Annotated in this window: 50 protein-coding genes and 1 pseudogene (2 of these 51 cut by a window edge); 14 read left to right on the top strand and 37 right to left on the bottom strand. The window is 68.1% G+C overall.

Annotated elements, in window-relative coordinates:
* Positions 1-340 carry the final stretch of an amidohydrolase family protein gene (locus D7223_RS01790; RefSeq protein WP_120724067.1) on the top strand. The gene continues 563 nt to the left of window position 1, outside the view, so 340 of the gene's 903 nt are visible here — the last part of the coding sequence; its start codon lies beyond the left edge, outside the window; it ends in the stop codon at positions 338-340.
* A 43-nt stretch (positions 341-383) separates the two neighbouring features.
* Here the strand turns inward: D7223_RS01790 and D7223_RS01795 are convergent, their stop codons facing one another.
* The 5 genes from D7223_RS01795 to D7223_RS01820 form a co-directional block, all read right to left on the bottom strand.
* Positions 384-977, bottom strand: a complete 594-nt coding sequence (locus D7223_RS01795; protein WP_120724069.1) for a nucleotidyltransferase family protein — start codon at positions 975-977, stop codon at positions 384-386.
* Between the two features lie 290 nt (positions 978-1,267).
* Positions 1,268-2,314 (bottom strand): S66 peptidase family protein, encoded by a 1,047-nt coding sequence (locus D7223_RS01800; protein WP_120724071.1) that lies wholly within the window; start codon positions 2,312-2,314, stop codon positions 1,268-1,270.
* 80 nt (positions 2,315-2,394) lie between these two features.
* Positions 2,395-3,432: a hypothetical protein gene (locus D7223_RS01805; protein ID WP_120724073.1), complete on the bottom strand. Its 1,038-nt coding sequence runs from the start codon at positions 3,430-3,432 to the stop codon at positions 2,395-2,397.
* A gap of 390 nt (positions 3,433-3,822) precedes the next feature.
* Positions 3,823-4,677, bottom strand: coding sequence for a hypothetical protein (locus D7223_RS32405; protein ID WP_147252440.1), 855 nt, complete (start codon positions 4,675-4,677; stop codon positions 3,823-3,825).
* Positions 4,674-5,084, bottom strand: a complete 411-nt coding sequence (locus tag D7223_RS01820; RefSeq protein WP_120724077.1) for a RusA family crossover junction endodeoxyribonuclease — start codon at positions 5,082-5,084, stop codon at positions 4,674-4,676. Before D7223_RS01820 ends, D7223_RS32405 begins: the two co-directional genes overlap by 4 nt.
* A 324-nt stretch (positions 5,085-5,408) precedes the next feature.
* Here D7223_RS01820 and D7223_RS01825 point away from each other — a divergent pair, with 324 nt between their 5' ends.
* From D7223_RS01825 to D7223_RS01835, 3 genes are read left to right on the top strand one after another with little or no spacing between them, the layout of a single operon-like run.
* Positions 5,409-6,137, top strand: a complete 729-nt coding sequence (locus D7223_RS01825; RefSeq protein ID WP_120724079.1) for an NUDIX hydrolase — start codon at positions 5,409-5,411, stop codon at positions 6,135-6,137.
* Entirely contained in the window at positions 6,134-7,288 is a 1,155-nt protein-coding gene (locus tag D7223_RS01830) for a 5'-methylthioadenosine/S-adenosylhomocysteine nucleosidase family protein (RefSeq protein WP_120724081.1), read from the top strand. The genes D7223_RS01825 and D7223_RS01830 overlap by 4 nt, the downstream gene beginning before the upstream one ends.
* Positions 7,288-9,279 (top strand): hypothetical protein, encoded by a 1,992-nt coding sequence (locus D7223_RS01835; protein ID WP_120725624.1) that lies wholly within the window; start codon positions 7,288-7,290, stop codon positions 9,277-9,279. Before D7223_RS01830 ends, D7223_RS01835 begins: the two co-directional genes overlap by 1 nt.
* 743 nt (positions 9,280-10,022) lie before the next feature.
* On the opposite strand, the gene D7223_RS32410 is transcribed toward D7223_RS01835, so the two are convergent.
* Complete coding sequence (locus D7223_RS32410; RefSeq protein WP_147252439.1) at positions 10,023-11,618, bottom strand: hypothetical protein; 1,596 nt, start codon at positions 11,616-11,618, stop codon at positions 10,023-10,025.
* A gap of 106 nt (positions 11,619-11,724) precedes the next feature.
* On the opposite strand from D7223_RS32410, the gene D7223_RS33165 reads away from it, so the two are divergent.
* Positions 11,725-11,922 (top strand): hypothetical protein, encoded by a 198-nt coding sequence (locus D7223_RS33165; RefSeq protein ID WP_202864569.1) that lies wholly within the window; start codon positions 11,725-11,727, stop codon positions 11,920-11,922.
* Between the two features lie 176 nt (positions 11,923-12,098).
* Here the strand turns inward: D7223_RS33165 and D7223_RS33170 are convergent, their stop codons facing one another.
* The 3 genes from D7223_RS33170 to D7223_RS01855 form a co-directional block, all read right to left on the bottom strand.
* A complete protein-coding gene (locus D7223_RS33170; protein ID WP_202864570.1) occupies positions 12,099-12,800 on the bottom strand; it encodes a tyrosine-type recombinase/integrase in 702 nt (233 codons plus the stop codon).
* Between the two features lie 117 nt (positions 12,801-12,917).
* Positions 12,918-13,196 (bottom strand): hypothetical protein, encoded by a 279-nt coding sequence (locus tag D7223_RS01850; protein WP_147252438.1) that lies wholly within the window; start codon positions 13,194-13,196, stop codon positions 12,918-12,920.
* A gap of 67 nt (positions 13,197-13,263) precedes the next feature.
* A complete protein-coding gene (locus D7223_RS01855) occupies positions 13,264-14,544 on the bottom strand; it encodes a sigma-70 family RNA polymerase sigma factor (protein WP_120725626.1) in 1,281 nt (426 codons plus the stop codon).
* 350 nt (positions 14,545-14,894) lie between these two features.
* Between D7223_RS01855 and D7223_RS33320 the strand changes: the two genes are divergently transcribed.
* Entirely contained in the window at positions 14,895-16,676 is a 1,782-nt protein-coding gene (locus D7223_RS33320; RefSeq protein WP_238161487.1) for a hypothetical protein, read from the top strand.
* A 38-nt stretch (positions 16,677-16,714) separates the two neighbouring features.
* Here the strand turns inward: D7223_RS33320 and D7223_RS01865 are convergent, their stop codons facing one another.
* The 10 genes from D7223_RS01865 to D7223_RS01910 all read right to left on the bottom strand — a co-directional run bounded on the left by D7223_RS01865 (position 16,715) and on the right by D7223_RS01910 (position 25,592).
* Positions 16,715-17,356, bottom strand: coding sequence for a hypothetical protein (locus tag D7223_RS01865; protein WP_120724090.1), 642 nt, complete (start codon positions 17,354-17,356; stop codon positions 16,715-16,717).
* A gap of 169 nt (positions 17,357-17,525) precedes the next feature.
* A complete protein-coding gene (locus tag D7223_RS01870) occupies positions 17,526-18,167 on the bottom strand; it encodes an NUDIX hydrolase (RefSeq protein ID WP_238161488.1) in 642 nt (213 codons plus the stop codon).
* Positions 18,164-19,285 (bottom strand): DegT/DnrJ/EryC1/StrS family aminotransferase, encoded by a 1,122-nt coding sequence (locus D7223_RS01875; protein ID WP_120724092.1) that lies wholly within the window; start codon positions 19,283-19,285, stop codon positions 18,164-18,166. Before D7223_RS01875 ends, D7223_RS01870 begins: the two co-directional genes overlap by 4 nt.
* Positions 19,275-20,303, bottom strand: a complete 1,029-nt coding sequence (locus D7223_RS01880; RefSeq protein ID WP_120724094.1) for a zinc-dependent alcohol dehydrogenase — start codon at positions 20,301-20,303, stop codon at positions 19,275-19,277. Before D7223_RS01880 ends, D7223_RS01875 begins: the two co-directional genes overlap by 11 nt.
* A gap of 56 nt (positions 20,304-20,359) precedes the next feature.
* A complete protein-coding gene (locus tag D7223_RS01885; protein ID WP_120724097.1) occupies positions 20,360-20,965 on the bottom strand; it encodes a deoxynucleoside kinase in 606 nt (201 codons plus the stop codon).
* Positions 20,965-21,876, bottom strand: coding sequence for an SAM-dependent methyltransferase (locus D7223_RS01890; protein WP_120725629.1), 912 nt, complete (start codon positions 21,874-21,876; stop codon positions 20,965-20,967). Before D7223_RS01890 ends, D7223_RS01885 begins: the two co-directional genes overlap by 1 nt.
* Positions 21,877-21,977: 101 nt before the next feature.
* The gene (locus D7223_RS01895; RefSeq protein WP_120724099.1) at positions 21,978-22,652 is read right to left on the bottom strand and encodes a GOLPH3/VPS74 family protein; all 675 of its coding nucleotides are present in this window, start codon (positions 22,650-22,652) and stop codon (positions 21,978-21,980) included.
* Between the two features lie 6 nt (positions 22,653-22,658).
* Positions 22,659-23,657, bottom strand: coding sequence for an acetamidase/formamidase family protein (locus D7223_RS01900; RefSeq protein WP_120724101.1), 999 nt, complete (start codon positions 23,655-23,657; stop codon positions 22,659-22,661).
* Positions 23,654-25,087: an APC family permease gene (locus D7223_RS01905; protein WP_186832186.1), complete on the bottom strand. Its 1,434-nt coding sequence runs from the start codon at positions 25,085-25,087 to the stop codon at positions 23,654-23,656. The genes D7223_RS01900 and D7223_RS01905 overlap by 4 nt, the downstream gene beginning before the upstream one ends.
* A gap of 106 nt (positions 25,088-25,193) precedes the next feature.
* Positions 25,194-25,592, bottom strand: coding sequence for a recombinase zinc ribbon domain-containing protein (locus D7223_RS01910; protein WP_120724103.1), 399 nt, complete (start codon positions 25,590-25,592; stop codon positions 25,194-25,196).
* Positions 25,593-25,842: 250 nt separating this feature from the next.
* Between D7223_RS01910 and D7223_RS01915 the strand changes: the two genes are divergently transcribed.
* Together D7223_RS01915 and D7223_RS01920 are read left to right on the top strand one after the other, a co-directional pair.
* Positions 25,843-28,956 (top strand): orotidine 5'-phosphate decarboxylase / HUMPS family protein, encoded by a 3,114-nt coding sequence (locus D7223_RS01915; protein WP_238161491.1) that lies wholly within the window; start codon positions 25,843-25,845, stop codon positions 28,954-28,956.
* Positions 28,953-29,432, top strand: coding sequence for a GNAT family N-acetyltransferase (locus tag D7223_RS01920; protein WP_120724105.1), 480 nt, complete (start codon positions 28,953-28,955; stop codon positions 29,430-29,432). The genes D7223_RS01915 and D7223_RS01920 overlap by 4 nt, the downstream gene beginning before the upstream one ends.
* Positions 29,433-30,397: 965 nt before the next feature.
* Here the strand turns inward: D7223_RS01920 and D7223_RS01930 are convergent.
* The 7 genes and pseudogenes from D7223_RS01930 to D7223_RS01960 form a co-directional block, all read right to left on the bottom strand.
* Positions 30,398-31,309: pseudogene (locus D7223_RS01930) on the bottom strand (replication-relaxation family protein); the annotation flags it as partial.
* A 445-nt stretch (positions 31,310-31,754) separates the two neighbouring features.
* Positions 31,755-32,510, bottom strand: coding sequence for a DUF2637 domain-containing protein (locus tag D7223_RS01940; RefSeq protein WP_420330282.1), 756 nt, complete (start codon positions 32,508-32,510; stop codon positions 31,755-31,757).
* A gap of 922 nt (positions 32,511-33,432) precedes the next feature.
* A complete protein-coding gene (locus tag D7223_RS33885; protein WP_272948666.1) occupies positions 33,433-33,561 on the bottom strand; it encodes a hypothetical protein in 129 nt (42 codons plus the stop codon).
* Positions 33,562-33,883: 322 nt separating this feature from the next.
* Complete coding sequence (locus D7223_RS01945; protein WP_120724113.1) at positions 33,884-35,824, bottom strand: hypothetical protein; 1,941 nt, start codon at positions 35,822-35,824, stop codon at positions 33,884-33,886.
* 539 nt (positions 35,825-36,363) lie between these two features.
* A complete protein-coding gene (locus D7223_RS01950) occupies positions 36,364-39,576 on the bottom strand; it encodes a cytochrome P450 family protein (RefSeq protein ID WP_120724115.1) in 3,213 nt (1,070 codons plus the stop codon).
* Positions 39,577-39,928: 352 nt separating this feature from the next.
* Positions 39,929-41,491, bottom strand: coding sequence for a recombinase family protein (locus D7223_RS01955; RefSeq protein WP_120724118.1), 1,563 nt, complete (start codon positions 41,489-41,491; stop codon positions 39,929-39,931).
* A gap of 52 nt (positions 41,492-41,543) precedes the next feature.
* Positions 41,544-41,978, bottom strand: coding sequence for a SigE family RNA polymerase sigma factor (locus tag D7223_RS01960; RefSeq protein WP_120724120.1), 435 nt, complete (start codon positions 41,976-41,978; stop codon positions 41,544-41,546).
* Positions 41,979-42,391: 413 nt separating this feature from the next.
* On the opposite strand from D7223_RS01960, the gene D7223_RS33890 reads away from it, so the two are divergent.
* Both D7223_RS33890 and D7223_RS33895 read left to right on the top strand, forming a co-directional pair.
* Positions 42,392-42,571 carry a nuclear transport factor 2 family protein gene (locus D7223_RS33890; protein ID WP_120724122.1) on the top strand — a complete coding sequence of 60 codons (180 nt, stop codon included), beginning with the start codon at positions 42,392-42,394 and terminating at the stop codon, positions 42,569-42,571.
* Between the two features lie 23 nt (positions 42,572-42,594).
* Positions 42,595-42,837, top strand: coding sequence for a nuclear transport factor 2 family protein (locus D7223_RS33895; RefSeq protein ID WP_158610809.1), 243 nt, complete (start codon positions 42,595-42,597; stop codon positions 42,835-42,837).
* A 121-nt stretch (positions 42,838-42,958) separates the two neighbouring features.
* Here the strand turns inward: D7223_RS33895 and D7223_RS01975 are convergent, their stop codons facing one another.
* The 8 genes from D7223_RS01975 to D7223_RS02010 all read right to left on the bottom strand — a co-directional run bounded on the left by D7223_RS01975 (position 42,959) and on the right by D7223_RS02010 (position 50,727).
* Positions 42,959-44,662 carry a bifunctional 3'-5' exonuclease/DNA polymerase gene (locus tag D7223_RS01975; protein ID WP_120724127.1) on the bottom strand — a complete coding sequence of 568 codons (1,704 nt, stop codon included), beginning with the start codon at positions 44,660-44,662 and terminating at the stop codon, positions 42,959-42,961.
* Between the two features lie 43 nt (positions 44,663-44,705).
* Positions 44,706-45,062: a VOC family protein gene (locus D7223_RS01980; RefSeq protein WP_158610810.1), complete on the bottom strand. Its 357-nt coding sequence runs from the start codon at positions 45,060-45,062 to the stop codon at positions 44,706-44,708.
* Positions 45,059-45,541 (bottom strand): DoxX family protein, encoded by a 483-nt coding sequence (locus D7223_RS01985; protein WP_202864571.1) that lies wholly within the window; start codon positions 45,539-45,541, stop codon positions 45,059-45,061. Before D7223_RS01985 ends, D7223_RS01980 begins: the two co-directional genes overlap by 4 nt.
* A gap of 127 nt (positions 45,542-45,668) precedes the next feature.
* Entirely contained in the window at positions 45,669-46,625 is a 957-nt protein-coding gene (locus D7223_RS01990; protein WP_120724131.1) for a carbohydrate ABC transporter permease, read from the bottom strand.
* Between the two features lie 13 nt (positions 46,626-46,638).
* Positions 46,639-47,580 carry a carbohydrate ABC transporter permease gene (locus D7223_RS01995; RefSeq protein ID WP_120724133.1) on the bottom strand — a complete coding sequence of 314 codons (942 nt, stop codon included), beginning with the start codon at positions 47,578-47,580 and terminating at the stop codon, positions 46,639-46,641.
* 23 nt (positions 47,581-47,603) lie between these two features.
* Entirely contained in the window at positions 47,604-49,007 is a 1,404-nt protein-coding gene (gene ngcE, locus D7223_RS02000) for an N-acetylglucosamine/diacetylchitobiose ABC transporter substrate-binding protein (RefSeq protein ID WP_120724135.1), read from the bottom strand.
* Between the two features lie 23 nt (positions 49,008-49,030).
* Positions 49,031-49,780: a sugar isomerase domain-containing protein gene (locus D7223_RS02005; RefSeq protein WP_120724137.1), complete on the bottom strand. Its 750-nt coding sequence runs from the start codon at positions 49,778-49,780 to the stop codon at positions 49,031-49,033.
* Complete coding sequence (locus D7223_RS02010; protein ID WP_120724139.1) at positions 49,777-50,727, bottom strand: MurR/RpiR family transcriptional regulator; 951 nt, start codon at positions 50,725-50,727, stop codon at positions 49,777-49,779. Before D7223_RS02010 ends, D7223_RS02005 begins: the two co-directional genes overlap by 4 nt.
* A 181-nt stretch (positions 50,728-50,908) precedes the next feature.
* On the opposite strand from D7223_RS02010, the gene D7223_RS02015 reads away from it, so the two are divergent.
* The 3 genes from D7223_RS02015 to D7223_RS02025 all read left to right on the top strand — a co-directional run bounded on the left by D7223_RS02015 (position 50,909) and on the right by D7223_RS02025 (position 53,253).
* Positions 50,909-51,895: an N-acetylglucosamine kinase gene (locus tag D7223_RS02015; RefSeq protein WP_120724141.1), complete on the top strand. Its 987-nt coding sequence runs from the start codon at positions 50,909-50,911 to the stop codon at positions 51,893-51,895.
* A gap of 231 nt (positions 51,896-52,126) precedes the next feature.
* The gene (locus D7223_RS02020) at positions 52,127-52,741 is read left to right on the top strand and encodes a putative immunity protein (RefSeq protein ID WP_238161496.1); all 615 of its coding nucleotides are present in this window, start codon (positions 52,127-52,129) and stop codon (positions 52,739-52,741) included.
* Positions 52,738-53,253 (top strand): putative immunity protein, encoded by a 516-nt coding sequence (locus D7223_RS02025; protein WP_120724143.1) that lies wholly within the window; start codon positions 52,738-52,740, stop codon positions 53,251-53,253. Before D7223_RS02020 ends, D7223_RS02025 begins: the two co-directional genes overlap by 4 nt.
* Positions 53,254-53,315: 62 nt before the next feature.
* Here the strand turns inward: D7223_RS02025 and D7223_RS02030 are convergent, their stop codons facing one another.
* The 3 genes from D7223_RS02030 to ngcE (D7223_RS02040) all read right to left on the bottom strand — a co-directional run bounded on the left by D7223_RS02030 (position 53,316) and on the right by ngcE (D7223_RS02040) (position 56,612).
* On the bottom strand, positions 53,316-54,224 hold the full coding sequence (locus tag D7223_RS02030; RefSeq protein ID WP_120724146.1) for a carbohydrate ABC transporter permease: 909 nt from the start codon (positions 54,222-54,224) through the stop codon (positions 53,316-53,318).
* Positions 54,221-55,129: a carbohydrate ABC transporter permease gene (locus D7223_RS02035; protein WP_120724148.1), complete on the bottom strand. Its 909-nt coding sequence runs from the start codon at positions 55,127-55,129 to the stop codon at positions 54,221-54,223. The genes D7223_RS02030 and D7223_RS02035 overlap by 4 nt, the downstream gene beginning before the upstream one ends.
* 70 nt (positions 55,130-55,199) lie before the next feature.
* Complete coding sequence (gene ngcE, locus D7223_RS02040) at positions 55,200-56,612, bottom strand: N-acetylglucosamine/diacetylchitobiose ABC transporter substrate-binding protein (protein WP_120724150.1); 1,413 nt, start codon at positions 56,610-56,612, stop codon at positions 55,200-55,202.
* A 200-nt stretch (positions 56,613-56,812) separates the two neighbouring features.
* On the opposite strand from ngcE (D7223_RS02040), the gene D7223_RS02045 reads away from it, so the two are divergent.
* Positions 56,813-57,671 carry the 5' portion of an acyltransferase family protein gene (locus D7223_RS02045; RefSeq protein ID WP_120724160.1) on the top strand. 509 nt of this gene lie beyond the right edge of the window, so the window shows 859 of its 1,368 coding nt (coding positions 1-859); it begins with the start codon at positions 56,813-56,815; the stop codon falls past the right edge of the window.

Genomic DNA, 57,671 nt, shown 5'->3' on the forward strand with positions numbered 1-57,671 from the left:
CGCCCGGCACCCCACGCTCAGCGCGGTGGTGGCGCACCTCGGCGCGCCGGACTACCGGGCGTTCCTCGACCTGGCCGAGTCCCATCCGCGGGTCCGGCTGGACACCACCATGGCGTTCACGCCGTTCTTCGACCGGTTCGTGCCCTTCCCGGCCGCGGAGCGGCCCCGGCTGCGGGCGCTCGGGCTGGCCGGCAAGGTGCTGCTGGGCAGCGACTTCCCGAACATCCCCTACCCGTACGCGGACCAGCTCACCGGACTGGCCCGGCTGGACCTGGGCGACGACTGGCTGCGCGCGGTCTGCTGGCAGAACGCCGCCGACCTGTTCGACCTGGACGGATAGGCGCAACGGGCCCGGTTGGTTCGTGCGGCGCGCGGGGCGGCGGTCAGACGCCGACGCGTTGCGGTGGGACGGTCAGGCCGTAGAGCGCCATCAGCTCCGGGGTGTCGACCCGGCTACCGTCGGCCACCGAGTCGCAGGCGATGTCGACGATCTGGTCCTTGTGCGCCAACAGGTACGGCCGCGCGCCCACGTCGGCGCTGGCCAGGGTGGCGATGCCGGACCAGTGCCGGCGGCCGAACAGCATCGGGTAGCCGCGCAGCCCGGCGTAGGTGGCGCAGACCAGCACGTCCGGGTACGGCAGGGCGGTCACCCGGCGTACCGCCGCCGCGGTCAGGCCAGGCATGTCGACGGGGACCACCACCACGGCCTCGATCCCGTCGTCGTCGAGGGCGGACAGGCCGGCCCGGATGGACGAGCCGACCCCGGTGCCCCAGGCCCGGTTGACCACCACCGTCGCCCGGGTCAGGTCGGCGGTCTCCCGCACCTGGTCGGCCGCGGCGCCCAGCACGACCACGATCCGCTCGCAGCCCGCCTCGGTCATCGTGTCGATCATCTGGTTGACCAGAGGCTTCTCCCCCTGGTGCAACAGGGCCTCGGGGCCACCGATCCGGCGTCCCCCGCCCGCGGCGATGATCATTCCTGCGATCCGGTTCAGCTGCGCTCCCTCCAGAGTGGGCCGGGCGAGCGCGGTGGCCCGTCCGTCCCGTCGTACGCACACCGGTTGCAACGAACGCGAACGGAGGGGAGTAGCGGGGCAAAACGCATCGATTAGGCATCTATCGCGGATTCCCGGCGGGTGCCTGGGGTCATCCGGTTGGCCGTGGCACCCCGTCCACGCAAGATGGACTGGCTTCATTGGAATCGCGGTGTCCGATCGAGGTCTTCAGCCCGACATCAATGACACCGAGTGGATCTAGCGGCCGGAACCTAACCCGGCCACCGATCGGGGCGCGGGGGGCGCTGTTCCGTGGTCACGGGCGGCCGTACCGCCGGTTCGAGCAGCGACAATGTCCGCTGCTGCGCATCGAGGCCGACGCGGATGCCGACCGGCATCGGCAGATTCGGGCCGGCGTGTCCGAACTCGACGTTGCCCAGGACCGCGATGTCACGGTCGCCGAGGACGTCGAGGACCATCTCGGGCAGGGTCGGGGACGCGCCGGGCGTCCCGAGCCCGTCGATCGCGTGCGGGACGCCCACGACCATGCCGGAGATCCGATCGAGGATGCCGCAGTGCCGCAACACCTGCAGATAGCTCCACACGTACGACGCCTGACCGCCCATCTCCTCCCAGAACAGCACCGCACCGTCGAACCACTCGAGCGGCAGCGCGTAAGGCGTGGCCTGCGCCAGCACGATGCGATTGATCACTCCGCCGATCAGCCGGCCTTCGGCGCGACCGGCACGCCAACACTCCCAAGACGGGCTGGTAGGCAGCGCTCCGATCGCCTCGGTACCGGTCAGCAACGGCGAGTAGAGCCTCTCCAGTTCCGCTCGGCGCGCTGCGGGCGCAGCCTGCCACGCCCCGCCGAGTCCCGGGGTGGCCAGGTCGGCGTGGAAGCCGACCAGACCCGTTCGTGCGTAGAGCACCAGGTGCAGCAGCGAGATGTCGCTGTAGCCGAGGATCGGCTTGGGGTCGGCGACGATCGCCTCGACGTCGATCAGGTCGAGGTAACCGAGCGCCGTCTGGCCGCCGTCATGCGCGATGATGGCGCGCACCTCGGGATCACGCAGCAGGGCGTTGAACTCCCGGGCGATTTCCGCCGGTGTCGCCGCGCTCCACCAGTGGTGCCGTCCTGCTTCGAGGAGCGGCGCGCGGCGCACGCGGAATCCCATCCGCTCGAGGACGACCACCGCCTGCTCGAGGTCGGGCTCGTAAGCGGCGTGCAGCGGCCCGGACAGTGCGGCGATGACGACGAGGTCCCCGGAAGTCAGGGCACGAGGTCGAAGCAGTCGAGGGAGCACGGCACCGGTCACGGACGCAGTGTTCCAACCCGCGCAACGACCCCGCTACGCACGTGCCGGTCGAACCGGGTGAGCTGCGGCCGAATCGCCTCCTAGCCGCCCGGAACCGCCTGGGCCGGGACGAGGACGACCCGCCACGGCCCGGTGACATGCTCGGGCACGATCTCCACGGTCACCTGCTCACCGGGGCGCGGGTCCAGCCCGAAGGCGGCCTTCCAACCCTGGTCCTTGTCGCCGTACATGCCGTTGCCGGCCATCGCGTAGTCCCACCACTCGCCGGTGGTGACCTCGACGCCGTCGACCCGCACGTGCAGCAGGCCGGGCGTCTGGGCGACCATGTCGATCTGCGCGAGCGTCCGCCAGCGCACCGACCGGCGGATCGGGAGGTTCGGGTCGGCCGGGTCCGAGCGGAGGACGACGGCGTCGGCGCAGTCCGTCGGGGCGCAGTTCCTCGGCACCCGGTCCAGCGGGGTGGGCGCACCCGACGGCCGGGGCGGCAGCGGGTATCGCTCGAACGGCATCCGCTCGCCGACCGCGAACCCGAACGTGGCCCCGTCCGGAATCGGTACCGCGACGGCGCTCGACTCCGCGTACCGCTGGGCCCCGGTGGTCGTCATGACGAAGGTAGCGGGTTCGCCGACCACCACGCCCAGGCCGGCCACGTCGTCCGGGCGCACCGATCCCGCGCACGTACCCTCGGTCAGCAGGCGGCCGTTGACCCGCAACTCCTGCTCGATCGCCACGTTCTCTCCGGCGCCGTCGCAGCGGGTGAAGACGACGAGGTCGAGGGTCGTCGGCACCATCGTCACCTCGACGCGAACCTCCGGCGCGACCCCGGACGTCGCGGCGACGACCCGGGCGCCCTGGGCGTACTCCGGGAATCCCTCGATCATCCGCGGCGGCGACGGGGTGACCGCCGGTGCGGGGGTGGCGTCCGGCCGCCCGCCGGGCACGACGGCGGCCGCGACGACCACCGCGGCCACTCCGGCCGTGGTCCAGGTGGCGATCCGCCGCCGACGCCGCGCGAGCACCTTGGTCCGTACGCCTCGCAGCCGGCCCTGGTTCGCGACCTGCCCGGGCGAGCCGACGGAACGGTCGTCGAGCACCTGCCTGAGGTCGATCAGGTTCACTGCCGAACCCCTTCCGGTGCGAACGTCTGGTCGAGTCGCAGCCTGGCCAGTGCACGGCTGGCCTGGCTTTTCACCGTAGTCAAGGGTTGATAGAAGCCTGCCCGCACAACTGTCCGTGTGAGGGTCGCGAATTTCCGCGCTGGCATGTTCGAGGTCGCCTGACGCAGTAAGCCTTTTTTAGCTGATCTTGCAGCTCAGGGCGGGTGTGGCTGGCCCGGTGGTCAATGGGTGCGAGGCTCCAGGTAGGACAGCTGTCGACCAAGACTCGAAGCCCCGACCGGGAGCCGCACGCCACGAATCGCTCCTCTCGATAAAAACGACTCACCAAACACTCAGGGCAAGTAAGGCATGCGAGATCACGGCAGATCCATAAAAATCTAGCACGCTCAACTATTCGTCGCGCTTCAAAACCCACTCTGCAGCCATACTGTTGAGAAGGCGGGCCGCCTCAAGGAACGACGCTTCCGAGGATTGCGGAAACGCTTCCCGAAGCACCTCATCCGCGTCAAATGGCCCATCGCCTTGATACTGGTAGCCACCCTCAGCGCCGTCGTATGGCAACTGATTAACTGGGTCTTCGTAGCGCTCAAGGAACCAGTCGATCATGTCGTCCACCGAGGCGTACTGGCCTCTCACCATGCGCCGAGCCAGATCAAGCACGAATGAAACGTCTTCATTCGACGGCTTAGTTGGGCTCCCACGATGAGCAATGTCGTTGCGGACACGCCAAAGCTCACTAAGTCGCTTGAAGTCGGATTCATCGATATGGCCGAGGCTATACAAATTTGTCAGCGTCTGCCATGACGATGCGCCGACTTCCATCACTTGCAGTTTAAGCTCCGAAGAGAGGTGCGTAACCGCCGCTTCAAGACCAGCCCAAGCAAGTAGTAGACTTGCTGGTGTCGAGTGTGGCAGAACCCCTCGCGCTTCGACGATAATGCGTTCGACATTGGCTGGCACCGGCAGGCTCTCGACAGCATCGCCAAGCCAATAAACCTGCAATCTAGCACCCGGAATACTTTCGGCAAGTCGCGCCAACTGTTCAAGCGAGTCACGTTTCGCAGTTTCGCGTGATGCGAGCTCACCAATAAGCATCTCGTCCCCGCGCCGCGCAACAAGATCGGCTCTGAACGCACCAGGCAAGCCTTGATCTTCTGTGCTCACGATCCAGCCATCGGCCTGCAGTTCGGCAACAATCCGCTGCAGATAATCGGTGAAAAGATTTTTCCGGCGCTTAGGGCTCATGGCAGCCTCCCTAGCTCGGGGGCCGGTTCGATCCTAACGTGCACGAAGGGGCCATCGGAGACAAACCCGTGCGCCTGCGCGGGCGTCATGCCCCTTACTCCGTACTGAGCATTGACATCGCGGAGATGCCCGTGGCAGTCCACAAGCTGCCCATCGTCGACGTACACGATGCCGATGAGGGCATCCTGGATCGGCTTGAGCATGTTGTCCACGTCCAGTGGCGGAGCGCTGTCGTGGTAACACGTCACGTGGATCTGGAGCCTACCCCGGAGGGGCTCGCCTCCAGCTGGCCACGCTGCACGAGCTGCTGCGCTCACAGCCGCTTTCCACCGGGTACGACTCGTCGACTTGGCTTGCACCGACACCGGCACGCCAAGCACAACAAAGTCCCACGGCAGGGAGGACACGGTAAGATCCTATGTGGCCAGGCCGACGACTCCGGCACCGCGCCACGCCGCTCGTCCGCATGCCAAACCGGCTTCAGGCGTCCGGCCTCCCCGTCCCGGGCTTCGCCACAAGCCGGTAGTACGACGACGCAGATCGGTGGCCGCTTGTGGTGCGACGCTGGTCGGCCAAGGTCAAGCCAGCGCAGTCCGACCAGCAGCGAGAGCGGCTGGCCGGCGCCTGGCGAGCCAAGCGGCGAAGAACGCGCTTCCGTACGCGCAGGAAACGCTGAAATCCGACACACCGCAGGCTAGCTGTCAGAGTGACAATAAGTCTATGGTCGGTCCATGTCTCACGATCACTGGGTGCCACCGCCGGTTCTACTGACGGTTGACCTCGTCATCCTTACCTTGCGGGAATCCTGCCTTCATGTGCTGTTGATCGAGCGCGGGATTGAGCCCTATCAGGGCACCTTAGCCCTGCCTGGCGGTTTCCTCGGCCACGAGAAGGAAGACCTCGTGACGGCTGCCCATCGAGAGCTTGCCGAGGAGGCGGGCTTAGGGCCGGATCAGTTGCACCTCGAACAACTTGGCGTCTACGGTGCGCCGGATCGTGACCCCCGAGGACGGGTGGTCTCCGCGGCTTACCTGGCCATCGCCCCTCGGCTACCCGAGCCGGTCGCCGGCACCGACGCATCCCGGGCGTGTTGGACGTCGGCGGAGCAGGCGTTGTCCGGTGACGTGCAGCTCGCCTTCGATCATGAGCAGATCTTGACCGATGGGATCGACCGGGCGAGGGAGAAGTTGGAGCGCTCGGCGCTCGCCACCGCCTTTTGTGGTCCGACCTTCACGATCTCGGAGCTTCAGGATGTCTACGAGGCGGTGTGGGGCGTGCCGCTCGATGCGCGGAACTTCTACCGGAAAGTGCAGAGCGTGGACGGCTTTATCGTCCCCGCCGGGCCGAGTCGCAAGACCGATGGTGGGCGTCCCGCTCGGCTATTCCGTCCCGGGCCCCGCACGACTCTTCACCCTCCGATGATCCGACCCCTCAGCCAGGCAGACAGGGAGACAGCGTGAGCACGAACAGCGGTCTCGTCGTGATACTCACGGCGCTGGACCTCGAATACGCAGCGGTCCGCGACCAACTAACCGACCTACGTGTACGGCGGCACCCCGCCGGCACCCGCTTCGAGGTCGGCCGGATCGGCCAAAGCGACTGCCGGGTCGCCCTGGGGCTGGTCGGTAAGGGCAATCATCCGGCCGCAGTGCTCGCCGAGCGGGCGATGGCCGAGTTCTCCCCGGCCGCTGTGCTGTTTGTGGGAGTCGCCGGTGGCCTTTGGCCCAACATCCGACTCGGTGACGTCGTCGTCGCCAGCAAAATCTACGCCTACCACGGTGGCACCAGCGAGGACGATGGTTTGAAGGCCCGACCGAAGGCGTGGGAGATCCCCCACGAGGCCGACCAGCTCGCCCACCACGTCGACAGGTCCGCCGTGTGGCGCCGTGGCCTTCCCGTAGGCGCAGCACCCGAAGTCCACTTCGGGCCGATCGCCGCAGGGGAAGTGGTGCAGGACTCGGGGATCTCCGAGCAGGCCCGCTGGATCCGCCAGCACTACAACGACGCCGTAGCGATCGAGATGGAAGCGGCCGGTGTGGCCCAGGCGGGCCATCTCAACCGTGCCCTGCCCGTGGTGGTCGTGCGCGGCATAAGCGACCACGCCGACGGCAGCAAGGCAGCCACGGACGGGCAGGACTGGCAACCGAAGGCCGCACGCCACGCCGCCGCGTTCGCCACCGCACTGGCGCGAGAACTGATCATCGACGGGCCGGCCAGCCGAGGCGGCGCGGACCGGGACGGGAGCCCCACGATGCCGACGACCAACCGCAACATCGCCACCGGGAACGCCCACGTCGGGGTGCAGGCCGGGCAGATCTACGGCAACGTCACCGTCGGCGCTGGCGCCGATCAGCCGATCGATCTGGCAGCGAGCATCGCAGACTTGCGAACCCACCTCAAGCAGGCCCACTTCGACGGACAGTTGGACGAAGAAACCTACGCCGCGGCCGAGTCGGAACTGGAGGCGGCGACGGCATGCGTCTCGGCGGGCACAGTCGAGAAGAAGAGTGGCCTGATGGTCGCGCTCAAGCGGCTGCGGGGCCTGGTAGCCGACGTGTCTGAGCTGGCGGCGCGGCTTGCGGCGATCATCGCCGTGGTGCGGGGCATGTGATGACGACCCCGACCACGACCAACGTCGCTCAAGGAGATGCGCACGTCGACGTACAGGCAGGCGTAGTCCACGGTGACATCAACTTCTACCGGCTGCCGCCAAACCCGAGTCCGGAGGAGCAGTTCACCTTCGCGCTGAAGTATCTCGACGCGCGAGTTCGTGATCAGGCGCGCCAGCTCATCGAAAAGGCCGTCGCCGGTGGGTATGCGACCACGGAGGTCCAGTTCTACCGGCTGATCGCCCTGTTAAGCGGACGTACCCTGCGCCAACTCGCCTCCGAGGAGCTGGATCGCCTGACCGCCATCTGCGCCAGCCTGCCCCATCTCGACGACAATGACGAGTGGACTGCGGGGTTGAAGGTAATCACCCACCTCCTGGCCCCCGTCGGCGCCGCCGAGACGGACCTCGTGGTCAAAGAGATCGACGCGCTAAACCGGCGTCAACGCGACGGGATCTACGGCCACCTCGAAGCGCTACTCGAAGGCGCGATGCAAGAAGAGATGTGGCGGAAGTCCGTCGTCCTGGCGGACTCGCAGCGCACAGCGGAGGACCGATTCAACCGCGTCTGGAAGTTCTTTCATCCCACACCCGCGCAGCCTCGGACCCTACCGGTGCAACCCGTTGCTGTTGCGCTGCGCGACTGGCTACGCGCCGGCGCCGGCGTGGCCGTGTTCACTCTCGCCGTGGTGCAGATGATCGTGCTGGTGACGGCCCGCGGCACGCTCGACCCGTTCCTCGGTCTATTCGCCGCCCTGGTCGGACTGGCCGCGTTTTGCGTCGGTGGGGCGGACCGGTACTACCGCGGAACACGGCTGCGCGCAAAGGAAGCCCAGATCCGTCCACCCCAGCAGCGGCGAAGAGAGACGCCACCGGGAGGCTTCGCCCGCAAGGTGGACCGGCTCTTCGACCGCTACTTCCGCCGGTACGTGCCCGAAGGAACCGACCGAGCCTACTGGCTCGAGCAGACGGCGGGGATCCGGCGGCACCTCCGCGACGAGGTGGTCGAGCTCTACCGGGAACAGCGCATTGAGGCCGAACGGGTCGCCTGGCTCGTCCGACACCTGGTGGGAGATGTCCGAGGGCAATGGGAACGAGACTCGCTGACGGCGTACCGCCAGCAGCTGCGTACCCCTGCCAGGACCACGGCCCTTGACGTCGGGGGACTGGCCCTTCTTACCGCAGGGAGCCTCTGGGCCGTTCCTGCCGTCGTAACCAGCGCCCCCTTGTCCGGCACAGGTTGGTTCCTGCTCGCAGTGGCGTCTGCGGTGCCGGCGGTGCGCTCGTCGTTTCGGATCGTCGCCGAGCGACGCAGGGTCGCCGACGACCAAGCGGAACGCAACGACAAGGACACGGCCCGCTGGGCGGCATACCACCGGTGGTGCCACAAGCTGTCCGACAAGCCGTCGGACACCGAGATGGCCACCTGGTTGGAAAGCGACCGCAAAGTCCTGGTCGACCAAGCCATGCAGCAATACCGACTCCGCCCCAGCCAGGTAATCGCACACGCCTTCATCGAGGCGCCGGCACCCTCATGTAAGAAGGCCCGCTACCCGCAAGGACCATGGCGGTACTCCCGGTATCGCCTGCTGCTGTTTCTCCTCACCGACGACGGCGTCCGGCAGGTCAACATCGATCTCGACTTCGAGACCTCCGCAAGCCGCACCACCCAACGGCTCAACTACCGTTTCGACGCCGTCGCCGCCGTACGGATCGACGGCATCGCCACCCGACAGCAGACCTTCGAGCTGACTCTGTTCAACGGAGAACCCATCTCAATCCGAGTGAGCGATCCTGATAACGGAACCCTCCAGCACGACGAGAACCCAACCAAGATCGCTGAGCTGTCGCTAGACGCCGCCGGGCTCAGTCACACCCTGCACGTCCTCGAAGGCATCGCCGCCGAAGGCAAGGAATGGGTCAAACACCGACGCGACCGCGCAGACGAAAGGCTTGCCAACCTCGCGAGCGCCATACGCGGAGTGCTCGATTAGGTCAGGGAATTATCAACATTAATGTCGGGATTGTTCGGTATTCAACGTATTTTGATGGTGCACCTTCGAGGTGTAGTCAAGTGTTGAAAGAAGCCAGAAGGCCGCCTTGTGCGCCACCCTCGCAGCCGTCTAGTACTCCAACGTCAGGCAGACCAGGTGACGTCGGAGTACTAGGCGCTATCTCTCTCGGCTGATAGCCACTCTGATCTGGACCGAATCGGGTCCCGGGCTGGCAAGCCGGGCCTCGTTCTGCTGCCGGAGCCCCGTCACCTGACACTCCCCCATCCCGCCTCTACGTCCTGGGAATGCCGCACAACAGATTTTTCTGGACTACGGCCGGCGCAGCAACTCGGATATGTGCGGCTTCATTGTGCACGCCATCCCCGCGACCCAGCCGAGTTGGTGTCCAACCTGAGACTGCACGGGACGAGGTTGTCGGCCCGGCTAGGTTCGATTAGCACGGAATATCACAAATTAGGGCGAAACTCGGTGTGGGCGTCGAGGTGCGGTTGATCGGAGCGCTTGCCTGGCGCGACTGGACAAAGTTTGGTCACGCCAAAGAACGTCAAAGCCGAAATGCCCGGTGGAGTTGGGGCCGACGGTTGGTGTAGCAGGGCCTGGCAAATCAGGCGCCTTGCCGCCCGGCCGCACCCGCCGAAGGGACTTCACCACCCGGTTGTTCGAGCTGCTGACGGGGTGTGGCCACTCTCCGCTGCCGCTCGCAGCGATAGCTCAGCGGCGCATCAGTAAACGCATCCATCACTCAGCAGCACGCCGCCAGAAACGTGAGCCCGCCAGAAGAAGTGGCTCGCGGTAGATACGGGCACTTCCCCGAAGCCGAAGTCCACCATTATCCCTTTCTCGGCACGTTCGTAAGCAGCATCGGCAAGGGCGGAACACTCCTCAGAAAAATCCGCCGTAAGCTCTGCCAGAATTCCGTATGTGAGTTCATTGAAGTGAACGCTCCCGAGGAACGAATACTCCAACATGGCAAACTGGTCCCGGGCAGGGCGGCGGGCTCGATCCCAGTCGAAGTGGAGGCGCGCATGAAGGACGTACAGGCAGCGTTCAAACTCGCCCCGTGGCGGCGACTGGGATCCTCGTTCGAGGGCAAGGTCGAAGATATCTCCAAGTACTGCGGTATAAATGAAGCTGGCGCCGACATTCGCAACAATCCGCAGCAGTAGAGCCGCATTCGGATCGTCCGAGTCGAGCTGGCTTAGAAGCCGGTCATAGGCGTGAACGAGAGAGCGTTCCGACCGGCTCAGCGATCGCAGGACCGTGCGCGGCTGGCGTTCTAGTTGATCGCATAGCTCGCCAAGGCTGAAGCCAGCTTCAGCGAAGATCGATAGGCAGTCGATGATGGCGCGCGGCTTATTGCCGGCGGCGCCCAGAAAGCGGTCGACATCCGGGTGTTCTATATTCGTTATGAATCGTCCCACGAGAGCCCGCGCCGCATCAGTCTCCATCGGCCCTACAACGATTGTTGTGTGGGGAACTTCCGATGGAACGATCTCCCTGTCTGAGGTGAGGACGACAACGACACCGGCCATCCTGGCAACACGCCGCACCACTTCCCAATCTGCGACATCATCCAAGAGGTAAGCGCAGCCGATTCCTCGCTTCCGGAAAGCGTCATGGAGCACGGCGAGTGACGGATTGGCGACGTCTGGGAACCACTCAATACAGTGTCTTGACGCGCTTTCGTTTAGCGATTCTCCTTCGCCAGCGTGGAGGTGGACAAGCACCGAACCGCTGGCCGCGCAGTGTCGCTGCAGAACTTCGTACGCCAGGCGCGACTTGCCGTTGCCGGAGTCACCGATGAGCGAAATAGTCTTCGAGTCAGCAGATAGTTCCCTGTCTACCAAGGTTTCTAAATCAGGTCGTCGAACATATGCGATGCCGACGTGGCGCGATTCCGTCGATGGGGATGGTCGAGGACTGGATAAGAGCTCACGCGCGAGCGCCTTACGCGCGCGCAAGTTGTCACGAGAGAACGCTTTGCTGGCGCTCTCCGTGCCAGTTCTCTGATTGAAGGTCTCCTTGACAACGTCAATGAGATCGCGCGGGCTCCTGCCACGCATCCCCGGGGCAACTCCAAGGAGGAGCCCGATGCGCTGCTTCCCGGCGTCGTCCCCCATGGTGTCGACTTTGGCCTTGAGGCGGTCTACGAAGAGAGCCCGCACGAACGGACCTTCCGGGTCGATACCGAGCAATTCGCACAGAGGCTCGTGACCGCGGTAACTTGTGATCTGCCAGATTCCCGCCTTGCGTAGCTCTTCCAGGGCGCGAGCGACACGTTCGACATCGCCGGCAACCGGCACGTCCCGAGCAACCATGTCCCCAGTATGTCCCCACACGGTCCTCCATGCGGTTCCTGAGGCCCATCTTGTGTCCCCACGGCGCACCAACCTTGTCGCAGGCAGCAACTGCGAAAGGAAGACCATGGCGCACAACATCGGCCACGTGATCCTCGAAGGGCTCGTTACCGAATTGCCGGCCGAGTTGATCGCAGCGGCGATCATTGCCGGAGTGTCGGCGTATCTGCATGGACGCCGCAGCCGTGGCGGCAACGACGGGGACGGAGCCGACCCATCGTCCAGCTCCGCCGAGGATTCAACCGAGGAGGGCACCGGCCGATGAGTTTGCTGGTCATGTCGAGCGCTTCCGACCGGGGAAGGTAGGCAGGCCCCAACAGGGTCGGGGTGAACGCGGTTGTCCGGGCGATGCGATCCATGGCGGTCAGCTTCGCCTGGGCTGCCTCCATGCTGTTCTGCAGCCCTTGGACCTCGCCGAGCCAGTGGCGATTGATCGCCTCGTCAATGCGTTGCTTCAGGTTGCTGATGATCTCGACGAGACGCTGGCGCTGTTCGGGGTCGACGCGCAGCATCGGGCAGCGGATGCAGGCGTGCTCGTGCTGGCACGGTGTGCCATAAGGGCGTCCGCAGGTGCCGAGTTCGAGCATGCGCAGTTGGAAGTGTTGCTGGAACTCGGCCCATTCCTCGGCGGTGGGGCTCGCGGTACTCCGCGGCCGGGCGGGCGGCTCGTCGTTGGTCGACGAGGGCACGGTAGGAGCGGATCAGTTCGTCCTGGAATACGGCCAGGTAGGTCTGTGTGGTGCTCAGGCTGCGGTGACCGAGGATCCGGGCGGTGATGTGGACGGGCAGTCCACCGGTGACGGCTTCGATGGCGAACATTCTGCGGAAGTCGTGCGGCGTGTAGCGCAGCGGTTGGCCGGTCCGGTCGACCAAGCCGGCGCGATCGATGGTGACGTTGAGCAGGTTCTGCACCGTGGTGGTGCTGATCACCGTGGTTCGCCAGCCTTGCTTGCGCTGGAACAGGTGCGGTAGGGCCGGTCCCGTGACGCGTTCGTGCTCGTCGTAGCGGGACACGAGCGGGACGCGACCGTCTTCGCCGCGCACGCGGTGGATGATGCTGGCCAGCACGCTGGCAAGTTCGGGGGTAACGAGCAACAGCCGTTCCTGGTCGGTCTTGGACGGCACGATCTGCAGCAGCGGCACGATCTCGCCGGTGTCGGGCAGCGTGTAGGAGATCAGCTCAGCCTCCCAGCTGTCGGCGTCGACCAGACAGGGGGCGTGCGGCCAGCCAGCGACCTGTCGCGACCTCAGGAACGTTTGTCACCGCCTCTTGCGCCGCCGGCGGTGCGCCCACCGCCGGGGCATCGACGGATGCTGCTCGATGGCCGCCTGGTCCTCATCTTCAGCGCACAGCTTGCCCACAATCTCGATGGCGTCCTTGCGGCGTTCCGACCCGCCTAGCACCCCGAAAATCGTCGCGATGGAAAGAGGCGAGTCGAGAAGGTGCCGGACCGTTCGATACACGAGGTAGGCCACCCCCAGAGTCACAAGGGCGGCCGGGGGCAGTTGACTGAGCAGTTCCGCAAGCCAGGCTGGCACGTATAGCTCCAACGAGACAAGGGAGCAGGGGTCTACACGGCCGCTAGCTCCCAAAGACAAGGGGTCTCTACTGCTGGTCGAAGAACGCCTGGGCCTGTCTTCGGATCTTGGCAAGCCTCTTCGAGATAGGACTGTGGTTGGCGTATCCCAACTCATTGGCGATGTCGGTCAGCTTGGTGTGGCCGCTTGCGAGCAGGATGACGATCTGCCGTTCCTTCTCATCGAGCAACGCCAAGAAGTCGGAAAAAACCGTGCGGTCCTCCACCTCGGTCTCCGGCCCTTGGACCGGAATGGTGTCGGTGAGCTCAAGGAACTTGATCGATATCTTGTTGCGTTTCCGGTACAGCTTGCGTTCGAAGTCTTCCCGGGCGTAGCTCCATCGCGCGGAGAAGTCGTCGGCGACGCGGTTGGCGCGTACGGCGTCGAGGATGGCGCGGAGTTTTCCGGTTGAGTCCGCCTGGTCCACGGTCAGCGCGACGAACTCGGCGGCCTCGTCCTGGCCACGCCACAGGTCGCCGCCCGCGCGGGGCCAACCCGGGACGGCCCCGTCGAGGACCGAGCCATCAATAAGGCGGATCCCGGCGGGCAGGTCGCCGTCGCCCTCGACCAACGGAAAGTCACGCAGCGTGTCCTGGATGACCGCAGTGACCGGCGGGACCCAGTAGTCGAGGTTGTGCGCGAGCAGCCGGATCGGGTCGTCACGGCTGAACGCAACGAGGCCGGAGCCCGAGTCGAGATGCCGCCAGACCGTGCTCGCCCACGCCTGTGGCAGTCGCCGCTCGAAGTCATCTGGCAGGTACTTGCCGGTGTCTACGAACTCCATGCCGAAGGGCCACTGGCCGCGGCCGAGCAGCGGCAGGCCATATCGCTCGCAGGTGCGGCGGTCCAGCAGGTGGTACAGGGGCGCGTACTCGTAGTACCGGGACGGTGTCCGGGGCACGAAGATGATGTTGACGTCGCCGCGATCGGCGATCCTGGCGAGGTCGGGCGTGAGATCCTTCTCTTCGTCGAAGAATCGGCGCCGGAACTGGGCGGCCTCCCACAGCTGGTTCCACTCATGAACAGCCAGGCTGCGCCTGAGCGACTCGTCATCCTCGCGCACCTGCGGCCGGGGCAGGGCGATCGTCACATACTCCGGCGGCTGTGGAACGGTAGGGCGCACGATGGCGCGCTTGGTGAAGCTGACCGACAGGTTCCACAGCCGAGGGAACTCCTCGGCCGTGGCTTTGTGGCCGGAGGCGAAGACCGTCTCGCGTTCCCACGACTCGATCTCCGTCGGCGTGGGCTCGCGATCGCCGTCGTCGGCGGCGTCGGTCGCGGACAAATCAGGGTTGGGCAGCCCTTCCATCACACCTACACCACGTCAGTTGGCCGCCGATCCGTTCCGTTCACCTGTGAGCGCCTTCAAGGCACGGAACTCACGAGTCCAGACACCGGTATGGCCGTCTGGCGCGTGCGGTTCCGCGTAAGCGCGGCCAAGTCAACGTTCGCCGCCGTCCGCAGCTCTCGGCTCGACATCCGGTACCCACCCGATGACGCTGTGCTGCACGTGGGCAGCCTCGCACTCCGACGCGTCCGCATGCCAACACACCCCCGTCCGCCGGGGTTGCGTGGATCGCGACTCAACTCGCGGAGATCATGTTGTCGTACCTGCCTTGGCCCCACAGCTGTATTGGGGTATCCAGGGATACTGTTCGGATGAGTTCGGATCACGTCACCGTCTCTGAAGCCGATGCGGCGGCCCCGCAGGACGATGCTCTTGCCCGGTTCTACCCCCAACTGTCGGCCGTCGCAGGTGCTGACGCTGAGGCAGTTGCACTTGGCGAACGCTACTGGGCCCTCGGCGGCTTCGATAAGACGTTTGATCCGCCCTCGGCGCTCTGGGTAGAGAAGACGACGGCGCTGTGTGCCGAGTACGGCGTTCCCAACAGTCGGATGTACGTGCACGCCGCAGCCGGGGTGCGGGCGGTCCTGCCCGCGTTTCATTGCCCATCGTGCGATCAGCCGCTCTCGCTGCGGTCCCGGCAGAACCTAGTAAAGCTGCTGCTCGGCGACGCTCCCGAACGATGCGTCGACTGCGACCAAGAACTGATCAAGGCTGTCGGGCGAGAGACCACGGCTGCGGCAAGGCAGAAGCGCCAGTCTGCGCACCAGGCCGCCCGACGGCACGGGCAAGCGATACAGGCACAACAGCAGTGGAAGGCCGCGCAGACCGCCTACCTTGCCCAACGGTGTGCCGTCGACATGACTTCGGCGCCTGACTGGCATGCACTAAATAACATCTCTGTACGTACCGAAGCGGCTGCGCTGGCGGCGCTTCGATATGCGCCGAGTGTTACCCCGATTCCACCGATGGACGCCTGGCCGGCACCCCTGGCCCCACTCGATGAAGTGACACCCGAGCTGCTCCGTGACTGTGACAATGCTGGATTCTTCGCGATTCACCCAGACTCTTCCTTGGCAGCGTTCGTGTGGACTCCGACCTTCGAGGAGGCCGTCGCCGAAGCTGGCGGTGATCTTTCAGGCCTTGCGCAGCCGACCTGGAGCCGTTACTACCTGTCTCTGATCTGCCGGTACGTGCCAGGCGGCCCGTCAGTCGGCACCGCCGCAAAGAACCTCGATGAGCATCTACTCGGCCAGCTCAACCCGGCACGGCTGACTCTCGACCGGCGCACCGAACTGCTGGAACTAGTCCAAGGCCTGATCGCCTGGGAAACCCGCCGATACTTCGACTTCCAGCTCGAAGAACACAACCTGCCGCCCATCCCAGAAAACCACGAAGCACGCTTCGATGAAGTCGCCCGACGCCTTGCCGCAGCCCGGTCGCTGGCTGAGTGCTATCACATCGCCTGGACGATGGCCCGCGCTGCCGCCGCAACCGCCCAAGCTAAGCAATTCGCTCCTAAAGCGAACATGACCACGCACGCCGTGAACCTGTTCGAGGACAAGGCAAGCCAGGCGATCGCGAACTCGGGCCTGTACTTCAAGCCCTACCGCGAAGACACCCGCGTCCCCTTGTCGGCACTTACCAGGACCGTGTTCATCAACCTGCTGCATGCCGAGCCCATGTCGACAACCCTGGCCGACGCGCACCTGATCATCTCCACGATGGCTGCCGAGGCAGACCTGACCGACGATGACGACGGACCGTACACGGAGTACGCCCGCACCATCTCGCGGCTCGACCCCGAGTTCGACCTTCACGCCATCTACGCCGTTCTCGGCCGCGAAAGCAGCAACGACGATCCCATGATCGCCGCTGCGGCCACCAACCTCGTCCTGGTCGTGGAAGACATGCGCATCGTCGCCAGAGACCTACGCCTATCGCTCGCGGCGGCTGTCAGTTCCTGCAGGCTGCTGACCACTCGCACGCTCGTACCGGACCCTCAGGGCGAAAGCGACGACACCACCAGCCAGCCTGTGGGGCTATACCTGGCACGCCTCATGCACCAGGCTGCCGTGGCCCTCGGTCGCGAATAGCCGAGCCCCGGCACCCGGCCGGGGGCTTCGTGCATGGTTCATGCCATCAGCTGGCCGGTAACCTGTTGAGCACCACGCTCACCTAACACCGGCACCTCCTTCTTGATCCGCCATGGCACGTGCGCGTCCCGCTCGCACTCGACCGTGATCCGCACCGGCATCCCATCGACCTGATCCGCCCACCATCTCCGGTCAGGATTCCAAGGTGGCGGGATCGTATCCTCCAACGCGCACACCAGGTCTTCGCCGACCACTACCCCATCGGGGAAGGTCACGTACCGGCCGGATGGGTCCACGTTCTCCACGTTCGTGTTGAGTCTGTACGGACCCCACACTTGCCGCGCAACTTCCTCAGCTGTGGGGCCGCCCGCGAGTAGGCTCTTGGCCCGGTTGGGCCGGTCGTCGCGGATTCGAACCGTAACCCGGTCAAGACGCTCCAGGCCGATGGGACCGTCGAGCCTGATACGCAGCTCGGCGCGGGACCCGTCGTCTTTGGCGACGCAGGTATAGGTGAGCTGGGGGGTTAGGGCGTTCCACCGCCGGTCTCGGTCGGCGTCCTTAACGACCTGGGCGGATTCGTGGGCGGCTTTGTTGGCTGATCGGGCGGCTTGCCAAGCCAGGAGACCAGTGGCCGTGGTGGCGACAGCGGAGATGATTCCGGTGACTGTTTCGGTGTTCACAGGGGAATTGTGGCGAGGCGGATCAACTCCGCTGGTTCCGACGTGCGATCGTGGGACGTAGATCCGCAGCGGTCCCGCCCGCGACCGGGTTCCAAGTGGCGCAGTCCGTCGAGGGCGGCATCGAGCAGTCGCCGCCGTACTCGGTCCACGACCAGTTTGATCTGATCGATCACATGGGGCGGTAAGTCATTCTTGTCGATCGGTAGAGGCCGGCTCCGCCGATCGATCGACCCGTCTTCCACGGGATGTCCGCCTTCCCCGACATTTCGGTGATCTGTGGTGGTTGGTCAGGCGTCCCGGAGGGCGCCGGGAAACTGCGCCAGCGTCCTCCGCTTGGTTCTCGCCGCCGGAGCTCTCGAGCCGGTTGAGGAAGCAACCTGGCGGCTTCGGTGATGAGAGCGGGGAGTTCGGCAGGCGTAGGGAGAGCTGCCAAGTCCTCAACGGATACCCACTTGGCGCCACCAACCTCTTCGACTTGAGCCGTCAGGTTGCCGCTGTTGGCTTGGCAGATGTAGACGAAGTCGATGTGCCGGTGTGGTCCGACCTTGCGGTCTTCGATGTCCATCTCGATGATGGCGAACGGGCTCGGGATGCTTCGTACGGCGGGGTGCCGGAACGGCTGGGGGCCGAGGATGTCCGCGATGATTCCGGTTTCCTCATGCACCTCGCGGAGCGCAGCCTCGGCGGGGTCTTCGTTGGGGTCGATGTGCCCACCGGGGTACAGCCACAGGTCGATCTTGTTGTGGTGCACGAGCAGGACGTGGCCCTCGTCATTGAAGACGATGGCTGAGCTGGTGAAATGACGGATCATGCTCGGGTTTCTCCCTGGGCGATCTGGGCTACGCGGTCGGCCATCCACGCTACGGTCGCGTCCGTCATTCCGGGGTGAACTGGGAGCTGGACGGTGGTCGTGGCGAGGTGTTCGGCGTTGGGGCTCTGGTTGGCGTAGGGCTGGAAGATGGGCTGGTGGTACAGCGGCCGGTAGCGCCACCGGATCGAGTCGGGTGGGAGGCCGGCGGCTTCGAACGCGGCGGCGACTTGGGGGATGCGGTCCTTGATGGTGAGGACGAGGTTGTAGTAGTTCGGCTTGTCCTGGACCCCGTACGGCAGTTCCCGCAGCAGGCCGCCGGGAGGCAGCGCGGCGAGGATGCGTTGGGCGTTGTGGCGGCGTCGGTCGAGTTGGCCATCGAGGAGCTTGAGACGGCGCAGGCCGATGGCGGCCAGGGGGCCGGCGAGCTTGTAGTTGACGCCGTGGGTGGTGCCGCGCAGGTGGCCGAGGTGGGTGTACCAGTCGATGCGCTCGCCGAGTTCCTCGTCGTCGGTGAGGACGAAGCCGCCCTCGCCGGTGGATAGGAGCTTGCGGTCGTGGGTGGAGAAGCAGCCGACTGCGCCGTGGGTGCCGGCGAACTGGTTGCCGACTCGGGTGCCGTGAGCTTGGCATGCGTCCTCGATGACGGGCACTCCGGCTTGGGCGAGGAGGTCTGCGCTGGCTCTTTCGTCGTTGGGATAGCCCCAGAGTGGGAGCGTGATGGCGGCGCGGGTGCGTCCGGTGAGCTTGCGCTGGATGTCGGCGGGGTCGAGGGCGAGGGATTCGGGCAGGGTGTCGACGGGGACGGGTGTGGCTCCGCAGGTGAGTACCGGCATGGCGGTCGGCAGGGGTGCGGTGGCGGGGACCAGGACTTCCGTGCCGGGTCGGACGTCGAGGGCGATGAGCGCGGCGTGCAGCGCGGAGGTTCCCGAGTTGACGGCGATGGCGCGGCGGGCGCCGAAGCGCTTGGCGAGCGCGTGTTCGTAGATAGTGAGCACGGGGGCGCCGCCGGAGAGGCGGCCGTCGTCGAGGGTGGCGCGAATTTCGTCCAGTTCGCCGCAGGGCGCGGGGGTGTACCGGTCGTCGACGGGGTTGAGGACGTCGTGGCTGCTACTTGTCATAGGTCAGCACCACCTTGATGGTCTCCTCGGGGCGCTGGGCGATCAGGTGGTACGCCTCGGCCGCCTGGTCGAAGGGGAAGCGGTGGGTTACCAGGCTGTCGACATGCACGTGCCCCCTGATGACGAGGTCTCGGGCGGTGGCGCTGAGTCGGGGCAGGTCCCAGGCGGGATAGGCGCGCTGTGGGCAGCCGTTGACGGTCATGGAGGAGACCAGGGTGATGCGGTTGCGGTGGTACTCCTCGCCGAGCCGTAGGCCGTTCTGGTCGCCGTGGTAGGAGGCGACGGTCGCGACCTGGCCGCCTATCCGGACGCAGCGGATCGCCTCGTGCAGGCCGCCATACGAGCCGGAGGCTTCGATGGCGACGTCCGCGCCCTGTGGGCCGCAGAGCTTGCGCACCTGTACCGCTATGTCGTCGTCGGTGGCGGCGTGCACGGGTGTGATGCCGAGGGAGTCGGCGGTGTCCAGGCGTAGCGGGTAGCGGTCCACTCCGATGACCTTGGCGGCTCCGGCGAGCCGCGCGAGTTGGCCGGCGAGAAGGCCGACGGTGCCGAGCCCGACCACGACGACGGTGTCGCCGAGGCGTACCTCGGCGTCGTGCACGCCGCCGAGGGCGACCCGCGCCAAGATGAAGAAGACGGCGCGTTCGGCGTCAACACCGGCCGGCAACCGGCTGGCGACGGCAGCGTCCGCGGGAACGATGTGCGCGGTGCCGTGCGGGCGATCAAGGGTGACGAGGTCACCGATGCTCACTTTGCCGACAGCGGCCTCGCCGACGGCGGTGACCCGCGCGATGGTCTCGTAGCCCGGCGCTACCGGAAAGTCCCGCCCGGCACCGTCGAGGAAGATGCGTCGCTGCGAGTCCCAGGACCGGTGTAGCGCGGCGGCGTCGCCGGCCACCCAGGCCATCTCGGTGCCGTGGCTGATGCCGGAGACGACCGATTCGGCGTAGACGGCGTCGGGGCCGAGTGCGGGCAGGTGCTCTCGAACGATCTCCACCTGGCCCGGACCGGTGATCATGACCCTGCTGCAGGGAGGCGCGTGGGCAGTGCGTGGCTGTGCGACGTCGGTTTCGGTCATGACCTCTCCAGGGCTGGTAGGCGGGCAAGGAGCGCGTTGACGTCTTCGTCGTTGAAGGCGTCGAACTCGCTGGTGTCGAGCCGGATAACTCGGCTGGCGTAGTCACCGAGCGGTGTGTCGAAGGCGTGGGTGAGGTATTCGAGGTAGGCGGTGGACAGCGCGGACTCCATGGGTCTGCCGCGTTGCGCGACCCGGCGGGCCAGGACCGGCGCCGGGGCGGTCAGTGCGATGAGAAGGTCGGGTCGTGCGGCGGCGTCGCTCCAGGTGACGCAGGTCTTCCTCACCCGGCTGGCGTCCTCGGGCGGCAGGGTGGTGTGGGCGAAGACGACCTGCTGCGCCATGGACCAGTCCGCCACGACGGCTGTGCCCTGGGTGAGTAGCTCGTGGATCTCGCGAAGTTGAGCGACGCGCAGCGCCAGGAAGGTCAACTCGACCTGGAGAGCCAGGGCCACGGTGCAGGTCTTCCCGGAGGCGTAGAGCTTCGGTAGAGCGGGGTTGTCGACGAACGGGTCGCGCATCAGGCGCGCTCCGAGGCGCTCGGCGAGTCGCTGTGCGAGGGTCGTCTTGCCGGCACCCGTTGGCCCGGCGAGTCCGATGAACATCAGCGTTGGCCCTCTTGCCGGGATGCCTGTCGCTTGGCGGGTTCTGGCTTTGGCTGTTCCGTCATGACAGCGGGTCCTCTCATGCCAACCCCGGCGAGGAAGTTGGCGAGGAAGGGGCTCGCCGGCTGGCCCCGCGCCGCGAGGTGGTCCTTAGGTTCAGGGCGCCAGTGAGACACCGGGACGAGCGCGGCGCGGTCCGCGCGCGATGCTGCGCCGGGTTGGGGCGCGACCATGGCGAAGTCACCGAACAGCGCTTGGACGTCGGCGAGGTGGCGGAGTTGAAGGGGGGTGGGGGTGCGCTGGTACAGCCGCTGGACCTCCTCGGTCTGGCTGGTGGCCGTGCCGGAGGTCGCGTGGGAGATGACGAGGGCGCTGCCGGGACTCATTGCGGCGCGGAAGGGTTCCACGATGGCGTTGACGTCGCCGGGGATGAAGTGCAGTACCGAGACGAACAGGACGGCCATCGGGCGGTCGAGGTCGATCAGCCGTTGGGTGGTGGGGTTGTCGATGATGAAGTCCGGGAAGCAGATGTCGGCCTGGATGACGTCCACTCGCGGATCGACTCCGAGTAGGGCCCTGGCGTGTGCCACGGCTACCGGCTCGACGTCGACGTAGAGCACCCGCGCGTCAGCGTCGACGGAGTGAGCGATGTCGTGAACGTTGCCGACGGTCGGTATGCCTGAGCCGAGGTCAATGAACTGGCGTATGCCCTGCTTTAGCGCGTATTGGACGGCGCGGCGCAGGAACGCTCGGTTGGCGCGGGCAGCATCGGCGACGTGGGGTGCGACGGCCAGGACGGCGTCGGCGGCTTGACGGTCGGCGGCGAAGTTGTGGCTGCCGCCGAGGAAGTAGTCGTACATTCGCGCGGCGTTCGGGCGGCTCAGGTCAAGCTCGGCGGGTGCCCAGCTCATCGCCTCGGTTCCCATGGTCGTTCCCCAGGTGCTGGCTTGGGCGTTTGTGATCGCCCTCGGTGGTGGTGGCTGCCCGATGCTTGTGGCGGTGTCGTGGCTGCTCATCGGTACACCGATACGGCGGTTTCGCCGATGAGGTCTTCGACGGCGCAGATGATCTTTTCGGTGGCGGGTGTGTGGTGTCCGGCGCGGGCGAGCATCTGGCGGAGTCGGTCGCGTAGGTCGGTGTCGAAGCCGTCGAGGTAGAGCTCGGATTCGAGTCGCAGGGCCCGTAGTAGACCGGCGAGAGCGTCGGTTTGCGGGTCGGGGTCGTCGTAGCCGAGGACGCCGTAGCGCAGGCGCCCGCGGACGCGGTGGATGACCGCGGGGTCTGTCGGCGGGTAGGCGATGGCCCGGCCGAGCATGCGGCGTCTGGTGACTTGCTCGACCAGGCCGCCGGCGATGAGCCCTGCGGTGACCTTGTCGTAGGCGTGCTCGCCGAGTAGCCGTACGGCTTCACGGACGGACAGCGAATGGTGGTGGCGGGCCAGGAACGTCAGGGCCCAGTCGGCGACCGGATCGCCGGTGGGTTGCCGGTGCACGGCGATGGCGGCGTCGCCGACGACGCGTACCCGCTCGATCGGTGCGACCAGGTTGGTGAGGATGGCTCCGGCCAGCGCGAGCGACAGGGACGGCAGGTGAGCCAGCGGAGCGCCGCTGTCGTTGTGGGTCAGTACGAACAGCTCGACGCGCAGCGGGAGGCGGACCGGCGGGGTGTCGAAGGCGGCGTGGCTCATGGCGGGTCACCGGGCCGGCTCGGCGATGCGGCGCAGCCGCTGGTGCACCCCGCTGTAAGGGCTCGCGCCCGCCAGGACGGCTTTGGTGAGGGCGGCGTGCATGGTGTAGAGCGGGTCGCAGACGTTGCCGGGTGCGGCGCGGCCGGCCTGTGAGACGAGCTGGTAGGCGTCGAGCAGTTCCAGTCCGGTCAGTTGTGCCGTCCAGGTGATCAGGTCGTGCTGGCTGATTCGGTACGCGTCCTCTAGGGGGCGGGCGGCGCCGATCGAGATGATCCGGTGGTCGGTCTCGATGCGCGGCCATGGTGTGGTCACGCCTTTGATCAGGTCGACGGCGATGGTGACGTTCATGGCGGTCTCCACCGCGACGCCGCACACCTCGCCCTGTCCTTGGCGGGCGTGGCCGTCGCCGATAGCGAACAGCGCGCCGGGGACGTTGACGCCGAGGTAGACGGTGGCTCCTGGGCGGACCTCCGGGGTGTCAAGGTTGCCGCCGTGCGCGTCGGGCGCGATCGTGGAGCGTGCTTCCCCGCCGCCTGGGGCGACTCCTACGGTGCCGAGCATTGGCTCAAGGGGCATGACGATCGTGTGGTCGGAGCGGCGGGCGTGGTAGGTGACGGTGCCGGCGGTGGTGTCGATGGTGTAGCGCCAGACTCGCTCCTCGATCGGCGGGTGCAGCATCGCTGTGGTGTGGGTGCCGGTCAGTGCTCCGAAGTGCGGGAAGGTGGCGGACATGCCCCAGTCGCGGGCGGGGGTGATGGCCGCGAAGTGCAACGCGAGGGTGTCGCCGGGTTCCGCCCCGGCCACGTGGAAGGGGCCGGTGACGGGGTTGAACGCCTGGCACACCTTTGAGGGCAGGTCGTCGACGGTGAGTACGGTGCCGCCGAAGCAGTCCTCGGTGCTGGTGACCAGGAGGCTGCCGGGTTTGATCTCGGCAACCGCCGGGTGGGTGCCGAAGGTGTGGCGCAGTTCGTTCTCGGTCGGCTGGTAGGTGACCGTGCTGGTCATGCCGACTCCCTTCCGCTGGCGAGGCCGGAGAGCTCGGGGCGACGACCAGCGGCGTACAGACCGGCCAGGGTCAGCAGGCCGAGGATGAGCCAGACGAAGCCGAGGCGTTGGGCGGCCACGTTGGCGTTGACCACGACGTAGGCGAGGATCGTGAACCCGATTCCCGGAAGGATCAGGTGCGCGACGTAGTTGCGGCTACGGCGGCGGACCAGGTAGTGCCAGACGACGGCGAGGTGCAGTACGAGGAACGCGGTCATCGCGCCGAAGTTGATCAGGCTGGACAGCAGCGTGATGCCGTCGGTGCGCCAGTTCATGTAGAGCCCGATCGCCAGCGACACGACGGCGGTGAGGGTGATGGCGTGGGTGGGCACGCTGTGGCGTACCGACACCGTGGCCAGGAACTTCGGCAGTTGCCGGTCGCGGGCCATGGCGTACAGCAGCCGCGAGGTGGCGACCTGCGCGACGAGGGAGTTCGCCACGCCCCAGGCGACGGCGGTGGCGACCGCGCACAGGGTGGCGAGCCAGGGTCCACCGGCGATTCGCGCGGCGTCGTAGAACGCCGTCCCGTCCGGGTCACCGTTCGCGAGCAGGCCGCCCGGGTCGGGCACCAGCAGCGCGGCCATCCAGGTCTGGGTGATGAACAGCAGTCCGGCCACGCCCAGCGCGGCGGCCATGGCACGGCCGATCTGTCCCGCGCCGCCCTTGTTCTCCTCGGCGAGCATGGAGATGCCGTCAAAGCCGAGGAAGCTGAGCACGGCGATCGACACCGCGCCGAACACCAGGGTCCAGGTGAACGTGTCAGGGTTGTAGAGCGGCGTCCAGGAAAAGCCCTGTCCCTTGCCCTGCGCGAGAGCACGACCGGCTGCGGCGAGGAAGATCACCAGGACGATGACCTCGCCGATGAGCATCACGCGGGTAATGAGGGCGGTCATCCGGATGCCCCGGTAGTTGACCACCGTGTTGAGCAGCACGAAGCCGACCAGCCACACCCAAACGGGAACCGCCGGCACGGTGGAGTGCATCGCTACCGCCGCGATCAGGTACAGCAGGCTCGGCACCAGCACGTAGTCCAACAGGATGGCCCAGCCCGCGAGGAAGCCGACCGGTGCGCCGATCCCTCGCCCCGCGTAGTTGTAGACGCTGCCGGCCAGGGGAAACGCCTTGACCATTTGGGCGTACGAGGCGGCGGTGAACACCAGCGCCACCATGCCGATGACGTACGCCAGCGCGACCATCCCGCCGGCACCTGCGTAGACGGATCCGAAGATGCCCATCGGCGCAATCGGCACCATGAACACCAACCCGTAGAAGAGCAGGTCGGCGAAGCCGAGTGAGCGGCGCAGCTCAGGCCGATACCCGAACCGCGACGAGTCCGGCGGCACCTGCGCCACGCCAATCTCCGGTGGAGGCGCTGTCTGCCTGGTGTACATGGTCTTTCGTTCCTTCCTGTCGGTCATCGATGCCGGCGCTCTCGCGGCGGTAATGGAGCTGGCTAAGCGGCGGCAGCGGCTCAGCAGGCAGACGCGTAGCCAGGAACTACTGGATCGGCTGCTGGAGGCGCCAGACGATGGACAAGTCCTGGGCGCAGCCCCCGACCCGCACGGCGACGAACAAGCGGCGGAAAATGCCACCGAGTTCCTCAGGCGCCGCGTCCGCCACCAACCCCGGCACCGCCACCGCCTCCAGCACCAGCTGTTCGATGTCCTCGGCATCCACGGCGGTCAGCCGACAACCGCAGGGCCCTCGGTAGGCACGCTGACCGAGCATCCGCACAGGCTGCAGCGACGTGCCGCAACCACGGCAGAGCAGCAGCCCCTCAAGGGTGAAGGCCCCCGAGACAAGCGGTTTGGGCTGCGCCTGCCGTTCACCGCTGCGCCCGGACGCGGCACGGCGAACGCGGTCGCGCACGTCCTCGCTTCGCACGTCAATGGCCACGGGGCACCTCCACCATCACCGCTGCTCGCAAACGCGAGGGCCGGCCACAGCGGTGGGGGTGTGCCGAGGTCCGAATCGCCCAATCCATCGCCGTGGTTGTCTGTGTGACCAGCCTGCGGGTCCGGCCCGTCCCCTGACGACGCGTGGACGTTCTAGTGTTGTCCTAGTTTCAGCTCGTCTACGCCCGCCGTCGTCTACTACGCTGCCGACTGCGACAATGACGCTGCGTGCATAGCCTGGGGGCAATCCCGTGGAGACGGTACGGCGGTGGACCGGCCGCGAGGCGAAAGCATTACGCCTGGCTCTACGCATGAGCGTGCGCGGATTCGCCGAGCACCTGGGCGTCAATCCAGCGGCCATCTCCAACTGGGAAAAGCGCGGTGCCGCCACCCGCATGCGCTACGAGACCCAGCAGATGCTCGATGTCGATCTGGCCAGGTCGCCGACCGAGGTCAAGCAGCGGTTCGCCCAAACCCTCAAGGCGTCAGCGACCGCAGATCTGAGCGCCTCGACCGTGCCGGCCGACGGCAGCCAGCCCACGAGGCAAGATCTCGGTACCCGTTCCCAAGAACGAACGGCCGCCGTCCTCGCGACGCTCGGTGGCCAACACCCCGATGATCTCGCGTATACGCCCCCAGCCGACGTTCAGCGCCTGGTTGCGGACTTCCTCGCCTCGACCGCGCGCGTCTACCTGATCACGGGCCCCCCAGGCTGTGGCAAGACCAGCTTCACCCGCCATCTAGCGTCGCAGGCCCCCGGAGTCGATGTTCAACTGCTGACCGCGGACTCGTGGACCGCGGACATCGACCTGGCGCGGGAGATACTGCGCTACGGCTCCCAGCAAGCCGGCGAGGATCCACAGCTGACCCTGGAAGATGAGAGCCAGCACCTGTCCAGGCCGCTGCTCGTTGTCGTCGACAGCCCGCAGTCCCGCGCCGTGGTGGACAAGGTCTGCCGACAGCTAGACGGCACGCTGCGGCAGGTGCTTTCGGGCAACCTGAGGTTCTTCCTCGTACTGCGCACCCCGCCGGAGATCGAGCTCGCGCCCTACCCCGTCCTGTCGGCAGCGATCATGCCTAATCAGGATCACGGTGCCGGCCCTTCGCTGCCGCTGGACCGCTGGGACGCCGGCACCGCCCGAGAGGTGTGGAACGCGCAGCGGCGTTCCGACGAGCCTTCTTTCGACGCCCTGCCTCCGAAGATTCGCAACCTGGCGCGCCTGCCGCTGTACATGAGCCTCATCCGGGCTGCCAGGTCAACTGAGCCGCTCGGGCAACCCAACGCCTACCGTCTCGTGGAATTCTGCGTCGCCTCGATCTTGAGGGCAGCGGGCCTGGACGTCGACCATGCGACGGCGGACCTGACGGCAGTCGCGCGAAGGCAGCTCGCTGCGGCATGGCCGCACCATCTGCTTCCTGCGATCGAAGCCGACCCGCCAGGGAATATCGGCGGCCTCACCGCTTCCCCGATCGCGAGACTCGTGCGGTCCGGCCTGTCCGGCAGCCTGACGTTCCATCACGACGTGATTCGTGAGTATCTCTTCGCACGGTGGCTCGCCCAGCTCATCGAGTCTCACGGTCGCTCGACGATCACCATCGAGCTGCTCAACGACCTTGCCGCTCGCACGAGCACATCAGGCGACTTGCGAGGCGTCCTGGAATTCCTACTGCAGGGTTTGGACGCGACGTCACCGGAGCTGCTGGCCGCCGTCGCTCAATCGCCGTCGCTCAGCATCACCGAGACGCTGCCCCTGATGCTCGAACTCACCGGCGAAAGCCCAGCCTTCGCCACGGCTGAGGTGCTGCGCGTGTGCGCCTCTCGATGTCTGCACGACAATGGCCTGCAGCTCGCCAGAGCCCTCCTGCACACCAACGCAGCAGCTACCGCGCTGGGCGCGGAGTACCCCCGATGGATGCTGCGGGTACTGCGCCGCTTCGGCCCGGCAGTCTGGTCCGACATCGTGGCGTGCGTCGAGAGGCAGCTGCCCATCGCGGCCGTCCAGGACTTCGTCCGTCTCGCGCAACTCGACACCGTAGAGGACGCGGTGTTCCTCGCCCGACACTTCTACGTCTTCCTCGCCGCTGACGACGGCAGTTCCCAGGAGCTGAAGGCACTCCTGGCTCACCCCGACTGGCGAGCCCGCGCCGCCCTCGCCGAGGGCATCCGAGCGGGCCACGCGATCCCACATCAGACGATGATCTCGATCATGGAGTCATTGGCCGCGGACCGCGACTACAAGGTCCGCGCCACCGTCGCCGACGCCGTCGGTCGGTCGACCGCACCCGGCCTGGAACACCTGGTCGCCACTCTCCTCGAAGACCGGAACTGGCACGTCCGCGAACGCCTCCTCCATGGGCTGTCCTCCAAGGTCGCAGACAACGACTCGGCCGCCGAACTGGTCATCCGGGGCCAAGAAGCATGGCGTGATGGCCCTCGAAACGTCCGAATCGCCGCGCAGCGGCTTCTACTGAAGTGCGGCAGGGAACCGCTCCAGGACGCGGATTCCTCCCTTAGCGCCCTGTTCGGCCTGCTCCGAGAAATCCGCACCGGCGCCCTGAGGCTACCCACGAACGTCCAGTCCGCCCTGATCAGCCAGGGCGTCGCCTCGACCGACTGGCTCGTTCGCACCGAAGCCAACCTGCTCGACCGACACGACATCGCCACGAGCGCAGCCACAGGCATCAGCAAGGAGGCCTTCCGGCGTCTACGAGGCGGACGCGCCCTCCAGGTCGCACTCGACGTCCGCGACATCGACCACGCCATCGCCGTCGCCCAGGCCGCCGCCACTGCGAGAGTGCAATTCATCGAGATCGGCGATCCGCTCATCAAGAGCGTCGGCGTCCAAGCCATCAGTGCCATCAAGCAGCGAACCCCTGGTGCGTGGATCGTCGCCGAGATGATGTCCGCAGACTGGGGACGCGACCAGGTGGTCCTCGCGACCGAAGCCGGCGCCGACGTCGTACTGCTCATCGGACCCGCCAGCATCGCCAGCGTGTCCGCAGCGGCCGAAGCGAGCAGACGCCTGGGCGTCCCCATCATGATCGACGTGCCCGAGGGCCGGCTGGTCCAGGGCTGGGTGCAGGACATGGAACGCGCGGGAGTCGACGGCTTCGCCATCACCACGAACATCGACCTGGGCGTGGCCGGCTTTCACCCTCTCGACCAGGCACAACTCATCAGGTCGTGGACGAAGCTGCCGGTCGCGGTCTCCGGTGGTTTCGAACCCACCGACGTTGAGGCCAGCCGACGACGCTCATGGGACATCCTCGTCGTCGGTCGCGGAGTCACCGACTCCCTGGATCCCACCGTCGCCGCCCGGGACCTCGCCGCTTCGATCGAACTCACCGAAGGACACCACTCATGATCATCGCGCCGCTCACGGTCGACCGGATTCCCGACCTCGAGAAACTGCTGGCGCTGGGAGAGCCGTACATCAGGCTGCGGGGCTCATCGGACTACTGGCTGTACGCCACGCTGTTCGCCAACACCTGCCCACTCGCCATCATCGACGGGCAGGTCGCCGGCAGCGTGATCGCCTTCCGAAGCCAGGTCGACCCATCACAGATCTACCTACAAGACGTGATGACGCACCCCAGCCACCGCCGTCAAGGGGTCACGCGGGCGCTCGTGGAGGAGGTTCATCGCCAAGGCGCCCTCTGGGGGTGCCGGCGCCTATTCCTCACCTCGGAACCTGACAACCACGACGCGCACAGCGCATGGCTCGGCTTGGGCTTCAGTAACCGCTCAGGAGACACCACCGAGCAAGGCGTGTCCGTGATCTACGACTACAAGGGGCCGGGGAAGCACCGGGCCGTGTACGAGCGATCGATCAGCGGCTAGCGACAAGCGGCCCGCCCTAGTGCCGAATCTTGGGCATCTACTTGCCAGACGTAGGGAATGCCTGACATCGCCAAGTCTCAACGTCGGACAGGCGGCGGCAGACCGTGAGCGGCGCGACACCGGACGCCGCTACGACACAGCGCGTGCACGACCGTTGGCGTTCGGGTGAAGCGGGCCGCGCCCGCCCCGAAGGGGGCGGGCGCAGGTTACACGGCGCGTGGCGGTGCGGGTTGGTGGAGGCGGAGTAGGCGGGCGAGGGTGGCGGCTTGGTCGACGGTGGGGAGGCCGGCTTCGGCAGCGAGGGCTTGGATCTCGGTTTCGGTGTCGGGGTCGGTCAGGTAGCGGGCCATCGACAGCGTCCCCGGCAGAACGGCAGGGTGGGTGTCGGGGTGTGCGGTCGGGGCCTCGCCGCCGGTTGTCCGCGTGGGCGGGGTCGGCGGCGACGGGTGTGGTGTGTTCGCGCGTGATGTCTGGTCACGACGGGTGGCCATGTCCCTCCCAGGACGGCTCGTGGCGTGAGGTCGACGTGTCGGGCCATGGGGATCTCCTTCGCGGTGGTAGGAACTCGTTGAAGATCGATCGCCGGATCGCGCAGCCTGCGGACGGCGGCGGGTCGGCGTCGGTGAAGGGCCGCGGACTGTAGCTCCGGAGGCCGCGGAAGTGAAGACGTGCGCCACTCACAGCGACTCACAATGGCGAGCTGCTGGTGTGAGTGGGCCGGTCGCGTCTGTCGCCGAACAGCATCCGGTGACAGACGTTGACAGCTTCCGGGAACTGCCGCTCCGCCTGCCGCCCGGCGCGCAGCCCGGCCCGGTCGCCTCGGTGCGGGCCACAGGGCGGGCGGTGAGGGGTGCCCCCCGGGTTGGGGGCGGGCAGGGCGGGGTCGGCCGCGTGTGGGCGAGTGGGCCGTCCGTACGCGCCATGTGCGCCGCCCCGCCCGCATCAGGCGGCCCGGTCTTCCTGGTCGGGGGGGTGTAGGTGGGGAACTCGGTGTCGTGGCGGGTGTCGGTGTAGGGCAGGTCGATGAGGCGGTGACGGCCGGCGCGGCCGGGCAGTTGCCAGACCTGATGTGCGGGGCTGGCGGCGAGGGCGGCGCGCAGGTCGCCGGTGGTGGTGGCGACGACCGTCTCGAGGCCGATGCCGGCGATCCGGTGGTGCAGGTTCGCCTCCCGGCGGGCGGAGGGCAGGTGAAACAGCACCGGCCATGCCCAGGTGCTCATCGTGTACAGCCGCTCGTACTTGATGACCTTGTTGATGAGGACCTGAAGGTGTTCGAGCCCCGTGTCGTACTCGAGGAAGAACGGCACGGACCGTCCGTGCTCGGTCCACACGCCGGCGCCGTCCGGGCGGGGGAAGCCGGTCGCTCCGGCGACGATGATCTGCGGGTCACCGCCTTGGCGGTACAGGGCGCCGGGTTCGTGGTAGGCCGATGCGGGCTGCCAACGGACCATCTCGGTGTCGGGGTGGGTGCGGGCGTGGGCGGCGAGGTCGATGAAGACCTGGTTGCCGCCGAGCAGGTGCGGCAGGTCCGGTCGGTTGATCAGGGAGTGTTTGCGGCGGCGGGCTTGGTCGCGGCGGCCTCGTGGAAGTCCGCGTTGGGCGTGGACGTGGTCGTAGCCGAGTTGGTCCAGGACGTAGTGGTAGGGGTGGGAGCCGCCGTCTGCTTTGTTGGGTCGGAACCGGTCGACCGCCCGCAGCAGGGTGAGGCGGCGTAGGCGGCGTTGGGTGAAGTCCAGGGACGGGAACAGGGCAGCGGCGATCTGGTCGGTGGTGAGCACGCCGTGGTCGTAGAGCCAGCCCAGGAGCCGGTCGTCGCGGGCGGTGATGCTGGCCTGCAGGCGCAGCAGCGGGTCTGCGGTCGGTAGGTGTTTACCCATGGGCAGAAGCCCCTGGGGGGAGACCCGAGACTGGAGGGTCTGTCTGGAGCGGTCCCAGACTGCTGAGAGCCGGGTTGACCTGGGCTGTGAGCGGATGTGGGGGGTCACATTGGGGGTCAGGGTCAAGACGGACGGTAGAACGGAGATCGACGCTGACTCCTACACCGCCGACCACACCGGGTCCGGGGTGAGAAGCAGGCGGGAGTGTGTGTGAGTCTCGCCGGTGACGGGACAGTCGACGAAGGTGAGCGTTGTACTGCGGCATCATTGTTGCTGCTCCACGATCAGGTAGAGGTGAGTGGGTGTGGCGGTGCGGCGCCGGCCGCTGGGCGGAAGGGCACGCGCTGACAGGTCTGGCAGGTTGTGTCAGCTGCCGGGTCTCCTGACAGGCACGGGTCTGACAGCGGTGGGGCGGTCTGACAGGCGGCGTGGGGTCGAAGTTTTGTCACGCAGCCTCCGGCGGTGACAGATCCGGTGTGGTCGGGGTGGTCTCGGCGCGCAGGACGCGTACGAGGGTGGAGGCGGTGGCGTTGGACAGTTGGTGCCCGTCGGCGCGTAGCTGTCGGGCGAGGGCCTTGCGGGACAGCGGTGTCCCTTCGGCGGTGAGGGTGCGGGCGGCGGTCCGGGCGGCCGGGACCAGTGCGGCGACCTCCGGACCGTCCTCGCTGGTCGACGCCTCGCGGTCCGGGCGGTCCGGGACCGCCGGAGGTTGGTCCGTGACGGCGGGGACCGCCGTCGGCGAGTCCGGGACCGCGGTGGCGGTGACGGGTACCGGTGCTCTGGTGTCCGGGACCGACGCGTCGACAGCGGGCGGCGGTCCGGGCTTCGTCCGTTCGGCGTGAGCGGTCTGGTTGGGCGGATGGGCTTCGGTGCGGCCGAGGGCGATCTTCACCATCGCCAGGAACCCGAGGGCTGGTAGGGCGGCGGCGATCCAGCCGATCACCGACGCTTCCGCCTCCACCACCTGCGCGGCCAGCGACAGCGACACCGCCACCACGAGCACTGCGGCGGGGAAGACGACAGGTTTGCCCAGGCGCCGCTTGCGGCGCAACTCCAGCCCTGCGGCGATCGACATCAATTCGAGGACGATCGCGTCGGCCCAGGCCAGCCAGCCCGGCTGCCCGTGCCCGGCGGCGACGTCATGCACATGCGTGAACGACGCCGCGCCGGCCGCACCGCCGATCAACAACATGATCGCCACCTGGACGCGGTCCTCCCACCGCTCCCGCCCCGAGACCGGTCGGGCAGGTGAGCGAGCGGTTCGCCGGTCAGGTGCTGCCAACGGCCCACCACCTGAGTTCAGGCGGCGCGTGCACGGCCGCGTTCGGCGTTGTCGTGTGGAGGCGGGCCGCGGTGGCAGCCGCCTCCGTGTGGTTGTTGTGTGAGGTCACGTTCTGCTCCCGAAGAACTGGTTGGAGGGTGTGGTTTCAGGTGGTTGGGCTTCCGTCCCAGGCCGCGCCTGCCCGGCTTCCGGTCAATTACCGTGCAGGCGCGACCCTGCCGCGTGACGCCCGGCCGGGCGGACCCATCGCGTGCGGGGGACGACAAACATCCCTGTGGTCGAGTCAACGAACAGGCCGAACCCCGCTCAGGGGCAGGCAGCAGGGCAGCAGGCGTCGCCACAACCCGCACAGCAGGCTGTGGTCAACACGGGCGGACACAGGGCGGACGGCCCAGCCGAGCCACAAAGGATCAAGACTCACCACTGGCAGCGCCACCAGGAGCGCTCAGGTGGTTGCGGCGGCTCAACTCGCCGACGAACGGTCCTTCATGTGGGGGCCTCCCATCTCTGCACGCCCCTTCGCAGGGTCGGCACGAACAACGGCAGGCACCCTCTGGTGGGTGCCTGCCCGCTGCATGTGTGGCCGACCGCGCCGGTCGGCGCTGCGGGAACGTGTCTCCATTACGCCTCGGCGATCCGGTGGAGTCAACCCCCGATTTGCAACGGATCGGCCACCGAGCCTTGCCAGCGGTCCGGCTAAGTGCTAATGAGTCTGCCTGTGTCCATCGTTGTGCCAGCACGTCCACTCCTCACCGGCAAAACATTCTCGCCAAGTCGTCCACATAGTGAGACGGGTGGGTCAACCCTCAGCGTCTGGCCACGTTGTGGCGGCTTCGGGCTGCTAGGAGCGGGTGACGGTGAGCAGGACCGGCGTGGTGATGCCGTTCTGGGCGCTCAGGTCGGCGCGGAAGCCGCCCAGCCAGCCGAGCGCGTCCAGTGACCATTCGGCGAGTGTCCCGCAGAAGGTCACGCGGTGCCGGGCGGGCCGTTCCAGAAGCTGCTGTCGAACGGGGGACGCTTCGCCCTCGAGTCATGGTCGGTGTCGGAGTGCGACTCGCACACGAACACGCACTGGTCCAGCCGGCTCATCTCTCTCGCGCAGGTGCGTGGCCGCCGCCGGGAGAGACGGGGTCTGGCCGCTGTCCAGTGTCACTTGGACCGGTGTCCGTGAGTGCCGGTCGCCGTCACCGAACCATCTGGCGGTCGGAAGCCAGTCCACGGCAGAGAGAGCCGGCGTGATCACGGCATGAGTGTGCATACCGGTAGGCGTCGCGAGCCACAGAGACCTCGCGTCACCCCACGTCGTCTTTCGATCCGGCGGGCCAGCGTTGACCTTCCCGGCCGCCCGCCGTCGGCTTCAGCGCCGAACCCTCACCAGTTTTCTCGCTGTCCCGCCGGTCTCTTCGAACAACCCGAATAGTCCCGCCGGGCCATTCCAGGCCAGCGGGTCGGATTCGTCTCGGCCTAGGCCGCCGTCTAGGTAGCCCGTATAGGACGAGCGCCACGAGGAGCGCCGCAAGGACACCGAGATAGGCGACGAATGAAGCTGCCGCACCAGCCTCCGTGAGCCATCCCGCAACGCCGTTGTCAGGCGTGGCCTTGATGATGGTGAAGGTCTGGTCGATGGCGGGTAGTCCGAACACAACCGCTGCGGCGAAAGCTGCGACTGCCGCGGCCGTCGACCGAGCGGCGGACCGCTCCGCCCGTTCGGCCGCAACGATCGAGCCGAGCTGAGCGAGACGTTCTCCCAGCAGCGCCCGCATGCGTTCGGCGCCAGACGACTGCAGAAGCGCACGGACGGTGTCTTGGGCATCCCCATACGCGAGCGCAGATCGATGAAACTCCTGCAGACCGAAGATGAGTCGTCGCTGCAGGTCGCGTGCGACTGTGCCCGTGGGTTGAGTGCCGGCCGCCTCCAATGACGCGTTCACGGCTCGCAGTTGCCAGTACTGCAGGAGGAAATTCTCGACGAGCAGGAGCGCCGACAGATGATTGTCGAACCTCTTCCGCTCCTGGTCCCACGAAATGAGCGTGGTGGATGCATGCCCGTGCCAGACCGAGTCACGGTCTCTGATCGAGCTATCCGCCGGCAACTTCAGTCTCGCCGACTCGCGGAGTCCCCGGTACCCCTCGTAACGCAGCAGGATGCCGTTGAGTTCTTCTCGGTGGCGTCTGGTCCACAAGACCTCGGTTGCGCAGCAGCCCAGCCGGTCGACGCATACCAACGGGTGGCAGAACCATTCATCACCTGGATCGATGCCCGATGCCTCTACGATCGCATCCTGGTAGAGCCGGAATAGGTCCACGAGCGACGCTGGATCGGCGTGGACGATGCGCCGCCAGCGGGTTCCCTCCTGAATCTCCGCCAGCCAGTTTCCGGGCCATCTCCGTGGATCGTATCCGCCTTTGCGAGAGGCGGCCTCCATCACAGGTTCGACCACCTCGGTCCAGCGGAGGCCGACACCCGAGGCGATTGTCCGCGGAATCAACTGATCGGTGTTGAGCCCTTGCGGCATCCGGACTGCTATGGTCAGCTGCAGCACACCGGACCGGTGCACCAAGAGCAGCACATCGCCTTGCTGTCCCTCGGCCAACTTATCCTGATCCGAGAATCCGGAAAGCCCAAAGTTCACTCGGCGGAGAGTCAGGCGCAGATACGGTTCGGACTCAAGGTACGCGGCCTGGTACATCTCCCTTTCGCGGGCGTGCTGGATGGCATTCAGCGCCTGACGGTGGGCCACCGATTCGTTGACCTCGTCGACAACGCGAAGCATCTTGGTCTCGACATCCTCATGGCTGTCAACTTCGTCGTCCTCATTACGATCGGCCGGCCGACGGGTCGTACTCCTCATTTTCCGACTGAGCAGCGAGATCGCGAGTTGGGCCGCCAGTAGGGGATGTTTGCGGGCCCATCCTGCCCAATGCCCGCCAGTCACAGCACGACTGGCCTCTGCGAGCCGTTGAGCATCGCGGATCACCCGTACAAGCTCCCTGTACCGGGGCGCCATCCGCACTTCACCGTCCAAGGGGGACGTGACCGTCTCCGCGATCTCGGCCGCGAGCAGCCGCTCGGCGACGGCATGTGGCGACACGGGCGCCGACCCGAACACGAACGTGAAGTACACGACCGCCTCGCCGAACGTGGCGACATGCCCTCGATCCCGGTTTTCCAGCGCAGGCCGGAGCCGGTCGCGCGAGCGGCGCAGCACCTCAGCTACGCGTCCGAGCCTCATAGGCGAATGCTACGAGGACCCTACGACTTTACTAGTCACCCACTCACCGGCGGGCACCCCACGAAGGGCGTACAGGGTGCTGCCGGGGAGAGCAAACCGATACCGCACTCGCCCTACGACGGCCCGCCGTGGCCTGCCGGTGGACGCGAGCGCCGGCATCGGTCAGGCCAGCCAACAGCAAGTGTCATCTTCCGCAGCATCCACACGTGCTCAACACGGGCCGGTGTTGACCCTCAGCGCCTCGCCCGCTTCGCCAAACACCTTCGTGCTCGTCTCCGTCCCTGCAATACGTCGCTGATCACCCTGATGAATTCGTTCTGCTGAGACGAACTGAGCATCAGGAAACCTCTAACCACTCGTGCAGTGTCGCATGGTTTGGCAGGCAGGCTTCTCGTGCTGCCGTTGTCGACCGCCGTTGCGCCTGATCGACCGGCCCATCGGGCGTATCGGTCACACGAGGGAGGGCCAGGAACTGGCCCGCTGTGAAGCCGGCTAGATCCTCGTACCGTGGATCGGCGGTGGGCCCGCAACTCGAGCTGTCACTCGTCGTTGGGTGCAGGGCCGCTGGCTGGCGTGACGTCTGCAGCCTGGTGGTATCCGAGTTCGATCAGCCTGGTACGCAGGCGCCAGAAGTTCTCGTCTACCTGCCGTCGGGCGAGGGTCCGGAGTTTCTCCACACCAGCACGCGCGACGTAGTCCTGTTCCCACGGCTCGCCTTGGCCGAGCAGAAGCAGGAGGATCTTGGTGCTATCGCCTGACGAGGTTGCGGCCTTGCAGCGATCCGCCACCTCGATTGGCAGGTCGATGGCCCCGCTGGTGAGTTCCAACGTCTGAACCGTTTGCTCCGCCCAGACGTCATCGGAGAGACCGGTCACGAGCGCCCACCGGCCGGATGCTTGCAGCGTCTCGGCTGGAACGATCCGGCGGTCAGCTTCGAGCAACGCGCGCCAGAACGTGACGGCAGTCTCTAGCTCGGGGGTGCCCGGCTGACTGGACTGCACCAAGTACGCGATCTCGTTAGCGGCACTGGCCAACGCCGTGGTGTCGCCGCGGAGGCCCTCGATGATCGCGTCGCTGGAGTAGCCGTCCTCCCCATTGAGCGCCCCAACAAGCAGGCAGCCAACGGCGTTGACAGCGCCTCTTCGGGCGGCGGCGAATATCTGGCTCCGGAAGTGCCTATAGAACCATGAGGTCGGTCGGGCATACTTGAGCGTCAGATCGAACGTCTCACGTCCGCGGTCATCGTCGCTGAACAACGTTGGGGTGTTCTGCTCAAGCCACCCGGGCGCGACTGCCTCGAGGAACACTCGATGTTCTGCCAGAATCGCCCTGTACTGCATCCCGACACGTCCGGGCATCCGGACGAGCTCGTTGAGAAGCTGCGTGAATTCGGCCCTGATGGTCTCGGTCTGACGGCGTTCCCACCCGGCGAGGGCGAGCACTGCTTGAAGTCCACGGCCTCTCGGATGGTTGATCGCATGGAACAGGGCGTCCGAATCGCCACCCGAAACCTTAACCTCGCCTGCGTCGTCGTCTGCGTCTGGTATGCGGTCGATCAATTCGAGGGCCCATGCCCATGCCGTCTCCAAGTGCCCGGTCAGGTCTGCGCTCTTGTTGGCGAGGGCCACGAGTAGGTCCACGGCGGCGGTGTCGACGTTATCCCAGCCGGGCTCGAAGTCGAAGTCGTCCCGCCCCAGTAGAGCGGGTTCCCATCGGGTGGTCCGCGCCAGTTTTGCTGCATTGAGGATCTGCGGCGCGCGGAGCGTGATCTCGCCGGCCACGTCGGTGAGGGCGCGAAAATAGTGGAGCACGTAAACCGGCTCGTGAAGGGCCGTGACGACTGCGACTGGGTCGATCGACCATCTATCGGGGTTGGCCTTCACGACAGCTTCCAGCGTTCGGGCAAGTTCCCGCGCTCCGAGCATCCTCGCGTCGCTGGCCTCGTCAGGGCGCCAGCTTGCGACCAGTTCAGCCGCTTCGATGACTGGGAGCGCATTCAACTCGTCCTCGCTGCGGGGAGACTGGCCGGTGCGCAGCTCGAATCGTTCGCTTCTGCGGTCGAGGGCATGCGGATCCGGCTCACCGTGCCGGGCGGCAACTTGGGCTATGGGCTCCCGCCACGCTGCAAGCAGGGATGCGGGTAGCACCATGGACCATCGCCACGCCCGAGCCCAGTCGTCTGGCAATGCAGACGCAGGATTTTCCGGCGCGGCGGAGGGCGTTCCTAGCGCCCTGCGCCAGGCGTCGAGCGCATCAGGCTCCGGATCGTCGTTGAGCACGATGGTGACAAGATCGCGATCGTCCCCGGTACAAGTCGAGGACGCCAAGCGCTGAGTGATGTGGTCGATCTTGTCCTGCAGGGAGACGTCGTTTGCCTCCGCCAGGATCCTGCAGGTGATCCGCTCGCCGATCGCCCCGGGGATGATCTTCGTCCAGTCGAGCAGATCTGCGGTTGGAACGCCGAGCTCACGGGCACGTGACACCATTCGAGCCAGGTAGTGCGTGACCTTGGCGAGGTAACCGCGCTCCTCGCCCAGGTCGGCTGTCAGCCGGGCGATGTCGAGCGCGACGAACCGCATGTCGGGGTGACGCGCCAGCCGGCGCACCTTAGCCGACAGCATTCGCGTGCGCTCAACGACGTTGGCGGCGTCGAGCCCGGCTGCCAGCCGGTCGAGCACCGCACCGGCGTAGTAGTCGTCGCGGTCGAACGGCTCGCCGCTCAACATCGCATCCGCCGCCCGGAGGACCACCGGATCTGTTGGATCGGCGCGCTTGACCACCCCGAACGTGAGCGCCCGAACGGCCCGAACGTTGGCGTGCAGCTCGACGATCCGTCCTACGACCGAATGTCCAGCCGCCCCGATCTGCGACGCTACGCGAAGCAATTCGAACCTTGCACCCAGCCGCCGATCCTGCCGCAATACGTTGGAGTCGGCGAGCATGCGTTCAAGCATGCCCGCCACTTCATCTGGGGAGCTCCGTCCGAGCCCTTCCAGCAAGCTAGCTGCCGGCCAGGCCGTATCGGGCTGCGGCAATTTCAGGAGGCCCGCGTCGTATACGGGGTTGAGCCAGGCGGGGTCGGTGAGACGTCCGAGGAACAATCTCAGGTGGTGCGGGTTCGTGGCCAGTTCCCGCAGCTTGCCAATCTGCTCTACGCCTTGCCATGGCTCAGCTGCCAGCTCGCTGATCGCGGTGACCACCGCATCCGGCGGTGTGAACATCCGGATGAACCAAGCCACTGTCCGGTCGTACAGCGCCGTCACCGCGTCCAGCGCCGACTCCGCGTGCAAGGCCGTGTTCGCGTCGTTTCGCAGTCGGTTGTACTCGCCAATCGGGTCCGCTTCCCCTTGAAGAGGATCAACGCCGGTCTTGTCGCGTAGGTAACCCAGCAGACGCGCAGCGTGGTACGAGCTTCGGTCCCGGTTCTCCGCGACGCGGTGCAGCGCATCCTCCAACGCGCTCAACGACGCGGTCATGTCCGCGTCGGGCTGGGCCACCTCCGACTGGTAACGCGCCCATGCCTCCAGGATCGCGGATAGGCCGCCGCTGACTGGGGGACGTCCAGTGACCACGGCGTCAAGTGCTTCGCGAAGGTTGTATCCGGCGCTCTCAGCCAAACGAAGCCCACGATCGTCGTCCACCGCCTGCTTGATTAACGCGGCTGCGGTTCGCAGGCACGTGACCGCCTTCTCACCTCGCGAGGACAACTCATCAACGATTCGGTCAACTACCTCAGGCGGCAGCTCAGGCATACCCTGCTCGTCAGTCCGGCTAGTCGTCACGTCTCTAGTCTCCACAGAACCCGGGGCGCTTCAATGGCGGTGGCCGACGCCCGAGCACCTGCTTGACAGAGAAGATCCACAACCGCGGCCACAGTAGACGTCGGCCGGACGGCCGCGCGCCGCCAGGACCGGGTTCGTGTGGCTCATGATCAGGCAGACGGCATGGCCAGCCCCGGTCGTCAAGAAGCTGCCACCGGTCGCCGCCGGGCTGGAAATCCGGCCCAGCGCCGGCAGCGAACGGACGGCGAACAACATGGGCACTCGCCGCCTCCGCGAAGGTCAATCCGCCCCTGCGACTCTTGGTTCAGCAGCTCTGGGCAGGTTAGGCCGTCTGCTGGTCTTGCGGGCCGAACCTCCAGGTCCAGTCGAGGCGGTGGCGGCCGAAGGGGCGGCGTTCGCCCTTGAACCCAGCGCGCAGGAGTTTGATGTCAGCGACAAGTCGGATGATCTCCCGCTTGACCGGGATGTCGTCACCGAGGTCCTGCCACGCCTGCACGGCCTGGTCGCCGATACGTCCGCGCAGCACGGCGGGGATGCCGGCGTCGGTGGCGCGTTGCTCGTGCTCGGCGATCTGCGCGAGGAGGCCTTTCTCGGCGCGGGCGTAGGCGATCGCGGTGACCTCGCCCTCCTCGCCCAGCTTGCGCCAGTCCTCCAACTCCCCGCGCAGCCGTTGGGCTTCGGCGCGGGCGTGGGCGACTTCCTCGTCGGTGGCGCTGGCGGCGGTGAGGATGTCGTAGACGTCGGGGCGCGACAGCCACGCCACCACCGTGCGCTGCACGTACTCGTCCAAGAACTCGGCTTTCACCGCGGCGCACCGCTTGTGCAGGCAGGAGTACACCTGCCCCGTCCAGCCGTGCCGGTTCACCTTCTGCGATGACAGCGGCCCGTCGCAGACTCCGCAGCGCACCAGGTACGACAGCAGATGCACCGCGCGGGCGGGCCGGGTCGTGGTGCGCGACGGGTCGCCCAGCATCCGTACCACCGACCAGTACGTCTCCTCGTCGACGAGGGCGGGCCAGATGCCGTCGCCGACAATCTCGCCTCGGAGCACCCGCTTGCCGATGTAGGCCGGGTTCATGACCTGCTTGCGCAGGATGCCGCGCCGCCAGAGTCCTCCCTCGGAGGCGGGGATGCCGAGCCGGTTGAGTTCGGCCTCGATAGCGGTTAGCGGCGTGCCTTCGGAGATCTTGCGGAAGTTGTCCCGCACCAGCTGCGCCCGCGAGTACTGCGTCACCGTTCCGTCGGCCGCCACGGCCGTGCGGATCTCGGTGTCCGGCTCCTGACGGAGCAGGGCACGGGTCCGCTGGTCGTAGATCCGCCGGTACCCGTAGGTGACCTTTCCGTGCGGGCGGCCCGCTTCGGCAGCGCCAACGATGCCGCGCAGCACGTTGTCGCGGATCGAGTCGGCCATCCACTCGGCCTGCACGGCCTGGAAACCGAGCATCATCCGGTCGTTCTTGTCCCGCAGGTCGTACAACACCCCGCCGACGAGCCAGAAGTTGAGGCCGACCTCGTGGCACATGTCGCGGATCTTCACGAACACCGCGAGGTCGCGTTCCTTGCGGGAGATTTCCCAGACCACCAGCACGTCGCCCTTGCCCGCGCGGATCTGCTCGATCAACAACTCGAACTGCTCCCGGTCCTTCGTGGCGCGGCGGCTGGCCGAGCGGTGGTTGTCGGTGAACGACCCCGCGTCCGTCCAGGACCGCTTCGTGATCTCCGCCAGGTTGAGCACGCCCTGGTCGTGGACGCTCTTACCCTGCTCCTTCTTGTCCTGACTCGCACGCTGATACCGCAACGCCCGCACCTCTACGCCACCGGCCAGCAGCGCGTCCTTGCTGTCGAACCGGCCCCGATTCCCCGACCGGACCCTACGCCGTACCATCAGAACCGTCCCCCTAGATCGACGTTCGTGTTGGCAACATCGACCATAGCTTCTAACGATTCTTGACGGTGCCGATCGAGCAGCCGAGGGCCTCGGCGGTCTCGGCTTCGGAGAGATCCTCGAAATACCGCAGCACCAGCACCGCGCGCTGCCGGCGGGGCAGGGCGCCCAACGCCCGCCACAACCGCTCCCGGTCGTCGAGGTTCGCGTACGGATCGGCCAGGCCGGCCGGCTCGGGCAGGTCGGCGGTGGGCAGCTCGCCTCGCCACCGGCGCCGCCACGACGAGGCGTACGCGTTGACGATGATCCGCCGCACGTACGGCTCCGGGTCACCCTCGACGCGCCGCCACGCCTCCCAGGCCCGCGCCAGGGCGGTCTGCAGCAGGTCCTCCGCCAGCGCCCAGTCCCGGGTGAGCAGGAAGGCGGTACGCAGCAGCCGCGGTGAGCGGGTTACGACGAAGTCGTCGAACCCCTCCGGTGTGTTCACATGCCCGCCTCTCCGCCGCGTCGGTCACCAGGTAGTACCGGTCGCCGAGGAAAAAGGTTGCCTCGCTGCCGTCTCCCCGGGCATCGCCGGGCGTCGCCGACGAGGGGTCCACCGCTCGCGCCAGCGTCCCCCTTTCGTGGGTGTGTCCACCACCGGGTTCCACGCCCGTCCGCGAGACGGACCGGCTGAGCGCGCGAGGAGCACGGCGCCTGGCATCCGGTCCACCACGGAGTTCACGACTACCTTCACTGATTCGCGCCAGACTGCTGTCCGGCCCGGATCGGCCGGGCAACCGGTCTCGTTGATCAGCTGACCACCATCGTCGACGCGATCCCTGACGCCGGAATGGTCGACGACGGCGGCCACCGCCGGTCGCACCTCGCCCCCCAGCCATCACCAAGAGGAGTTACGACATGCATCACGAGGATCTCGTCGACCAGTTCGCCATCCAGCGGGTGATCACCGAGTACGCCTGGTTCGTGGACCGCCGGGACTGGGACGCTCTGGTGGCGACGTTCGCCGACACCGTGGTCGTCGACTACACCGCGATGAGCGGCGGCGGCGCAGAGCCCTCGCCGGCCCCGAGCAGGTAGATCGGTGGCGACGGGAGCTCGGCGTGCGGGACGGCGCCCAGCACGTGGTCACCGGGGTGATCGCCGATGTGACGGGCGACACCGCCACCGCGACCGCGAACGTGCTGGCTTGGCTGCGACGCGACAACGTGCCGGGCGGACGGCTGTGGCACAACGGAGGCGCGTACGAGTTCGAGTTGCGCCGCGTGGGCGGGCGATGGCGAATCAGCCGGCTGGTAGCCCGCGCCACCTGGATCGAGGGAAACATCGGTGTCTTCGCACAGTGACCCGATCAGCCACCGTTCCCCAGGCCGCTGGCCATCCACCACGAGACCAGGCAGGGGGCGTCCGGACGAGCAGGCACCATGCTACCGAAGCCTGCTCCCGCCGTAATCGGACCCGCGCGCCTCACCTGGCGTCGGCGTAGCTCCGCACGACCGACAGGTCCAGCGGGAAGCGCACCGGGGTGTCACCGAAGAGCAGCGCCGCCGCCCGCTCGCCGCTGCGGGACACCGCCGCCGCGACCGCCTCGGCGGTGTCCGCCGGGCAGTGCACGATCACCTCGTCGTGCTGGAAGAACACCAGCTCGGCGCCGGTGCCGGCCAGCTCGGTGCGCAGCGTGGCGAGCAGCGTCGAGGCCCACTCGGCGGCGGTGGCCTGGATGACGAAGTTGCGGGTGAACCGCCCCCGCGAGCGGGCCGCGCGGGCCCGGGGCGACTGCGGGTCCGCGCCACCGTCGACGTCGGCCTCCTCGCCGTCGCCGAACCCGGCCGTGCCCGGCGGACACGTCCGGCCCAGCCACGACCGGACCAGGCCGCCGGCCTCGCCGGTGCGGGCCGCCGCCTCCACGTAGGCGAAGGCGGTCGGGTAGCTGCGCCGCAGCACCGCCAGCGCCGGCACCGCCGCACCGCCGGTCTGGCCGTACATGGCACCGAGCAGGGCCACCTTGGCCCGGGGCCGGTCCCCGCCGAAGGCGTCCTGCGCCAGGGCGGCGTAGAGGTCGCCCGCGCCACCGGCGGCGGCCAGTCGGGCGTCGCCGGACACCGCGGCCAGCACCCGGGGCTCCAACTGGCCCGCGTCGGCGACCACGAACCGCCAGCCCGGATCGGCCACCACGGCCCGCCGGATCACCTTCGGGATCTGCAACGCGCCACCGCCCCGGGTGGCCCAGCGGCCGGAGACCACCCCGCCGGGCACGTACTCCGGTCGGAACCGGCCGTCGCGGACCCACGCGTCGCGCCACGCCCAGCCGTGCGCCGTCCAGATCCGGTAGCGCTCCTTGTAGTCCAGGACCAGCGGCACCGCCGGATGGTCCACCCCGCGCAGCACCCAGGCCCGCGTGTTCGGCAGTTCCACGCCGGCCCGGGCGAACGCCCGCAACAGCTCCGCCGGGGAGTCGGCGTGCACCTGGCGTACGCCGAAGGCCCCGGCGATCCGTCCGGCCAGCTCGGCGAGCCGACGGGGTGGGCCGCCGACCGGCGACGGCTCGCCGAGCAGGTCGGCGAGGATCTCGTCGTGCACGTCGGACCGCCACGGCAGGCCGGCGGCCCCCATCTCGACGGCGATCAGCGCGCCGGCCGACTCGGCGGCGACCAGCAGCCGGAACCGGCCCGGGTGCGCGGTGGTCGCGATCCGGGCGAGCTGGTCGGCGTACACCCGGATCAGCGCCTCGATGCCTGGCCCCGGCGGACCGGACGGCGCGTCGAAGAGCGCGTCCTGGCCGTGGCCGGGTGGTGCCGCCGGGCGCGGCGGCGGGTCGGCGGGCACCGGAGCGCCGGTGAGCCGGGCCCAGGCGGCGGCCAGCCCGCGCGGCTCGCCCCAGCGGCCGGCGTGCCCGAGCAGCAGCGCCTCGGTCAGCTCGACGTCGTGGCACCGCTCGACCCGCACGCCGGCGCGCAGCAGCGCCGGATAGACCGTGCCGCCGGCCGCCCACACCCAGCGCGGATGGCCGGCGCGCTCCCGGGCGGCCACCGCGGTGGCCAGGTCGGTGACCCGTTCCGCCGGCCCGGCGGGACGGCCGGCCGGGTCGAGGGGTTGCAGCACTCCCCCGCCGACCTCGTCCGCCACCACCGCCACCAGCACGAACACGATTCTGCCTCGCCGGTGCGACACTCCCCGCCGGGGCCGGGTCGCCGCCGCCGGCCCCGGCGGAGGGTCACTTGGTGAAGAACGCCAGCCGGTGACCGTCCGGGTCGAGCAGGAGGAACTCCCGCCGCCCGGCCGGGACCTTGCGCGGCTCGGTCGACGGGGTGAACCCGGCGGCCCGCACCGCCGCGTGGGCCTCGTCGATGTCGTCGACCTTGAGGTACAGGGTGGGCCCGGAGCCCGGGGCCACCGCGGCGCCGGCGTCGTCGTCCGCGGTGGTGAAGGTCAGCCAGAACCAGTTGACGTAGACGGTGGCCTGGCGCTCGTCCCGCTTGCCGGGGCGGAACCCCAACGCCTCGTAGAACGCGGTCGTCCGGTCGAGGTCGCCCACCCGGTAGGTGAGGCCGGAGATGCTGCCGATCTTCACGTGCGCTCCTTCGTCGTCGCGTGCGGTTGTCGGACGTCGGACGGCCGGGCCGGCCGGACGCCACCGGGCAGGACGTCCTGCCAGCGCGCGGGCCAGTTGGCCAGGGCGAGGACTCCCATGATGACCAGGTGGACCGGCGCGGAGACGCTCTCCGACCACGTGTCGTGGTTGACGATGTGGGTGGTGGTCGCGCCGGTCAGCACGAACACCAGCACGGTGGCGCCGAGGAACCTCGCCCGCCGGCTGGGCAGCACCAGGAGCACCGCGCCGAGGAGTTCCAGCGCGCCGACCACGAAACGCATCCACCCGGGATAACCCCATTCGACGAACTTCACCGCGTACGGCGGTCCGAAGAACGTCTCGCCCGGCAGGTACTTCGTGACGGCCCCCACCAGGAACTCGACCGCCAGGAACCAGTAGACGACGGTCATCAGCCGTCCCGGCCGACCACCGTCGGGTCGCTGCCCGTCACCGCTCATCTCTCGCCTCCGGTCTCCCGTCCGTCCACGTCCACCCTGATGACAGGCGGCGCGGGGCGGACGTGACGCGGGGAGTGGCCGTGGAACGGCCACTCCCCGCGTGGACCGGCGCGGCGCGCCGGGGGCGCTACTTGCTGACGCCGGCGGTGAGGCCGGACTGCACCTGCCGCTGGAAGACGATGTAGACGACCAGCACCGGCAGCATCGCCATGGTCACCCCGGCGAACAGGCCCGACCAGTCGGACTTGTAGCCCTGGTTGACCGACAGTTCGATCAGGCCCTGGGCGATGACCTGGTTCTTCGGCTCACCCGCCACCGACTGCATCAGCAGGGTCGGCAGGTACCACTGGTTCCACTGGCCCAGCACGTTGAAGATGCCGATGCTGATCAGGCCGGGCTTGGCCATCGGCAGCATGACGCTGAAGAACAGCCGGCTGTGCGACGCCCCGTCGACCATGCCCGCCTCGGCGATCGCGTTCGGCAACGTCCGGAAGAACGAGTGCATGAAGAACACGGTGAACGCCAGCGACCACGCCACGTAGACGAGGATCAGCATGACGTGCTTGTTCGGGCCGAGGAAGGGCAGCACCACGCCGGTGTTGTAGACGCCCTTGAACAGCGGCACCGCGGCGAGGTAGATCGGCAGCGTCAGGCCGGACAGGAACATCCAGTAGATCGGCCGGTTGCCCGGGAACTCGTAGCGCGCCAGCACGTACGCGGCCATCGAGCCGAGCAGCATGGTGAGGAAGACGCTGCCGACGAGCACCAGCAGGGTGTTGAGGAAGAAGCTGTCGATGCCGGCGGTCCAGGCGCGGGCGAAGTTGTCCCACTGGAGTGACTCGGGGATCAGCGACAGCGGTTTGCGGATCACCTCGGAGTCGGTCTTCAGGGCGGACATCACCACCCAGGCCAGCGGGTAGACGACCATGACCGCCCACACCGCGAGGAACAGGTGCGAGAAGCCGTTGAAGATCCGGGTGCCGAAGCCGTCGGCCCCGGAGCCGGCCTTCCCGCCGGGCGTGGCGCCGGCCGGAGGGGGCGCGGCGGGCCGGGTCCGTTCGGAGGTGGGTGTCACCGTGCTCATCGTCCAGGCCCTCTCAGTACTCGATCCGCTCGCGGCGGGTGATCCGGAGCTGAAGCGCCGCCAGCAGGATCGTGAAGATGGCCAGCGCCACCGCCATCGCGCAGGCGTAGCCGAACTGGCCCTTCTGGAACGCGGTGAAGTTGATCACCGAGGCGAAGATCTCGCTGGCGTGGTTCGGGCCGCCCTGACTGGGCGTCATCACGTAGACCAGCGCGAACATGTCCAGCGCGATGAAGCCGAGATAGACCCAGGCCACCGACACCGTGTCCCGCAGCAGCGGCAGGGTGATCCGGAAGAACGTGTGGAACCGGCTGGCCCCGTCGAGCAGCGCCGCCTCGTAGATGTCCTTCGGGATCGACTGCATCGCCGCGGAGAAGAGCACCATGTAGAACCCGGCGCCGCTCCAGACCGCGATGAGCAGCAGCCACCACAGCACCGCGGGTACGCCGAGGAAGGGCGCCGGGTCGTTGGTGAAGGCGATCGGGTTGTCGGCGTCGACCAGCCCGATCTTGATAAGTACCCCGTTGATCAGGCCCTGGCCGTCGGCGCGGTAGATCTGCTGCCACATGACCGCGATGACCACCAGCGACAACACCTGGGGGAAGAAGAAGATCACCTTGTACAGGCTGGAGCCGAAGACGCCCCGGATGCCGGCCCTGTCCTCGCGTCCGCCCACGTTGAGCAGGAACGCGAGGAACAGGGCCAGCGCGATGGTGAACAGCGGCACGGTGATCAGGAAGAACACGTTGTGCCAGAACGCCATCCTGATCAGCTCGTCGCCGAACAGCCGGACGTAGTTGTCCAGCCCGACGAACTGCTGTCGGTCGGAGTACCCTCCCCAGTCGGTCAGCGAGTACCCCGCCGCCTGGGCGAAGGGCCACACCACGTAGAAGAGGTACAGCGCGACGGGCAGGGCCAGGAAGCCCGTGACGAAGCGCGCGACACCGTGCCGCATGGGACTCACTCTTTTCGCTCGGATCAGGCGGTACGGGTCTGCTTCTTGATCGACGAGTCCTTGGCGACCTTGTCGGCGGCCGCCTGCATCTTGTCGACGAACTGCTGGGCGGTGAGCCGGCCGGCCATCAGCTCCGCGGACAGGTTCGAGCTCTCCTTGTCCAGGTCGGCGTAGAAGTTCCAGAACTTGATCGACACCAGGTCCGGCCCGGCGTTCTTCATCAGCTCGTTGGCGCTGGCCAGGGCCTTGTCCTGGACGTTGTCGCCGGAACCCTTGGTGGAGGCGAGCGACTTGGTCAGCTCGGCGAACTTCGCCGAGCCGGCCTTGGACAGCACGGCCCGCAGGAACTCCTTCGCGGCGGCCTTGTTCGGGGCCTTCGACGGGACGACGATGCCCTCACCGGCACCGGCGTAGACGTCCTTGGGCGCCTTGTCGGAGGCGCCGAGACCCCAGTAGTCCGAGATCTTCATCTCGAAGCCCGGCGGGATGGTCGCCGCCATCTCGTTCTTCAGCCAGGTGCCGACCTGGATGAACGCGGCCTTGCCGTCCAGCCACGCCTGCTGCGACTGGGTGTGGTCGAGTTTGCCCGGGAGCAGCAGCTTGTCCTTGACCAGCTTCTCCCACGCCTGAAGGGCCGGCAGGATCCCGTCGGCCTTCCAGGCGTTCTCCTTGAGGTTGTCGATGTCGATCACGGCCTGCTTGCCGGCCGACTTCCAGATCGTCGCCATCAGCGCCCAGCGCGGGTAGTAGCCGTGCACCGCGTCGTAGACGTACGGCGCCATGCCCTTGGCCTTGATCTTCGGGGCCAGCGCGAAGAAGTCGTCGAAGGTCTTCGGCGGCGTCCACCCCTCCCGGTTGAACAGCGCCTCGTTGTACCAGTTGCCCCACACCGTGTAGGCGACGTTGACCACGTAGAACTTGTTCTGGAAGGTGCCGTCGTTGACGGTGCCCGGCAGCAGCGAGTCCGCCACCGTGCCCGGGCTGTCCCACGCCGGCGCGGAGAGCAGGTCGTCCAGCGGCTCGATCGCGCCCTCGTTGATCAGGGTGCTGATGTCCATGATGTCCGCGCCGGAGTTCATCACGACGTCGCTGGGCTGCGTCGCCATCTTCGGCTGCTCTTCGGTCTTGATCTTCTGCGTGGAGCTGAGGTTCACCGTGACGCCCGGGTGCTTGGCCTTGAAGATGGCCTCGTCCTCCTTGGCCCACTGGTCGCCCAGCCCGCCGTTGAAGATGACCACCTTGACCGCGCTGTCCGCGGCGACGCCGAACGGGTTGTCGTTGCTCTTCGCGGCACCCGAGTCGTCGGACTTGGTCGGCTCGCTGCCGGCGCAGGCACTGAGCAGGCCGGCCGCCGGGGTGACGAGAAGGCCGGCGGCCGCCGCGCGACGCAGCAGGGTGCGGCGGTCGAGGTCGGGGGTAACAGACATCTGCGACTCTCCTTGGGATTCGGTCAGGCGGTACGCCGGAGACGCCCGGCGTACCGCGACTCGAGGGCGTGGTTGTGCTCGTCCCCACCGGGGACGTTGGCGGAGAGGTAGATAGGGGGCACCTCTCCGGCCTGGTGGAACCGTCGTACGACCTCGGCGGTCAGCAGCTGCGCCAGCAGCGCGGCGGTGACCGACGAGACCGCACAGACCGCGCCGCCGCCCTCGAGCGGCAGCAGTGCGTCGCCGTACGGCGCGCCGTTGTCCAGCACGACGTCGGCGAGGTCGACGAGCCGCTTGCCGGACGGGTGCCGGGGGGCGACCCGCGCGGTGTGCGCGACCGAGGTGACCGCGATCAGTGGGTGACCGCGGCCGGTTACCAGCGCGGCCAGCTCGACCACGGAGCCGTTGATGCCGGACTGGGAGGCCACCACGAACACGTCCCGTGGCTGGGGCGCCGCGAGTGCGTAGAGCTGGTGGGCGATGGCCGGATCCCGCTCCAGCTTCGGGTCGGCGAGCACGTCGCGCGGGGCGTCGCCGTGCAGCACCAGGTCGTGCAGGGAGATCCGGTTGGTGGGGACGAGACCGCCGGCCCGGGCCACCAGTTCGGCGGCGAACGCCTCGGAGTGCCCGGCGCCGAACGCCTGGAGCACCCCGCCGGCGCGCAGGCTGGCGGTGATCAGGTCGGCGGCGGCGTGGATCGCGTCCACCTCGGAGTCGAGCAGCCGGTCGAGCACGGGTCGGACCGCGTCGGCGTACCCCTGGGCACTGATCATGCGACGGCCCCCTTCGCGGCCTTGTGCCCGTCGACGGCCTGGGCGGTACGCCGGAAGGCCGCGTGGGCACGGTCGTGGGTGCGCTGCGCCACCGCGATGTAGAGCAGGTCGAGCACGACGAGCTGGGGATGCCGGGCGGACAGCGCGTCCGGGCGGAAGGTGGTGGCCTGGCTGGCGGTGAGCAGCACGATGTCGGCCAGCTCGGCCAGCGGCGAGCGTGGGAACCCGGTGAGCGCGACGGTGGTCGCGCCCCGGCTGCCGGCCTCGGCGAGCATCTCGATGGTCTCCCGGGTCTGGCCGCTGTGCGAGATGCCCAGCGCGACGTCGCCGGCGCGGAGCAGGGCCGCGCTGGCCAGTCCCTCGTGGATGTCGTTCCAGGCCCAGGCGGCGACACCGATGCGGTGCAGGCTGAACTGCATCTCCTCGCCGACCAGCGCGCTGCCGCTGGCACCGAAGATGTTCACCCGGCTGGCCCCGGCGATGGCCACCGCGGCCCGTTCCACCTCGGCGAGGTCGAGCAGGGCGGCGGTGTCGTGCATGGCCCGGGTGTCGGCGGCCATGATCTGGTCGAGCACCCGGGCCAGCGGGTCACCGGGCTGGATCTCGCGTCCGATGTCGACGGTCCAGCCCGCCGAGCGGGCCCGGCCGGTCTCGGCCGCGATGCCCAGCCGCAGGTCGGCATACCCGTCGAAGCCCATCGCCCGGCAGAACCGGGTGATCGTCGCCGGTGAGGTGCCACTGCGCTCGGCCAGTTCGACGATGGTCGCCCGGGCCGCCGCCTCCGGGTCGCTGAGCACGTGCTCGGCGACCCGGCGCAGCGCCCCGGTCAGCTCCGCCACCCCGGCGCGGACCCGCGCCAGGACCCCGCCTGCGGCAACCCGTCGGTCGAACCCGTCGGCATCGACCACCGCGGTTGCCGCGGCGGTGTCCACCTCGTGATCAACCATCGGACGCCCTTTCGGAAAAGAGTGTTAACTGTTAGTGGTAAAAGTTCTTACTGAAGGCCCCTCCGTGTCAAGACCGTGGGCGAAGTTTTCAAACTGTTACCTGGCGCACAGCCCCCGCCCTTGTCCCGACCCACCCGCGCCGACCAGCATGAACACCGGTCGATCAGGGAGGTGACACCGGATGTCCGACACCGTCGTGATCGGCCTGGACGTCGGCGGCACCTCCACCCGGGCCGCCGCCGTGACCCTGCGCGGGCACCGGGTCGGCTCCGGCCGCGCCGGCGGCGGCAACCCCACCAGCCACGGCGCGGAGCGGGCCGCCGACGAGCTGCGCGCCGCGCTGCGGGCCGCGCTCACCGAGATCGACCCCGCCCGGGTACGCGCCGGCGCGATCGGCCTCGCCGGAGCCGGCCGCCTACTGGCCGACCCCGCCGGGCGGGCCGCCTTCGACCGGGCCTGGCAGGACGCGGGCCTGCGCTGCCCGTACACAGTGCACGGCGACGCGCTGGTCGCGTACGCCTCGGGCACCCCCGACCCGGACGGCACCGTGCTGATCGCCGGCACCGGGGCCATCGCGGCGGCCGTCCGCGGCCGGCGGCTGGACCGGGTGGCGGACGGGCACGGCTGGCTGCTCGGCGACGCCGGCTCCGGTTTCTGGCTCGGCCGCGAGGCCGTCCGCCGTCTCCTGGCCGACCTGGACCGGGCCCGTACCCCCGGCCCGCTGGCCAGCACCGTGCTCACCGCGCTGCTCGGCTCCGCCGCGATCGCGCCCCGCCCCCGGGACACCGTCGACGCGCTGGTCCAGGTCGTCACCCGACGCCCACCGGTGGACCTCGCCCGCCTGGCGCCCCTGGTGGTGGACGCCGCCCGGACCGGTGAACCGGTGGCGACCGCCCTGATCGCCGAGGCCGCCGCGCACCTCGCCGAGAGCGTGACCCGGATCCGCCCACCGGGCGCCGGGCAACCGGTCGTGCTCGGTGGCGGCCTGCTCACCGGCGACACCCCCCTGGCGGCGGCGGTCCGCGCCGAGATCGCGACCCGCTGGCCGGACGCGACCGTACGCCCAGCCGGGGACGGCGCGGCCGGCGCGGCCTGGCTCGCCGCCCTCGACCTGCCCGAGGCCACCGACCCGGCCGCCCTGCACGCCCTCCTGGTCCCCACTCCCTGACCACCCCGCCCCCGCCCCCCGCTGCCCGCCCGCCGCGCCCCGCTGCCCGCGCCGCGCGGGCAAGATCGCGCACGAACGTGGAAGTAGTGGCATCCGAGCGCCGGGGAGACCACTGTTTCCCTGAAGTAGCGCGATCTTGCCTGGACGAGACGGGTTGAGGGTTCCGGGCGCGGCAGCGCCACGATCGGCTGCGAAGTCTGCACCGGAGGTTCAGGGATACGATTCAGGAGCATGACACCGAACAGGCAGACCGGGTCCGGCGACTTCGACCTGACGATGGACGAGCTGCGCGTCGTGGCGCGCTACGTGGTCCGGCACGCGCAGGACGTCCTGCACGTGTTCGAGCGGGCCGTTCCCGATGATCCGCGTCCCCGGGCGGCGATCGACGCGGCGTGGGCGTTCATCGACGGCGCCGACCGGACGAACCGGCAACGCGTCGCGTCCGTCGACGCCCACCGGGCCGCCCGGTCCGCGCCGACCGAGGCCGCGCGACTGGCCGCGCGATCCGCCGGCGACGCCGCGTCGGCGGCATACCTGCACCCGATCGCCCGGGCCAGCCAGGTCGGCCACATCCTGCGCGCCGCGGCGAGTGCGGCGCGCATCGGGGAGATCGCGGCGGGCGGTGCCGCCGCGACCGCCGATGCCCTGCTGGAACGGTCGCGGCAGGAGGCGACACCGGCGCTGGTCGGCGTGCTCCGCCGCTACCCGCCCGCGCCCGGGGGCAGCAGTCGGGTCGCCCGGCTGATGAGCACGCTGGACCGCGCCCTGCGCGAGACGGCCGACCGGTCGCCCGGGCCCACCACCGGGGGCCGGGCCGCCGCGTCCGACCGGGCGGGCACGTCATGATCCTGCCGAAGATCCGCGACCCGCGCTTCGTGACGATCCGCCGGGGCGGCACGCTCACCGACGCGGACCACCGGCTCCTCGCGCTGTGGGCGGCCTCCTGCGCGGAGCACGTCCTCGGCCTCTTCGAGTCGGTCCGGCCCGGTGACCCGCGACCGCGCCAGGCGATCGCGCAGGCCCGGGCCTGGACACGGGGCGAGGTCACGATGACGCAGGCGCGTACGGCAGGCGGCCACGCGATGGGGGCGGCCCGGGACCTGCGCGGAGCGGCCCGGCACGCCGCGTACGCCGCCGGCCAGGCCGGAGTCGTCGCCCACGTCGCCGCGCACGAACTCGGCGCGGCCGCCTACGCGATCAAGGCCGCGCGTGCCGCGGCTCCCCCGGGCCAGAGCGACGCCGCCGGCCGACGGGAGTGCCGTTGGCAGCGCGACCAGCTGCCGGCGGCGATCCGTGACCTCGTCCTCGACGACCAGCGGCTGCGTAACGACATCTGCTGGTCGGTGTTCGACTGTTGACGCCGCGCAAGCCCCCCGGCACCCGCGCGCCGGCCAGCGACCGCGCGGTCACCCCGCAGGGGTCACTTGAGCTGGCCGGCGGTGAGGCCGGACTGCACCTGCCGCTGGAAGATGACGTAGACGGCGAGCACCGGAAGGACGGCGATGGTGAGGCCGGCGAACAGCCGGGCGTAGTCGCCGGCGTAGCCCTGGCTGACCGACAGCGCGAAGAGCCCCTGGGCGAGCACCCACTTGTCCTCGTCGCCCTGCATGAGCACCTGCGGCAGCAGGAACTGGTTCCAGTGCTGGAGGAAGTTGAAGATCCCGACACTGATCAGTCCCGGTCGCGCCATCGGCAGCATCACCTGGAAGAACAACCGGAAGTGCCCGCAGCCGTCGACCAGCGCCGCCTCGGCCACCGAGGTGGGCAGCGTCCGGAAGAAGGCGGTCAGGAAGAAGACCGTGAAGGGCAGGGAGTACGCGGCGTAGACCAGGATCAGGCCGGTCCAGGTGCCGAAGAGGCCGGCGTTGCGGACCACGAAGAACAGCGGCACCAGGGCCAGGAAGACGGGGAACATCAACCCGCCGACGAACAGGTAGTAGACGATCTGCCGGCCGCGGAACTCGTACCGGGCGAAGACGTACGCGGCGGTGGCCCCGGTCAGCATGGTCAGGCTGACCGAGCCGGCCACCACGACCAGGCTGTTGAGGAAGTACCGGCCGATGTTGGCCCCGGTCCAGGCCCGGACGAAGTTGTCGAAGCGCAGCGTCTCCGGCAGGCCCCACGGGTCGGCGAGGATCTCCCCGTTGGTCTTGAACGCGCTGATCGCCATCCACAGCAGCGGCAGGACGGTCACCGCGCCCCAGAACAGCAGGAAGCCGTGCGAGAACAGGTTGGCGATGCCGAGTTCCCGGCGCAGCGGGCGGTCCGCCGACGGCGCGGCCGGGCCCCCGGGCGTCACCGGTGGTGCGGTCCGATCCAGAGTGGTCACGACAGCTCGATCCGTTCACGGCGGCCGGCGCGCAGCGCCAGCACCGCCACCGAGAGGGTCAGGAAGAACATCACCACGCCCATCGCCGAGGCGTACCCGAACTTGGTCTCGCTGCCGAAGGCGGTGTCGTACATCCGCACGCCGATCACGTCGGTGGAGAAGTTCGGCCCGCCGTTGGTCATCAGCTGCACCAGGATGAACCCGTCGAGGGCGAAGATGGCCAGGTAGACCCAGGCGACCTGGACGGTGTCCCAGAGCAGCGGAATGGTGACCTTCCGCAGGGTGGTGAGCCGGGAGGCGCCGTCGAGCATGACCGCCTCGTAGATCTCCTTCGGGATGGCCGACATGGCGGCGCCGAAGAGCACCACGTAGAAGCCGACATTGCTCCACACCATCACCGCCAGGACGCACCAGAAGGCGGTCGCAGGGTCACCCAGCCAGGTCGGCGCGGACAGCCCGATACCGTTCAGCGCACTGGTCAGCAGGCCCTTGTTGGGGTGGTAGACCTCCTTCCAGAGCAACGCGATGATCACCACGGAGAGCACCTGGGGGAAGAAGTAGACGGTGCGGTAGAACGCGGTGCCGCGTACGCCGCCGATCCCGGCCCGGCCCTTGCGGCCGCCCATGGTGAGCATCGAGGAGAAGAAGAGTCCCAGCACGATCGTCACCACCGGCACCAGCACCAGCAGGATCGCGTTGTTCTGCAACGCGTTCCACACGTAGTCGTCCCGCCACAGGTTCCGGAAGTTCTCCAGCCCGACGAAGTTGGCGTCGGCGGAGTAGCCGAGCCAGTCGGTGGTGGAGATCTGGAACGCCTGGAGGTACGGCGAGACGACGAAGACGACGTACAGCAGGACCGGCGGCACCAGGAAGGTGACGATCAGCGGCCACTTGCCATGTCTCACGGCGGGTTCTCCCTCCCGGGGGCGGAGGCGGGGCGGGGCGGGTGGTCGGCCCCCGCCCCGCCGGCCGGCGTCAGGTCCGCTTGTACTTCGTGATCGAGCTGTCCTGGGCGATCGAGTCGGCGCCCTTCTGGCACTGGTCCAGGAACTCCGCCGGGCCGATCCGGCCGCTGAAGAACTCGCCGCACGCGGCGTCGACGAGGTTGCGCTCCAGCTTGCGGTAGTAGTTGTTGTAGACCCAGTTGAAGCCGTTGGCGCCGGAGGCGTCCAGGGCCTTGACCACGGTGCTCAGGCCGTGCGGCAGCTCGACGCCCTCGCTGGCGCCGGCGACCACGGTCAGGCTGGACACCTTCTTCGTGAAGTCCTGCGCGCCCTTGCGCGACAGCATCGTCCGGAAGTACTCCAGGCCACCGGCGACGTTCTTCGCCTTGGCCGGCACCATGAACGGCTCGCCGGCGGTGCCGCGGATCGCCTCGAACGGCAGCTTGTCGCCACTGCCCAGGCTCGGCGTGGGCTGGACGGCCATGTCGAAGCCGGCCGGGGTGACGTCCTTCTGCTCGGCCTCCAGCCAGGAGCCGCAGGAGATGAAGGCGGCCTTGCCCTGGCTCCAGGCGGTCTGCGACTGCTTGTGGTCCAGGCCCGGGGAGCCCTCCAGGATGAACTTGTCCTTGACGATCTGGTGCCACGCGTCGGCGGCGGTCTTCATCGCGTCGGACTTCCAGGCGTTCGGCTCCAGGTTGTCGATCGCCATCGCGACCTGCGGCCCGCCAAACTTGATCGCGGTGGAGATCAGCGGCCAGCTCATGTAGCGGGGGTGGATGCCCGCGTACGTCCAGGGGGCGATGCCGGCGGCCTTGATCTGCCGGCACAGCGCGATGTGGTCGTCCCAGGTCTTGCCGTACGCCCAGTTGCGCTCGGTGAGGAGCTTGGTGGAGTGCCAGATGCCGTAGACGGTGTAGGTGTAGTTGAGCACCAGGAACCGGCCGTCGTAGGAACCGACCTCGACCGCGCCGGGCAGCAGGGTGTCGCGCACCTTCTTGCCGGGGACGTCCAGGCTGGGCGCGTCGAGCAGCTCGCCGAGGTCGGCGAGGGCGTTCTGGGAGACCAGTCCGTTGAAGTCGATCTGCCCGGCGCCGGAGTTGTTGACCACGTCCGGCGGGGTGCCGTCGACGAAGCGCGGCTGGAGGGTCTTGCTGATCTCCTGCGTGGCGGAGTGCTTGATCGTCGCCTTTGGGTACCTCTCGGTGTACATGGCCTCGTGGGCCTTGGCGTACTCCTCGCCGAAGCCGCCGCTGAAGATGACCACCTCCAGCGGCGCGTCCTCCTTGACGCCGAGGGGGTTCTGCTCGCTCTTGGTGCCCTGGTAGGCGTCGGTGCCGTCGCTGTCGTCACCACCACCGGTGGCGCACCCGGCGAGCAGGCCGGCGGCGGGGGTGGCCAGCAGGCCGGCGGCGGCGGTACGCCGCAGGATGTCACGCCTGTTCATGGTTTCTCCTCGGATCCGGTTGCCGGCGGCCGCCGGTGGCTTGGGGGAGACGGCCTGCCGTTCGAGGCGGCGGGGGAATTTGTCTTCAGTTAGCAACAAGTTGCTGAAGAATTTCTACGGCAGCGACGCGCGGACTTCAAGACCCGATGACCGATCCGTTATCACCACCGGCCACACCGGACGTGGCATACCCTCGCTGCATGCGCCGACTGCGGCGGCTCGCCGCGGCCACGCCGGCTGGCCGGGAACGGTTCGTCGACCTGCTCCGGGGGCTCGCGATCCTCATGGTCGTTCTCGGTCACTGGACGATCGCGACCATCGGGTACGACGCGGCCGGCCGGCCGACCGGGCGTTCGGCGCTGCCCGACCTGCCGTGGGCGTACCCGCTGACCTGGGTGGCCCAGGTGATGCCGGTGTTCTTCCTGGTCGGCGGCTATGCCAACGCGGCCTCGCTGGCCGCGCGACGGGCTCGGGGCGGCGACGCGACCGGGTGGCTGCTGGACCGGTCGGCCCGGCTGCTGCGCCCCACCACCGCGTTGCTGCTGACCCTCGCCGGCGGCGCGGCCCTGGCGACGTCGCTCGACGCGCCGCCCACGCTGGTCCGCACCGTCGTCTGGTTCGCCACCATCCCGCTGTGGTTCCTCGCCGCCTATCTGCTGGTGGTGCCGCTGACCCCGGCGATGACGGCGCTGCACCGGCGGTTCGGGCCGGCGGTGCCGGTCGTCCTGGTCGCGCTGGTGGCGGCCGGCGACCTGGGACGCGCGCTGGGCCCGGCGGAACTGGCCCTGCCCAACTACCTGCTCGGCTGGCTCGCCGTGCACCAGCTCGGCATCGCCTGGCACGACGCCCGCGCCGGTCCCACCCGCCGTGGCCGGCTGCCGCTGTCCCGGCGCGCCGGCGCGCTGCTGCTGGCCGGGGGCCTCGGCGCCACCGTGCTGCTCACCACGGTCGGGCCGTACCCGGTGGCGATGCTGAACGTGCCCGGCGAGCGGCTGGACAACGCCGCCCCGCCGAGCGTCGCGCTGCTCACCCTGGCCACCGCCCAGCTCGGCCTGATCC

Origin of the sequence: Micromonospora endolithica (assembly GCF_003626595.1) — a bacterium.
Lineage (GTDB): Bacteria > Actinomycetota > Actinomycetes > Mycobacteriales > Micromonosporaceae > Micromonospora > Micromonospora endolithica.

Bases quoted from the DNA above. Each gene is read 5' to 3' on its own strand.
- D7223_RS01795 (WP_120724069.1), bottom strand. From the start codon at position 977: ATGATCATCGCCGCGGGCGGGGGACGCCGGATCGGTGGCCCCGAGGCC.
- D7223_RS32405 (WP_147252440.1), bottom strand. From the start codon at position 4,677: ATGAGCCCTAAGCGCCGGAAAAATCTTTTCACCGATTATCTGCAGCGG.
- D7223_RS01825 (WP_120724079.1), top strand. From the start codon at position 5,409: ATGTCTCACGATCACTGGGTGCCACCGCCGGTTCTACTGACGGTTGAC.
- D7223_RS01835 (WP_120725624.1), top strand. From the start codon at position 7,288: ATGACGACCCCGACCACGACCAACGTCGCTCAAGGAGATGCGCACGTC.
- D7223_RS32410 (WP_147252439.1), bottom strand. From the start codon at position 11,618: ATGGTTGCTCGGGACGTGCCGGTTGCCGGCGATGTCGAACGTGTCGCT.
- D7223_RS33165 (WP_202864569.1), top strand. From the start codon at position 11,725: ATGGCGCACAACATCGGCCACGTGATCCTCGAAGGGCTCGTTACCGAA.
- D7223_RS01855 (WP_120725626.1), bottom strand. From the start codon at position 14,544: ATGGAAGGGCTGCCCAACCCTGATTTGTCCGCGACCGACGCCGCCGAC.
- D7223_RS33320 (WP_238161487.1), top strand. From the start codon at position 14,895: ATGAGTTCGGATCACGTCACCGTCTCTGAAGCCGATGCGGCGGCCCCG.
- D7223_RS01870 (WP_238161488.1), bottom strand. From the start codon at position 18,167: ATGATCCGTCATTTCACCAGCTCAGCCATCGTCTTCAATGACGAGGGC.
- D7223_RS01875 (WP_120724092.1), bottom strand. From the start codon at position 19,285: ATGACAAGTAGCAGCCACGACGTCCTCAACCCCGTCGACGACCGGTAC.
- D7223_RS01880 (WP_120724094.1), bottom strand. From the start codon at position 20,303: ATGATCACCGGTCCGGGCCAGGTGGAGATCGTTCGAGAGCACCTGCCC.
- D7223_RS01885 (WP_120724097.1), bottom strand. From the start codon at position 20,965: ATGTTCATCGGACTCGCCGGGCCAACGGGTGCCGGCAAGACGACCCTC.
- D7223_RS01890 (WP_120725629.1), bottom strand. From the start codon at position 21,876: ATGAGCTGGGCACCCGCCGAGCTTGACCTGAGCCGCCCGAACGCCGCG.
- D7223_RS01895 (WP_120724099.1), bottom strand. From the start codon at position 22,652: ATGAGCCACGCCGCCTTCGACACCCCGCCGGTCCGCCTCCCGCTGCGC.
- D7223_RS01900 (WP_120724101.1), bottom strand. From the start codon at position 23,657: ATGACCAGCACGGTCACCTACCAGCCGACCGAGAACGAACTGCGCCAC.
- D7223_RS01905 (WP_186832186.1), bottom strand. From the start codon at position 25,087: ATGTACACCAGGCAGACAGCGCCTCCACCGGAGATTGGCGTGGCGCAG.
- D7223_RS01920 (WP_120724105.1), top strand. From the start codon at position 28,953: ATGATCATCGCGCCGCTCACGGTCGACCGGATTCCCGACCTCGAGAAA.
- D7223_RS01945 (WP_120724113.1), bottom strand. From the start codon at position 35,824: ATGAGGCTCGGACGCGTAGCTGAGGTGCTGCGCCGCTCGCGCGACCGG.
- D7223_RS01950 (WP_120724115.1), bottom strand. From the start codon at position 39,576: ATGCCTGAGCTGCCGCCTGAGGTAGTTGACCGAATCGTTGATGAGTTG.
- D7223_RS01955 (WP_120724118.1), bottom strand. From the start codon at position 41,491: ATGGTACGGCGTAGGGTCCGGTCGGGGAATCGGGGCCGGTTCGACAGC.
- D7223_RS33890 (WP_120724122.1), top strand. From the start codon at position 42,392: ATGCATCACGAGGATCTCGTCGACCAGTTCGCCATCCAGCGGGTGATC.
- D7223_RS01985 (WP_202864571.1), bottom strand. From the start codon at position 45,541: ATGAGCGGTGACGGGCAGCGACCCGACGGTGGTCGGCCGGGACGGCTG.
- D7223_RS01990 (WP_120724131.1), bottom strand. From the start codon at position 46,625: ATGAGCACGGTGACACCCACCTCCGAACGGACCCGGCCCGCCGCGCCC.
- D7223_RS01995 (WP_120724133.1), bottom strand. From the start codon at position 47,580: ATGCGGCACGGTGTCGCGCGCTTCGTCACGGGCTTCCTGGCCCTGCCC.
- ngcE (WP_120724135.1), bottom strand. From the start codon at position 49,007: ATGTCTGTTACCCCCGACCTCGACCGCCGCACCCTGCTGCGTCGCGCG.
- D7223_RS02005 (WP_120724137.1), bottom strand. From the start codon at position 49,780: ATGATCAGTGCCCAGGGGTACGCCGACGCGGTCCGACCCGTGCTCGAC.
- D7223_RS02010 (WP_120724139.1), bottom strand. From the start codon at position 50,727: ATGGTTGATCACGAGGTGGACACCGCCGCGGCAACCGCGGTGGTCGAT.
- D7223_RS02015 (WP_120724141.1), top strand. From the start codon at position 50,909: ATGTCCGACACCGTCGTGATCGGCCTGGACGTCGGCGGCACCTCCACC.
- D7223_RS02020 (WP_238161496.1), top strand. From the start codon at position 52,127: ATGACACCGAACAGGCAGACCGGGTCCGGCGACTTCGACCTGACGATG.
- D7223_RS02025 (WP_120724143.1), top strand. From the start codon at position 52,738: ATGATCCTGCCGAAGATCCGCGACCCGCGCTTCGTGACGATCCGCCGG.
- ngcE (WP_120724150.1), bottom strand. From the start codon at position 56,612: ATGAACAGGCGTGACATCCTGCGGCGTACCGCCGCCGCCGGCCTGCTG.